Genomic DNA, 54,669 nt, shown 5'->3' on the forward strand with positions numbered 1-54,669 from the left:
GTGCAGGGCGAGGGCGGCGTCAACCCCGCAACCGCAAACTACCTCCGGGCGGCGCGCGACCTGACGGAGGACGCCGGGGCCGCGCTGGTGCTCGACGAGATTCAGACCGGACTCGGTCGGACGGGCGAACTCTGGGCGTGCGAGCACGCCGACGTCATGCCGGACGTGCTCACGACCGCGAAGGGGCTGGCGAGCGGCCTCCCCATCGGGACGACGCTCTGCGCCAACTGGATAGCCGAGGGCGCGGAGTCGCACGGTTCGACGTTCAGCGGAAGTCCGGTCGTCAGCGCCGCGGCGGAGGCGACCCTCTCGCTCGTCGTGGACGAGAATCTCCCGGCACACGCCGCCAAGGTGGGCGAGTACCTCCAGTCCGAACTCTCGTCCGCCGACCTCCCGGTGCGCGAGATTCGCGGCACGGGGCTGCTGGTCGGTGTCGAAGTGAAACGCGGGGCGAACCGCCTGCTGAAGGAACTCGCGCTCTCGCATCAGATACTCGCGCTCCCGGCGGGACGGAGCGTCCTGCGCCTGTTACCGCCGCTGACCGTCGAGACGGAGCACGTCGACACCGTCGTCGCCGCGCTCTCTGACGTGCTGGGGGGAGAGGAATGACCGCGACCGCGACCATCTCGCGGGCCGACGCCCGCGACTTACTGGTCGAGTTGGTCGAGACGCCCTCGGTGTCGGGCAACGAAGCCGACTGCGCCGAGCGCCTCGCCGCGTTCCTCGAAGCGCGGGACAGGGAGGTGCGGATAGACGAGGTCGGCAATGTCCGCGCCCCCGGAAGCAGCGTCCTGCTCACGTCCCATATCGACACCGTCTCCGGGGAGATTCCGGTCGAACTGGACGACGGCGTTCTCCGGGGTCGCGGGAGCGTGGACGCGAAAGGGCCGCTTTCGGCGATGGCGGTCGCGGCGGTCGAAACCGGCGCGAGTTTCGTCGGCGTTGTCGGCGAGGAGGAAGGTTCGCGCGGCGCGCGCCACCTCGTGACCGACCGCGAGGAACCGAACTACGTCGTGAACGGCGAGCCGAGCGGTTGGAACGGTCTGACGCTCGGCTATCGCGGCTTCCAGTCCGGCACCTACTCGGTCACGGTCGAGTCCCAGCACACGTCCCGCCCGGAATCGAACGCAATCCAGCACGCCGTCGGGTGGCTGTCGCGCGTCGAATCGGCGTTCGATTCCGACGGGTCGACGGTCGAGTCGGTGACGGCGAAACCGGTCGAATTCACTGGGGGCGTCACGGCGGACGGACTCGCCACCGAGGCGGCGGTCGATATCGAACTCCGGGTTCCGCCGGGGGCCTCGGCCGCCGAGGTGCGCGAGGCGGCCGAGGCCGAACTTGACGCGGGGTCGGTCTCGTGGAACGACCCCATCCCCCCGACGATGGCGAGTCCGCGAACCGAACTGGCACGGGCGTTCCGGGTCGCGGTTCGGAACGAGGGCGGCGACCCGCGCCTGCTCCGCAAGACGGGGACGAGCGACGCGAACCTCTACGCCGAGGCGTGGGACTGTCCGGTCGTGACCTACGGGCCGGGCGATTCGTCGTTCGACCACACCCCCGACGAACGCATCGAACTGGCCGAGTTCGACCGGTCGATATCGGTGCTCACCGACGTCTACGAGTCGCTGGAGGTGGACGCATGACGCGCCATTTCCTCGACGCGGACAACCTATCGCCGGGCGAGTTGGCCGAGGTGTTGGCGGTCGCGGAGGAGTTCAAATCGGACGGATCGCCCGCCGCGCTGGCCGGGCGGACGCTCGCCATGCTGTTCGAGAAGCCGAGCACGCGCACCCGCGTCTCGTTCGAGACAGGGATGACGCAGCTCGGAGGCCACGCCATCTTCCTAGGCCCGGACGACACGCAACTCGGACGGGGCGAACCGGTCTCCGACACGGGTCGCGTGCTCTCGCGCTACGTGGATTTCGTCATGGGACGCGTGTTCGACCACGACTGTCTGGTCGAGATGGCCGAGCACGCGACGATACCCATCGTCAACGGACTCTCCGACACGGCCCACCCATGCCAGTCGCTCGCCGACCTGCTCACCATCCACGAGCACTTCGGCGGATTCGAGGACGTGTCCGTCGGATGGGTCGGCGATGGGAACAACGTCCTGAACTCTTTCGCCGTTGCCGCCGCGATGGTCGGTCTCGATCTGACGATTGCAATCCCGGAGGGGTACGAACCGTCGGACGACGTGCTGACGCGAGCGAAATCGCAGGGTCCAATCCCGACCCTGACGCACGATCCGACCGAGGCGGTCGCCGACGCCGACGTGGTTTACACCGACGTCTGGGTCAGCATGGGCGAAGAGGAAGAGCGCGAGGCGAAACTGGCCGACTTCGAGGGGTTCCAACTAAATTCGGAGCTACTCCCCGATTCGATGCCGGTGATGCACTGTCTGCCCGCCCACCGCGGCGAGGAGATCACGAACGACGTGCTCGAAAGCGACCGGTCGCTCTCGTGGAGTCAGGCCGAGAACAGGCTTCACACGCAGAAAGCGTTGCTGACGTTTCTCGCCTGAACGCTCCGGCCGACGGTGGGCGAGAGGGCCGGAGACCGTGCTATCTCCGGCCGCGGAAAGGGCGAGTAGTCTTTTGTCTCTGTCACCCTAACTGTGGTGGGGTGAGGGGAAGATGACCAAACTCGGTTTTACGGGAGACGTGATGCTCGGTCGGCTGGTGGACGAGCGACAGCGACGGCGCAGCGCGGACGCGGTCTGGGGGAACGTCGACGACCGACTCCGGAACCTCGACGGGCTCTTCATCAATCTCGAATGTTGCCTCTCCGCTCGCGGGACGCCGTGGACGGACACCTACCGACCGTTCCACTTCCGCGCCGATCCCGACTGGGCGATTCCGGCGCTGGTATCGGTCGGCGTCGATTGGGCGAACCTCGCCAACAACCACATCCTGGACTACGGGCCGACCGCGCTCCGCGACACCATCGACCACCTCGACGACGCCGGAATCGCCCACTCCGGGGCGGGTGCCGACGCCGACGCGGCCCGCGCCCCGGCGTTCGTCTCGGTCGGCGACCTCGACGTGGCGCTCGTCTCGTTCACCGACAATACGCCCGAGTTCGCGGCCGGGCCGGACGAACCGGGAACCGCCTACGTCCAGTTCGACGTGACCGACGACGAGGCGACGCGAATCGTCGGCGATGCGCTCGCTCGCGCCCGCGAGGCGGATCCGGACCTGCTCGTTGCGTCGCTCCACTGGGGGCCGAACATGCGCACCGAACCCCCGGTCGAGTTTCGGGAGTTCGTCCGCTGGCTGGCCGAACGGGGCGTCAACGTCGTCCACGGCCACAGCGCGCACGTCTTTCAGGGCGTCGAGGTGGTCGACGAAACGCTCGTGCTGTACGACACGGGCGATTTCGTGGACGATTACGCGGTGGACGACTCGCTCCACAACGACCGAAGTTTCCTCTTCGAGGTTCGCGTCGAAGGAAACGACCCGACCGAACTACGGCTCGCGCCGACGGAGAGCTACGACCTCGCCGTCCACGAGGCGGAACACTACGCCAGTAACTGGAGCATGCAACGGATGGACGCGTTATCGTCGGCGTTCGGAACGCAGTTCAAACGCGAAGACGACGAACTCTGCCTGTCGCTGTAGGCGAACGCCGTGGTCGCTCTCGGAAGTACCATCTGAAACTCATTGGTAGTCAGCGAACGCGATATCATTATTTTGATGTAGACGTATAATTTAATTAATCTAGAGAATAATAAATTATATATCGAGGATGATAAGACTCACAATGCCAACAAGGCGCAATATACTGAAGCGAATCGGTGCGGCCGGTACAGCTGGATTAGGAGCGGCGGCTCTCTCGAGTAGCACGGCGGCGGCGAAACCCGCCGTCGATTGGGAGCTGGCTGACTCCAGTAACTACACCGCCGCGAACCGCGGCGCGGCGGAGATCGACGCCATCGTTATCCACGTCGCTCAAGGGTCGGCGGAGAGTACGGTCAACTGGTTCCAAGACCCGACGCCAAAGTCAGTGCCTACTACACCATCCGGGACGACGGCTACTAGTACCAGAGCTTAAGCGGCATCAACATCGGCTGGCACGCCGGCGGCGTCGGGTGGTACAACGACGTCACCATCGGCATCGAGCACGGAGGTTATATGAGCAGCGGCTTCCCGGACGCGCAGTACCGAAGCTCCGCCGAACTCGTCCGCTGGCTCTGCAACGAGTACAACGTCCCGAAAAGTCGCGTCTCCGGCGGCGCATCCTGCGGCGAGGAGAGCGGCATCATGGGTCACCATCAGTTATCCGAGACCGACTGCGGCTACAACGACCACACCGACCCCGGTCAGTACTGGGACTGGAACTACTACATGAACCTCATCTGAGAGCGGCCGGTACCGACCACTCAGTTTTTTGCGCGGTAGTTACTAGCCAGTGGAAGATGAAGGCTCTCTCGACGAGAAACCGCGGACGAAAATCCGAAATCTCACGGTCGGCTTCTGGTCAGCGTTGCCACCGCCCGCGCCTTTTTCTCTCCGGAACCCATTCCCCCGCGCAATGAACCTCACGCTCTCGAACCCGACCGCACCGGTTCCGGACGCCGCGGACGACGGCGTCTGGTTGGCCTGCATCGACTGCGGGTGGACCGGCCCGCCGTTCGACGAAATCCGTTATCGCTGTCCCGACTGCGACGGACTGCTCGAAGTGCGCTACGACGACCATCCGACGTTCGACTCATTCGGCCAGAGCGACCCGAATCGGGGCGTCTGGCGCTACGCCGACGCGCTTCCGGTCGAATCCGGCGTGAGCATTGAGGAAGGGGACACGCCGCTCTACGAGGTACCGACAATCGAAGACGAAGTCGGCGTCTCGGCCCTGCGGGTCAAACACGAGGGGATGAATCCAACCGGGAGTTTCAAAGACCGCGGGATGACGCTCGGCGTTCGGGTCGCGCAGAAACTCGGCGTCTCCCGACTCGCCTGCGCGAGCACGGGCAATACCAGCGCGGCGCTGGCGTGCTACGGCGCGCGCGCCGGAAGCGAGGTGCTCGTGCTCCTCCCCGCCGGAAAGGTCGCCGCCGGGAAGGTCGCGCAGGCCAGCCTCCACGGTGCGCGCATCCTCGAAGTGGACGGTAACTTCGACGACTGTCTCGACGTCGTCTCGGAACTCGCCGACCGCGGCGAGGCGTACCTGCTCAACTCGCTGAACCCCTTCCGACTGGAGGGCCAGAAGACCATCGGCCTCGAAATCATCGAAGGATTCCGCGACCAGACCGGCGATCTTCCCGACAGAATCGTCCTCCCGGTGGGTAACGCCGGGAACACCAGCGCGCTGTTCAAGGCGTTCCGCGAACTCGTCGCCGCCGGGGAACTCATCCCCGAGGAGGTGCCGACGCTGACCGGGGTGCAAGCCGAAGGTGCGGCCCCGATGGTCGAAGCCATCGAGGAGGATGCCGACGAAGTCCGGCGCTGGGACGAGGTCGAAACCGTCGCAACCGCCATTCGAATCGGCTATCCGGTCAACGCGCCGAAAGCGCTCCCTGCGATTCGGGAGACCGGTGGAACCGCCATCGCAGTCTCCGACGAGGAGATAACCGACGCGCAGCGCGCGCTGGCGCGGGACGGCGTCGGCGTGGAACCCGCCAGCGCGGCGAGCGTCGCGGGCCTGCGAAAACTCCGCGAATCGGGGGCGATTTCGGCGGACGAGCGCGTCGTCTGTCTGACGACGGGCCACCTCCTGAAAGACCCCGACGCGGCGGCGGCGGGGGGGGTCGAACCGGAACCCGTCTCCGCCGACACGGACGACGTGCTCTCTCTGCTCTCGCGGTGACCGTTTCGACCGGTCGAAACGCCCGACAGCGTAAAACGACGCCCGACCTGAAACGGAGATATGTTGAGGAAAACCGACGTTTTGATAATCGGCGGTGGCATCACCGGCACCGGCGTCGCGCGCGACCTCGGACTGCGCGGCCTCGAAACGGTCGTCGTCGAACGCGGACGCCTCGCGGACGGCGCGACGGGGAACATGCACGGGCTTCTGCACAGCGGCGCTCGTTACGCGGTCGCCGACCCGGAGAGCGCGACCGACTGCATCGAGGAGAACCGAATCATCCGCGACATGGCGAGCCACTGCGTCGACGAAACGGGCGGCTACCTCGTCCGACTGTCGGACGACGACGAATCGTACTTCGAACGGGCGCGACGGAGCTGTCTCGACTGCGGTATCGACGTCGAACCTGTCACCGTCGAATCGGTTCGGGACGACTGCCCGCAGCTAACTTCGGATGCGGAGCGAGCGTTTCGAGTGCCGGACGCGGTCGTCCATCCGTTCCCGCTCACCATCGCAAACGCCGTCGGTGCCCGCGAACGCGGGGGAACCATCGAGACGCACGCGGAGGTCGTGGACGTGCTCCTCGAAGATGATGCCGTGGTCGGAGCGGAGGTTCGACACCGAGGAGCGTCAGGAACCGAGGAGATTCGCGCCGACCACGTCGTCAACGCGACCGGCGCGTGGGCCGAAGCGGTCGGCGCGATGGCTGAGGTCGAGATTCCGATGCGACCGTCGAAGGGGGTCATGGTCGTCGTCGATTTCCCGTCGCTCGACGCGGTTCTCAATCGCTGTCGCCCGGCGTCGGATGGCGATATCGTCGTCCCGCACGAGAAGACGGTGGTTCTCGGGACGACGAGCGCGGAAATAGAGAACCCCGACGACTATCCGAAAACGGAGCGGGAGACCGACCTGATGGCCGAAGTAGCGAGCGAGATGGTTCCGGACATCGCCACGGCGAGGGTCGTCCGGTCGTACTGGGGCGTCAGACCGCTGTTCGGCGGGACGGACGCCGACCTCGAAGACGGACGCGCTTTGACCCGCGATTTCACGCTTCTCGACCACGAAGCGCGCGACGACCGTCCGGGAATGACGACCATCGTCGGCGGAAAGTTGACCACCTACCGGCAGATGGCCCAGGCGGTCGCGGATCACGTCTGCTCGGTGCTCGGCGTGACCGAACCGTGCCGAACCGCGAAGGAACCGCTGCCCGGCCGCGACGACCCCGACGCACTTCGGGATGCGCTCGACGAGTTCGGCCCGCTACCGCCGGCGGAGGAACTGGCGTCCGACGTGCTTCGAAAGTAACGAATCCGAACCAGCGCCAACGATGGTCGCGCCGACGAGCCACGCGTTATTCCACTCGCGCGGGCGTCGACACCGCCCGAGAACACCAGCGCCCGGACGAAGTAGTACCCAACGACCAGAAACGCGACCGAAGCGCCTGTGGAGAGTACGGCTACCGTAATCGACCTCGACGTACCCCTCGGTAGAGACCGAGATGGGCTGTATCTGTAGGGGAGTTCCGGCTCGGTCGACGGCGAAAACGACGCCAGCATCGATACGCAGTTCGAGTACCGGGCGTCGAAACCACCGTTCGATTACTCCGTTCGCGCGAGCCAGACGACGACGGCGGCGCTGACGACCAGACAGCCGAGCAAGCCCGCGAATGCCGTGACATAAGAGACGCGCCCGGCGACGAAGCCGACGTAGGTCGGCCCGAGGCTCCCGAGACCGATATAGACGGTTCGGGTCGCGCCGAGGTCGCCGCCCATACTCCCGTCCGGAAACGCGTCCATCAGAAACGCCTGCATGACCGGCGGGTAGGCCATCAATCCGGCGGCGAAGACGACCACGATTCCCGCGATGGCGAGCGTGCCGGAGGCGAGCAGGAGGGCGGCGAGCGTGGTGGCGGCGAGCGTGAGCGCCCCGGCGGCGACGACGGGCCGCGAGATGCGGTCGCCGAGCGACCCCGAGAGGGGTTTCACCAGCGCGCCGACGACAAACAGCGCGGCGAAGCCACCGCCCGCGAGTGCGGGCGAAAATCCCTTCACCGTCTGTAGGAACGTCGGCAGAAAGCCCGCGACGGACTGCCAGACGAAGGCGTACAGCGAGTACGCGACGATCAGGGCCACAGTCCGCCGGTTTCCGAATCGGCGGGCGGTTACCCCCAGATCGCGGAGCACGATTCGACCCGCATTCGCGTCGAATCCCGGTCGGGTGTACGTCTCGCGGCTCCAGCGATGGAGCAGGACGAGCACCGTCACGAGGACGAGGATAACCGGGAGGAACGCGACTCGCCACGTGGCGACCGCGAGGACGCCGACCGCGAGACCCGCCGCGACCGCGCCGCCCGAGTCGCCCGAGGCGGTGTGCAGGCCGAACGCTTGTCCCCGACGAGCGACGAACAGGTCGGAGAGGAGCGCGCGGGCCGGGGTCGGATAGAGACCGGCGCCCGTGCCGACGATCGCCGCGCCGAGCAGGAAGGCCGAGTAGGTGGGCGCGCTGGCGAGCGCCGCGAATCCGACGACGAGCAGCGCAAGTCCGGCGGCGAGCAGGCTCTTCCGCGAAAGGCGGTCGGAAAGCCTCCCGCTGGGATACTGGCCGAGCGCATACAATCCCCAAAGCAGGGTGAGCGCGAGTCCCGCTTGGAACTCCGTGATGTCGAGCGAGTCCATCACGGTCGGGAGCATGGGCGAGAGCACGAGTCGCCCCGTCTGGATCATCGCCCAGCCAAGCGAGACGGCGAGTAAGAGTCTGCCGGAGTAGCCCGTCACGAGTCGCTCGTCGTTCGGGAGTCGGTCGCTGTTCCGGAGTTCGTCGGCCACGATTTTGACCGAAGGTGGGCGTGTACTTGAGTCCGGCTTTCGCGGCAGGGTAGGGCCGGAGTCCGTCTGGTAGTGTCAGGTCATCCTACCGAGATTGCTCCCGTCTTCGTATAAAAAGGTTCGTCGGTCAGCCGTTCGTCTCTCAGCCCTGCGTTTATCCGTTCAGCGCGATGCTCCGCACCTCTATCATGCGCTTGTCGGCTTCGAGGGCGTTCTTGGCGTCCTCGGTGAGTTCGTCGTCCAGATTGTAGACAGAGAGCGCTTCGCCGCCGTCGGTTTCGCGGGCGTTGAACATCCCCGCAATGTTGAGGTCGTGTTCGCCGAGGACGGTGCCGACGAAACCGATGACGCCGGGCACGTCCTGATTGCGAGCGACGACCATGAACCCGTGCGGGATGGCGTCCACGCGGAAGCCGTCGATGCGGACGATTCTGGGGTCGTCGCCGGCGAACAGGGTTCCCTCGACCGTGATTTCCTCGTCCGCGCTCTCGACGGTGACCGCGATGAGGCTCTGGAAGTCCTCGGCCTGCCGAGTCTTGCTCTCGGTGACTTCGACGCCGCGCTCCTTTGCGATCTGAGGCGCGTTGACCGCGTTAACCTGCCATTCGAGCGGTTGAAAGACGCCTTTTTGGGCGCTCGCGGTGACGAGTTCTACGTTCTCCTCGGCGATGTCGCCCTCATAGTTCACTTCGATGCGCTCGATGCGCTCGTCCAGGAGTTGGGTTGCTATCTTGCCCGCCGTCTCCGCGAGTTCGATGTAGGGCTGGACGCGGGGGAACGCGCTCTCCTCGACCGAAGGTGCGTTGAGCGCGTTGATGACGGGTCCCTCGCGCAGCGCGGCGACGACCTGGTCGGCGGTGCTGGTGGCGACGTTCTCTTGTGCGGCCTCCGTGCTCGCGCCTAGGTGGGGCGTGACGATGACGTCGTCCACGTCGAGCAGGGGATTATCCTCCGGCACGGGTTCCTCGGCGAATACGTCCACCGCGGCACCCGCGAGGATGCCGTCTTTGACCGCCTTGGCGAGGGCGACCTCGTCCACGACACCGCCGCGGGCGCAGTTGACGACGTAGCCACCTTCGACCTGCGCGAGTTCCTCGTCGCTGATGAGGTTCTCCGTCTCGGGCGTGAGCGGGGTGTGAACCGTGAGAAAGTGGGCGCGGTCGAGACAGTCGTCCAGTTCGACCAGTTCCGCGCCCAACTGCCGGGCGAGGTCTTCGCTGATGTAGGGGTCGTATGCGACCAGATTCATCCCGAGGCTGTCGAGTTTCTTGGCGACCTCTTGTCCGACCCTACCGAGGCCGACGATGCCGAGCGTCTTCCCGTTGAGTTCCGTGCCGAGGTAGTCGCCTTTCGCCCACTCACCGCCCTTGAGTCGGACGTGCGCCTGCGGAATGGAGCGCGCCGCGGCGAACGCCATGGCGACTGTGTGTTCGGCGGCGGCCCGGACGTTCCCCTCCGGCGCGTTGGCGACGATGACGCCGTGTTCGGTCGCGGCCTCAATGTCGATGTTGTCCACGCCGATGCCCGCGCGTCCGACGATGACGAGTTCGGACGCGGCCTCGAACACGTCGCGATTCACGTCCGTCCCAGAGCGGACGATGAGTCCGTTCGCGTCCGAGATCGCGTTCAAGAGCGCGTCGCCCTCCACGTCGTAGGCCGTCTCCACCTCGTACCCCGCGTCGCGGAGTCGGTCGAGTCCCGCGTCGGCGATAGGGTCGGTGACCAGAACCTTCATTGCTGATAGAAGTGCGCTCCATGCCCGTTAACCCTTTCTCTCACCGCGAAGATTGCCATGATAATTTCTATTCGAAATCGACGGAATGTAATCGCCGGTTCGCTCACCTTCACGCTCGTTCCGCTCGCTGGGGAGTGCGACCAATATCCCCTCGCTAGGAATCACGCGATCGCTCGGTCGAGACGACGGATCCATCGCGGTTCAGCGTTAGCGACAGCGTCTCTCCATCCCGTTTCACATCGACACGCAGACGGAGCGGATTCGTAGAGAGTTCCGTCTCGCACCTGGGAGTACAGAAGTCGAGCGTCCAGAACGGTACCGAGCGAACGTCGGTACCGCGCTCCGCGAAGAAAGAAATCACGCCCGGATGGGAGAGGACGGCCACTCCGACGGGAAATTCGGTTTGGAATCCGCACCGACCACAGTCGCCGTGGAAGTGGTAGTACTCGGGTTGAACGTCCCCGATGTGAATCTTCCCGTCGACGTATCCCTGACACTCCGAACAGACGCCACGGAGGCCAGTGTAAACTCGTGATACGATAAGACGGAAAGTCGCTCTATGAGCGTTTCTGCCGACCCCGTCTCGAGTAGACTTGGCGACCTCGGGAGTACCAGAGAGTGTTCTTCCGTTCCACACGTCAGAGAGATTGCCGTCTTCGTAGCGGAGACGCAACGAATCGGTACAGAAGGGACATCCCCCGGGAACGTCTGTCGATTCCCGTCCACTCCAGTTCGAGGGTGCCGGAAGCGACCGCAGAGGCGATTTTTATCTCGAAACGCGAGATTCTGTATCCCTCCGGTCGTTTCACGACGAGGTCGCCGAGTCAATCGAGGTGGTAGTTGAAGTTCCCCTTGTCCCGGGTTCCCGCCGCGTCACGAACTTCGGAGTAATCGAGCCACGGGTCGGTCGGTGAATCGCGGTACGCACTCGCCAGTGCCCAAAGGATTTCGAGTCGGGTCGAGTTGCTGACCAAACTCAGGAGTTCGGTCGGACTCGATTCCTCGTCGTCCATCGTTCTGAAACGAGTTCCTCGGCAAGTAAACGGTGTCGAAGTGAAAGTTACCTTAGAGCAAATCCGTGTCACTAACGGTTATATCGCTGTCAGTTGAAGTTGATACCGTAAATCGATTCCGCGATGAATCGCTGACGGACGACCCGCGACCGACACCGAACACCAACATGAACGAGCAAGAACGACAGCGACTCCTCGACCGAATCCGACGTCCCTCCGGAACCATCGGGAAGAAGATGCCCGACGAACTCACCATCCTGGGGACGACTGTCGACTTGAACGCGTTCGTCTTCGAATGCAAACGTCTCGACACCATCCCCGAGGACGAGCGCGAACGTGTCGAGGAGATGAAGATGGAACTGAAACGCGAGCGACTCGAACGAAAACACCGGGTAGCCCGAGACGATATTTCGTTCGAAGAGGGAGAACGGCTTGTCGAGAGCATTATCGGCATCGACCGGGCGCACAACGCGTTAGCGGGACTCGATACCCCTAGTATCGAGGAAGAAATGCGGCAGAAAAAGCTCGATGACGCGCGAGAACTGCTAACCCTGATACGACAGGGACTGTGACTACGGTACCGCTCCGAACGCGATTTCACCAGGTGCCGGCGTTCAGTTGGTGCTTCGGCAATTTCCACGCTGACCACGCCGTTTTAACAATCCGAAGCGCGAACCCCAGGTCGAATGAAGTTAGTCGCGTTCGACTTCGACGGTACGCTCTCGGACTCGGAGATGACGGTTCTCCTCGGCGAGCGGATGGGCGTGGCCGACGAGATGGCCGACATCACCGCCCGGGCGATGAACGACGAGATCAGCTACGCGAAGAGCCTCCGCGCCCGCGCGGCGCTACTCGAAGGTCTACCGGTCGAACGGGCGGAGGAGGCGTACTCGCAGGTCGTCCTCCGTCCCGGCGCGGCGGACGTGCTCTCCGCGCTGGCCGAGAAGGGAACCCACGTCGCCATCCTGACCGGGGGCTTCGAGCGCGGCGTGCGGGCCGCCCTCGACCGCGAAGGCGTCTCGGTGGACACCATCGTCGCCAACCAACTGCCGGACGACGGAGAGGCGCTGACGGGCGAAGTCGAAGGGACGCTCATCGAAGGGACGAAAGACAACGCGCTGGAGCGGTTGGCGGCGGAGCAGGGAGCCGATCTGGTCAACACCGTGGCGGTGGGCGACGGGGCGAACGACCTGCCGATGCTCGAAGTCGCGGGGCTAGCGGTCGGCTTCGACCCGAAACCCGCCGTCGCACCGGCCTGCGATACCATCGTCTCGCACATGGACGAACTGCACGAGGTGCTGGCGGCGAAAAACGCGATTTAAAGTGGAAGCCCCGAGAAGGGATATCTGGGCGAGAAAACCCGAGACGGTGATATTCCGTCGCTCGACAACTTTATCTTTTCACAAAGCCTCTACTATCATCAGTGATTGTCATGGAACGATACACCCCCTTCGAGGAGATGGATCGCATGTTCGAACAGATGCGCGCTCGAATGTGGGGGCTCGGCGAGTCGCAGACCGAACCCCGCCGAGAAACCCACATCGACCTGAGCGAACGCGACGGAGCGTTCGTCCTGGTCGCCGACCTGCCCGGGTTCGAGAAGGAAGAGATCGACCTCTCGTTCCGCGACTACGCGCTCACGGTCTCCGCGAACCACGAGGTGACCGGCGACGAGTTCACCCGCGCCCGTCAGGTTTCCGAGCGCGTGACCCTGCCGAAGACGGTGAACGAGGACGGCATCTCGGCGACCTACCGCAACGGTGTGCTCGAAGTTCGCCTCCCCATCGCCGAGGCGGAAGAAGAGACCGGAAGCAAGATCGAGATCAGTGACTGATTTTTTCGCGCGACGGTCGCGGGCGCGTCCCGAGCGTTACGTTCACGGTTCGACGCTGCCCGTCCCGGAGAACCGTCAGTCGAACCGTCTCGCCTGGACGCGTTTCGGTCGAAAGATAGCTAGAGAGATCTTCTCCCGACTGAATACGCCGCCCGTCGACGCCGACGATAATGTCGCCGCCGACCGGGACGGTGACCCCGCGCACGGTTTCCGTGCGCCCGCTCCCTTGGAGGACGCCGCTCGCGGGACTACCGGGGACGACGTTGGCGACCAGTACACCCTGCGCTCGATTCAGCCCGTTAGCGCGAGCGACGACGGGTGAGACGTCCACCGAGGCGACGCCGAGGTAGCTGTGGCGGTAGCTTCCGTTCTCGACCAGCGACGGAGCGACCCGCCGAACAACGCCCGCGGGGATGGCGAATCCGAGGTTTTCGCCGCCGCTGATTCCGGCGGTGTTGACGCCCACCACCTCTCCGTTGCAGTCGATGAGCGGCCCGCCGCTGTTCCCGGGATTGATGGCCGCGTCGGTTTGTATCGTGTTCGGAATCGAGAACCCCTGTTCGGACGGAAGCGAGCGGTTGACGCCGCTGACGATGCCCTCGGTAATCGACCCCTGCAGTCCGAGCGGACTCCCCAGCGCCGCGACTCTTTCGCCCGGTTCGGCCGTCCCATTGGCGAGCGAGAGCGCGTCGACGTACGACGGAACGCGCCGAACGCGCAGCACCGCGAGGTCGCTGTACGGGTCGGTGCCGACGATACGCGCGGTGCGCCACTCGCCGCGGTCGAACTGAGCCGCGACGGTCGAGGCGTTTGCGACGACGTGATTGTTCGTGACAACGAGACCGCTTCCGTTCGGTCTAAGTCGGTAGACGAACCCCGACCCCTGACCGAACTCCCCGCCTCGGGTGCCGACGCGAACCGAGACGACGGAGTCCATCGTCCGGTCGTACAGCTGCGTGAAGTCGCAAGCATCTTGTGCGGTCGCCGAACGCGCGGTCACCGCGGTTCCGGACGACGCCGGAACGCTCCCCACCACCAACACGAAGACGAGCGCTGAAACGAGCAGTCGATTGTACATCCCGGACTCTGGACGATTCGCACGGTAATTAGTGGCATGGCCGGACGGGACGACTCACCGGCGGCGCGCAACTCGTCCGACTGCTCTCAGTGCGCGAACAGGCTGGCGTGAACCGGTGCGAAACGTTTCGCAGGCGCGAGAAATCGGCGAATCGGCGGGCCGACCAGTTCCGGTTCGGTGAGGAAGGCGTCGTGTCCGTGGTCGCTGTCGAGGACGCGATGCGTCACCTCGACGCTTGCCTCGCGGAACGCGGTTGCGAGGCGGTCGGCTTGCTCGACGGTGAAGTGCCAATCGCCCGAAATCGATAGAACGAGTGCTTCTCCGTCGAATTCAGCCAGCGCGTCGGCGTCCGATTCGTACCCGGCGGAGAGGTCGTAGTTCTCCATGGCGTGCGTGAGATGGAGGTAGCTGTTCGCGTCGAATCGCTCGACGAACTTCTGCGCCTGGTAGTCGAGATAGCTCTCCACGTCGCGGTACGTCTCGGTGTCGGGGGTGAACCCGCCCGGGCCGCCGTCGGACGCGAACGACCGGGGCGGGCAGTCGGCGGGTCGTCTGCCGAACTTGCGCTCCATCGAATCCTTCGAGAGGTAGGAGACGTGGCCGAGTTGCCGGGCGAGCGCGAGACCGGCGTCCGGGTGGTCGGGGTAGTAGTCGCCGCCCTGCCACACCGAGTCGGACGTGATGGCTCGCCGGGCGACCGCACAGAGACCGAGCAGTTGCGGGTCGAGGCGGGCGGCGGTGGCGACGGGAATCACGCGCTCGACGCGCTCGGGATACCGCTTGGCCCATTCGAGGACGTTCATGCCGCCAACGCTTCCGCCGACGACGGCACGGAGCGTATCGATTCCGAGGTGGTCGAGCAGACGGCGCTGGGCGCGCACCCAGTCGCCGACGGTCACGCTCGGGAAGTTGGAGCCGTAGGGGTCGCCCGTCTCCGGGTTCGTGCTCGCCGGGCCGGTGGTTCCGTAGCACGAACCGGGGACGTTCGCGGAGACGACGAACTGCTCGCGCGTGTCGATGAACTTGCCGGGGCCGACGATAGCGTCCCACCAGCCGGTTCCTTGTCCGTCAACCCCTCGCGGACCGCATCCGGTCACGTGGTGGCTCCCGGTCAGCGCGTGGCAGACAAGCACCGCGTTGTCGCCGGTGTACTCGCCGTAGGTTTCGTAGGCGACTTCCAAGTCCGAAACGCTTCCCCCGCATTCGAACTCGAACGAGCCGAGCGAGACGGTCATCGCGTCGCCTCCTCGATGGCCGCATCGATGTCGGCGAGGATGTCGGCGGGATCTTCGATGCCGACCGAGAGGCGGACGAGGTCGCGCGTCACGCCCGCTTCCCTCTGCTCCTCGGGCGAGAGCTGTGCGTGCGTCGTGCTCGCTGGGTGGATGACCAGCGTCTTCGCGTCCCCGATGTTGGCGAGGAAGGAGGCGAGTTCCACCGTCTCGCAGAACGTCTTGCTGGCCTCGAACTCGCCGAGTCCGAACGCGATCATGCCGCCGTAGCCACCGTCCAAGTACCGACCGGCGTTCTCGTGCGTCTCGTGCGATTCGAGGCCGGGGTAGGCCACCCACGCCACCTCGTCGTGATCCGCGAGGTACTCCGCGACGATGGCCGCGTTCTCGCAGTGACGTTCCATCCGAAGCGAGAGCGTTTCGATGCCCTGCAGGGTCTGCCACGCGTCGAACGGGGACTGTTGATTTCCGAGGCTTCTGACAGACCGGAACCGAACGGCGGCGGCGAGCGGCGCGTCCGAGAAGTCCCGCGAGAAGTCCACGCCGTGGTACGCCGGGTTCTCGCCCGCGAGTTCGGGGTAGCCCTCCCAGTCAAACGCGCCGCCGTCGACGAGCACGCCGCCGACCGTTGTGCCGCTACCGTGGAGCCACTTCGTCGTCGACTCCCAGACCGCGTCCGCGCCCAGTTCGAGCGGGTGACAGAGCGCGGGCGTGGCGAAGGTGTTGTCCACGACGAGGGGGACGCCGTGGTCGTGGGCGACCTCCGCGACGCGCTCGAAATCCGGCGTGACGAGGGACGGGTTGCCGACCGTCTCGACGTGAACGAAGGCCGTGTCCTCGTCGATGGCCTCGGCATAGGCGTCATAATCGAGCGTGTTCACGAATCGCGCGTCGATTCCCCGGCGGGAAGCGGTGTGCGAGAAGTAGGCCGTGGTTCCGCCGTAGGTGTCGGTGGAGACGACGACGTTGTCACCGGATTCGGCGAGAACGAGCGTGAGAGCGTCCAGCGCGGCCATCCCGCTGGCGGTGGCGACAGCGCCGGCGCCGCCTTCGAGCGACGCGACTCGGTCTTCCAGCATCTCGACGGTCGGGTTGCTCAGTCGAGAGTAGATGTGACCGTCGGCGTCCAGCGCGTACAGGTCGGCGGCGTGCTCGGCGTCATCGAAGGCGTACGAGGTGGTCTGGTAGAGAGGCGGCGCAACCGCCCCTGTCGCGGGGTCTGGCTCCTGCCCCGCGTGAACGCTCCGAGTGCCGAATCGGGGCTGGTCGTCGTCCATGTGTAGTAAGCATATTCTCGAAGAATTTTATAACCCTCAGTTACGGCAACGTTTGCACGCCACTGAGTGCCACACCGCTTTTGGAGCGCGGTTGCGTACTCTTCGTGTGAACCGACGTTCGTTCCTCGCCTCGGCAGTTTCGGGACTCGTCGGCGCGAACGCCGGATGCGCGTGGGCGACCGAAACGTATCGAAATCCGGTGTTCGAGCGCGTCTTCGCCGACCCCACCGTCATCGAACGAGACGGATCGTACTACGCCTATGGGACGTACCAAGACTGGGGCAATCCCGGCCGACGGCGACTGATTCCCATAATACACTCCGAGAATCTCGTCGACTGGGAGTACGTCGGCGAGGCGTTCCGAACGAAACCCGACTGGCGCGAACGGGGCGGTCTGTGGGCGCCCGACATCGGACGACTGGCGGGACGATACGTGCTGTACTACTCCTACGCCTCCTTTCAGGCGGGGAATCCCGGAATCGGCGTCGCCACGTCGGACGATCCCGCCGGGCCGTTCGACGACCGCGGCCCGCTGTTCCGGAGCGAGGAGATCGGTGTCCCCCACTCCATTGACCCCTGCCTCCTCGTCCACCGCGGAACGCCCGTCCTGTTCTGGGGGAGTCACGCCGGAATCTACGGGATTCGCCTTTCCGCCGACGGACTGCGGACGGTCGGGGAGAAGTTTCGGGTCGTCGGTGAGGGCGTCGAGGCGGCCTACGTGATTCGGCGCGGCGATTTCTTCTATCTCTTCGGCTCCCGCGGCACTTGCTGTGAGGGTGCCAAGAGCACGTACCGCGTCGTCGTCGGGCGGTCGAATTCGCTGCGCGGCCCGTACCGGAACCGGGACGGCGAGAACCTGCTTTCGGCCGCGGGGACGACGATACTCCACGGCGACGACCGATTCGCCGGGCCGGGACACTGCGCCGTCGCGCGAGGGCTGGACGGCGACCACTGGCTCCTCTACCATGCCTATGAGCGGTCGAATCCGTGGGTCGGCGAGATGCCGCGCCGGGTGCTCATGCTCGACCGATTGGTCTGGCGGGATGGGTGGCCGGTCGTGCCGGGGAAGACGCCGAGTGCGGAGCACCGAGTTCCGACCGCTGGGAAGTGACCCTCCTACGAAGTGAGGTACGCGAGAAACCACGCGAAGGCGGTTAGAAAAACGCCGAGACCGATGACGGGGAGTACGTTTCACAGGCGAAATAAACTCCCGAGAGCTCGGGCGAGTTCGACGAACACCAGGAACAGCACCAGCGTCGTCAGGAGATTCACCTTTCGCTGCAATCGCGCGAGGTCGGGGTCGGGAACGGAGTCGGAAACGGAGTCGGCCATCTGTCACAGATGTCGGACGGAGAACCGCAACGCTAGCTAACCGCTCGGAACGCTCGACCGGAGTTACGCGTCCGAACCCGCGAGCGACACGGCTATGACGGTTCGGCGACTCGCCGCAAACGATGCGAAAGCGCACGTTCGTGTGGCTCGGACTCGGCGCGTTCGGCCTCGTCGTCGTTAGCTTTCTCCTCTTGGGGTTCGGACGGCTCGTACTTTCCTATCGCGCGGCACGGTATCTCTCCGCGCCGACCATGTTCGCCGCCTTCGCGCTCGTCGCGGTGCTGTTCGGCTACTCCGTGCTGGCGTTTCTCGGGGTTGTGGAACTGGAGTGACGCCGGTATTCCGCGTCGATCTCGGAGTTACGAACGTTCGGGAACAACGAAACGAAGCGAACCGGCATCGAACAATCGAGGGTGAAACAGCGAGCGCAATGCCAACTGTCGCGCGGGAATTCGTCGTTCCGAAGTTCCGAGAGCGATACGGTTTTTTGCAGTCGGACTGAAAAGCGACGTAGGAATGCTCGACAGGAAGTTTATCAGGGAACGCCCCGATGAAGTTCGGGCGGCCCTCGAAAACCGAGGTGCCGACGACGTGGACTTGGACGAGTTTCTCGATTTGGACGAGGAGTGGCGCGAACTGAAGGCGCGCGGCGACGACCTGCGCCACGAGCGAAACGAGGTCAGCCGGAGCATCGGCGACCTGAAACAGGAGGGAAAAGACGAGGAGGCCGAGGAAGCCATCGAACGCTCGGGCGAGCTCAAGGCGGAACTGGAGGAGGTCGAGGAGCGCGCTAGCGAACTGGACGACGAACTCCAAGAGCGGTCGCTCGAAATCCCGAACGTCCCGCACGAGAGCGTCCCGGTCGGTCAGGACGAGGAGGACAACGTGGAGGTTCGGAGGGAAGGGTTCGACGACCTGCGCGACCTGCCCGCGGAGGTCGTCCCGCACTACGACCTCGGCGAGGAGTTGGACATCATCGACGAGGCGCGCGGCGCAAAAGTCTCGGGGAGCGGTTTCTACTTCCTCAAGGGCGACGGCGCGCGACTCGAACACGCGCTCGTCCAGTTCATGCTGGACGTGCACCGCGAGCAGGAGTACGTGGACGTTTTCCCGCCGATTCCGGTCAACAGCGACGCCATGACCGGAACGACGCAGTTGCCGAAGTTCGCCGACGACGCCTACAAGATCGAGGGCGACGACCTCTGGCTCTGCCCGACCGCGGAGGTGCCGGTAACGAACATGTACGCCGGGGATATCCTCCTGCGCGACGACCTCCCCCTGAAACATCAGGCCTACACCCCGAACTTCCGCCGCGAGGCGGGCGAACACGGCGTGGCGACGCGAGGAATCGTTCGCGTCCACCAGTTCAACAAGGTCGAACTGGTCAACTTCGTGGAACCAGAGGGGAGCTACGACCGACTGGAAGGGCTGCTCGCGGAGGCCGAATCGGTGCTTCGGAAGCTCGAACTCCCGTATCGCATCCTGAACCTCTGCACGGGCGACCTCACGTTCGGTTCGGCCAAGACCTACGACATCGAGGTGTGGGCACCCGGCGACGATATGGACGACGGGCCGGAACGGGGCGGTCGCTGGCTGGAAGTCTCGTCGGCGTCGAACTTCGAGAACTTTCAGGCCCGCCGCGCCGGATTACGCTACCGCCCCGAGCGCCACGAATCGACCGAGTACCTCCACACGCTGAACGCCTCGGGCACCGCCATCGGGCGCGTGATGGTCGCCGTCCTCGAATACTATCAGAACGACGACGGTACCGTGACGGTACCCGAAGTCCTGCGCCCGTACATGGGCGGACAGGAGGTCATCGAGGGTCACGAACCGGTCGGCGAGAGCGCCCTCGGCTCGGGGGAGAAGGAGTAGCGCCGGAACCGCTTCCGTTTCGCTCGACCGTTTCTCGGAACCCGACGAACGAGAGGTACGGGGCTTGCCACGACGAGACAGCCGCGGACGAGATTTACCGATGCCAATGCTTATTGTTCGTAATTAACGATAGAGAACCATGATTTCGGTAACGATGGATATGGTACAGTACGACTGTCCGTATATCGACGTGACGGACGACGTCGACGTGTCGTTTCACACCATGCACTGGGACTTCAACACTGCCCAGCAGGAGTTGGAGACCAGAATCCTCGTGACTGGAAACGACCGCGGTGCGCTGACGAACGGTCTCAACGCGCTCCAGAACCACGAGGGAACGTTAGGGTTCGAACTGCTGTCCCGGCGGGAGGACACGGCGGTCATCAAATCGTTCATCGGGCAGACGAACGCGATGCGGACGATACGGAAACACGACGGTTACATAACCGGCCCGTTTCGAATCAGCGACGGAAGCGAACTCTGGAGCGTCGGCTTCGACACCGCCGACAACACCGACAACGCGCTCGCGGATCTGGAGATCGGGAACGACTTTCGGGTCGAATCCCGGAATGCCACGTCGTTCGAGGACTATCTCGACGTTATCCAGCACCTCGGTGCGACGAAGAGCGTGCTCGACGGCTGTCGGGAACTGTCCGAGATAGAGCGCCGAACACTTCAGAAGGCCGTCGACGGCGGGTACTTTCGAACCCCGCGCGACGCGACGCTCGGCACGCTGGCGGAGGCGTTCGACGTTTCGAAGACGGCGGCCTCGAAGAACCTGCGCCGCGCCGAAGGGAAGATACTCCGGCGCGTTGTCGCAGCGCTTTCCGATATCGACGAGGAGAACGACCTGAACCGCGAGTAGCGAGACTTCGAGCGGAGTCGCGTACCGAAATCAGGGCAGTCCGCGCGCCGTCTCAACCTCGATGTCGACGTGCGAAAGCGAGGACTCTTCCCGAAGTGCCTCGACGACGTCGACCTGTGAGTCGCTCGAACGCGCGGCGTACAGTTTTCTCGCGGTAATGTCGCCGTCTTCCTGCCACGTCAGCGTCAGTACCGCGCGCCGAAGTCTGGTTCCGTCACGAAGTTCGATCGACCGGAGCGAATCGAGGGGGACGGCGAAGTTCCGCTCGTCGAGCGTCATCGCTCGCTCGGGCGTCGACCGTTCGATTTCGCGGCGACCGCGCTCGCCGGTGTCCGCCCGCAGGAGCAACGACTTGAACGACTCGCCGACGAGACACCAGACGACGCGCCTGTCGGTCACGAGCAGTTCCCAGAATTCGAGCGACGTCGGTCGCTGTCGGAGCCACCGAGTGAATCGCGCGTGACAGTTCTCGTTCGATTCGGTCATGCTATCGCTCGATGAGGATGCCGATGTCCTCCGGAACCGACTGGCCTCGCTGCGTCGCTATCGAGACGACGACGAAGAGGATGATGGTGACCAGAAGCGCGACCGTTCCGACCGGGAACGATTCGGGGAACGGGTACAGCCCCATGACGGCCTCGCCGAGTCCCGCAAGACCGACGGTGGCCGCGATTCGCGGGACGGCGCTGTAGAGGAGGTTGAGCGCCAGCCCGCCGACGAGCGCGACGACTGCTCCCTCCTTCGTCGCACCCTTCCAGTTCAGACCCAACGCCGCGATTGCGAAGAACGCCGCCGCGAAGAACCCCCATCCAATGGTGCCGAGGATGCCGACGAGCGTCTCCGAGAAGTAGACGATAAGCGTGGACGCGACGGTGATACCCCCCAATGCAGCTTGCGTCACTCGAAGCTCCGTGGCGTCGTCCTCGATGGGGCGTCCCAGCGCGCGGGGAATATCCCGGGAGATGGCCGCCGCCCCGATGTTGAGGAACGAATCACTGGTGCTCATTATCGCCGCCAACAGCGCCGCCAAGATGAGCCCGGCCACGACGCCCGGCGTGTGTTCGAGCACGAACACCGGCCCGACGACGGACGCGCTCTTTGGCGCGGCCGTCCGCCCCGCCTCGACCATCGCGCGCATCGACAGGCCGGTCGAAAACGCGAGGAGGCTCGAAATCGCGTACGTCACCGCGGCGATGGGCGCACCCCAGCGAAGGATGCGCAGGTTGCGGCTCATGTAGAACTTGGTTATCAGGTGCGGCTGTCCGGCCGCACCGACCGAAAAGAGGAGCCACCAACCGAGCGCCGTGAAGATGGTCGCGGTCGGCGCTCCCATCGCGCCGAACGGGGAGACGAACGCCGGGTCGGCGCTGGCGAGATTCCGCGAAATCGTCTCCATCCCGCCCCCGAACGAGAGGGCGAAGGCGAACACGAAGACGGAACCCACGATCATCGTGATGGCCTGCACGAAGTCGGTCCAGACCCCCGCGATCATCCCGCCGAGCATGCTGTACAGCAGGAGGATGAGCGCGCCGATGAACAGCCCCCACATCACTGGAAGCCCGAAAATCGCGCGCATGACGTACTGCAACGCGGCGAGGTTCGTTGCGAGGTACGCCATCACGCCGACGATGACCGCGACGGCGGTCAGTCCGCGAATCCACGCGCTCTCGTACCTGACGTACATGCCGTCGGCGAGCGTCAGCACGTCGCGGATATCCGCCAACAGGCGCATCCGCTTCGCCAGCAACGCCCACGTGACGATGAATCCGAGCGGGGCAGTGAAGAAGATCCAGAGCGCGGTCGTCCCGAACGAGTAGACGAGTTCCGGGCCGCCGACGAAGCCGAACCCGGACTGGATGACCGAGAACGCGGTGAGCGCGAGCACCCATGTTCCGACGTTCTTGCCGGTGATGAGGAAGTCCTCCGTGCTCTCGGTCTGGAGGTACCCCCAGACGCCGATGGCGAGCACCATCAGGAGGTAGATGCCGCCGAAGAGCAATACGTAGGGGCTGTCGGTTATCGGAATCTCCTGCAGCGGAACGACGTTCATCGTCGCTCACCCTCGTCGGAGGAACCGTCCGACGATGCTTGCCGCCCATCGGTCAGTCCACCCCCGTCGGCTTCGGGCCGGGAGGCGGAGAGGGGTAATTCGTCGGTTCGCTGCACTCGGCGCACGTCGGCCATGATGTCGTCGACGAGTTCCTCGTCTCCGATTTGCGGGAACACGAAGGCGTAGTAGAATGCGCCGAGAATTGGGAGCAACCAGATGAAGACGACGTACGCCAGCGTCGGAATGGGGAGTCCGAACAGGTACGTGTACTCCGACACGCCCGGATGCCAACTGAGCCAGATGATGGTCAGTCCCGTCATGAAAATCGCGCCCAATCCGACCGACAGCCGACCGTACGGCGCAAGGTCGAATTCGCCGTCGTTCCGCTCGATCGACGCGGCGCAGAAGATGACCGCGATGAGTAGCGCCGCGAGGTACGAGAAGACGCGATACACGTCGGTCGCCGCCGCTATCAGTAGACCGGCCGAGAGGAGGGCGACGATGCCCATCAAACCGTTCCTCGCTCCCAATGTCGGACGTGATCGTGCTGACGTCATCTTTCCGTGTACCAAGGTAGCAAATAACGAAAAACGGCGGGTTGATATGTAAACTGGCGAATCGAGTGGCGCTCTCGTGTGAGCCGAAGACCGGCTCGATCGATCTGTCAGCGCGTGTACGTCCGTATCTCCGTGATTCGCCCGTCGGAGAGCGAAAAGGCGTCGACAAACTCGAACAGTTCCTCCCCGCCGGAATCGAGTAGTCGACCTTCCGCGACCGCCTCCGACCCGTCCTCGTACACGCGGTGAACCTCGTGGGACGTCCGCTTGTCGGGGCGGTCGTCGCGCATGAATCCGACGAGCGTCTCGCGGCCCTCGATTGTTCGGTCGGGACGCGAGTGAACCACGTCCGGCGCGAGCAGGCCGGCGAACGTCTCGTAGTCGTGCGCGTCGATGGCGTCGTAGTAGCCGCGGACGACCGATTCGGGACTCATACGCGAGACAACGAAGACGACCCTCTTCAGCGTCCCGGCGCGGACGGTCTATCGAGACGAATGGAGCCGTCGGGAGCGAGCTATAGCTCTCATATATAAATTCAAACCATAGCCGTCGGAAGAGCTATCTGCCGGGTTTCCCGGCACGATCAGTACTCCGGGCGATTTTGTTTCCACGTCGCCCCGCGCCTCCGGCGGGGCGGCCTTCCGCCGCGTCCGCCTCTCGGTCGTTTTCGTCTCTCCGGCCCGTACCACCTCATACCGCGCACCGCCTCGGTCGGCTTCGTCCCGCTCCGCACCGCTTTTGAGTGCGCCACGCCAACCTTCGGTCGGTGAAGCTTCACGTCCGCTACGAGGGAGACGACGACCCGGACAAGTGTACGGCCCGAAAGCTCGCGCGATTCGACCTCGCCGAACTTCATCGCACGACTCGGGCGACGCCCTACGGGATCGTGCTCAATCCGCACGCAGAGCAGGCGCTTTCGCCGGCCGACCGAGCCGAAACCGACACGCTCGTCGCCCTCGACTGCTCGTGGAAGAGTGCCGAGCGGGCGCTGTTCGGTATGCCCGGCGTCCACCGGGCGCTCCCCTTCCTCGTCGCCGCGAACCCCGTCAACTACGGCAAGCCGTTCCAGTTGAACACCGTGGAAGCGTTCGCGGCGGGACTGTGTATCCTCGGTGAGCGCGACCAAGCCGAGCAGATCCTCTCGAAGTTCCGATGGGGCAAGACGTTCCTCGAACTGAACGCGGAACCGCTCCGTCGGTACGCCGACTGTTCGGATTCGAGCGCGGTGGTCGCGGTTCAGGGTGAGTATCTCGACGCGGGCGAGTGACCGCGGCATAAGCGAGTAACGGGAGCGACTCGGCCGAGGAGAGCGCGCCGACTCGAAAACGTTTAACCTCGCGGGAAGAAAGCGATCGGTATGGCCAGTTTCGACGCAGCGGAGAAACGAACGCTCGAAAAGATGATCTGCATGCGGTGTAACGCCCGCAATCCACAGCGTGCCGACCACTGCCGCAAGTGCGGGTACAGCAAGCTCCGCCCGAAGAGCAAGGAGTCCCGAAGCGCGTAATCCGCGTCTCCATTCTGCCGACGAGAACCGACCGCGAGCCGCGCATCTCGGTCGAATCTGTGGGTTCCAGTCGATCTTCGCGTCCTAATTGAGTCTACTCGCTCGGGTCGAACCACTCGTCTTCCGTGAGTCCGTAGAACTCGACGTCGACGTACTCGCCGTCCACGAACTCGGCTTCGACGTGGGTTCCCTCGTGGCGAAAGCCAAGTTTCTCCCAGATGCGCGCCGAGCCGACGTTTCCCTCGAAGACCCGAGCCACGACGCGATGGTGACGGCGTTCGCGGAAGGCGTAGTCGGTGACGAGCCGACTGGCCTCGGTGCCGTACCCCTCGCCCCAGAACTCCTCGGCGAGGAAGATGCCGATCTCCGCGTTGACACCGATCGAGTCCTTCGGATAGAGACCGACGGTACCCATCAGTTCCCCGTCCCGACAGACGAGGAGGTGGGTGTGGTCGTCGTCCGATGCGCGTTCTTCGTACCACTCGCGCTCCTGCTGGCCGTTGATGGGTGAGCGACTACCGATGGTCGACCGGACGGCCGGGTCGTTGACGGTCGCTTGCAGGAAATCGAGGTCTTCTTCCTCAACCGTTCTGAGTTCGATTCGCTCGCCGGAGAGGAAGGTGGGGCCGGGCATACCTCGAAATCAGGGTGACTGACAAGAAAAACGTTCGTGAGGCGTGATACCGATGCGCGAGTTAGTTACAGGAATCGAGTCCGAGCCCGACGAAGTCGGTCGAATCGCCGCTAGTCTGCGCCCAGTTCGGCGAGCAGGTGCGAGATGTGGAGCCTGTCATTCGTCCCTTGCGTCAAGTCCATATCGACCTCCGCCGCGAGCAGGACGGCTTCGGCGAGTTCGTCGCCCTGATACCGGTTCTGTCCGAAGTTCTCCAGTATCGCTTCGAGCACCTCGTTACCGCTGTACCCTTCGTCGACGAGGAGGTCGTCCAGTTTCTTGCGGGCGTCTTTGAACTCGCCCCCCTCGGCCGCGTCGAGCATCTCCGTGACGCGCCCCTGGATGCCGAACTCGCGGAGAACCCGGTACCCCTCGCTGCTCACCTCGCCTTCCTGCTCGTAGAGCAGTTGAGCGTACGAGATTGCCTTGCGAAGGTTCCCTTTCGAGTAGCCCGCTATCAGTTCGACGCCGCCCTCGTCGTACTCGATGCCCTCCGCGTCTAGAATCGACTCCAACACGGAGACGACCTCGCTCTCCGTCGGCTTTCGCATCGAAACGGGGAAACACCGCGATTTGATGGGCGGGATGAGCTTCGTCGGCTGGCGCGTCGTGATGACGAACTGTGTGGTCTCGTGGTACTGCTCCATCACCCGGCGGAGCGCCTGCTGGAAGTCCTCGCGGATGGCCTCGGCGTTGTCGAGCACGATGGTCTTGTACTCGCCCGAGGAGGGCGCATAGCCCGCGTACTCCTTGAGAACGTGATTTATCATCTCGCGCTTCGACCAGTTTCGCTTGTACTTCTTCAACTGCCCGGACCCGCGACGGTACTGCTTCGAGAACTCCGTCTGCCCCTGGAGGAAGTTCGAAAAGCGCGGGTCTTCTCGGATCTCTTTTTTCGTCCGGTCGAAGAAGTCCGCGACGTTTATCTCCACGAGGTCATTGTCCGGGTCGTCGTGCGCCGCGCGCGCCAGCGCGCGCACGGCGGCGGTTTTCCCGCTCCCCTCCGGCCCATAGAGCACGAGGTTTATCGGCTCGTCCACTGCCCGCTCCAGATAGTCGCGTACCTCCGGCTGGGGCAGGTCGGAGAGGTCGGGCGCGTACGTCTCAGTCCACAGCGGCGACTCCATCGAGCTATCCTAAACGGTCACCAGACAAGAATCGGTCGGTTGCCCCGCACGAAAAATGCAGTCTGTCGCGGAGTCGAACGGACGGAACTACTTGGTCGTCGTCCCGTCAGCAGTGGTCGTCGCGTTCGCTTCGGTCGTCGCCTTTGCAGCCGTGGTCGCCTCTGCGGCCGTGGTCGTCTCTCCGTCAGCGGTCGTCTCGGCAACGGTCGTCTCGTTCGCGGCCGTGGTCGCTTCAGCCGTCGTAGTCGTCTCCTCGGCCGTGGTCGTCTCTTCGGCCGTCGTGGTCGTCGTCTCTGCCGTCGTCGTCTCATTCGGGCCGTTGACCGCTTCGAGCGTAATCGCGCCGATTTCGCCGAAGTTGCGCGTGTAGACGCCGTGTGTGTACGTTCCGGGTTCGACGTCGCTGGTGTCGATCTCGAACGTCACGTTCGTGCTCTCACCGGGGCCGAGCGTGACGTTTTGGCGCTGGAGCACCGTCCCGTCCAGTCGGAAATCCACGGGTTGCGTGAGTTCCGACTCGGTGGGGTTGGTGACCGTCGCGTTCACGACAAGCGTCTCGCCGATCGTCGCGTTCAGCGGCGCTTCGAGACCCTCCACGTCAAGCGATGGGCCGAGGTCGGAGACGTTCTCGACCTGTCCGCCCTCTCGGGCGGTGGTCGTCGTCTCTGCGGTCGTCGTTTCTTCTGCGATCGTGGTCTCCTCGGCGGTCGTGGTCTCTTCTTCAGCCGTCGTAGTCGTCTCCTCCGCGGGCGTCGTCGTTTCTTCCGCGGTCGTGGTCTCCTCGGCCGTGGTCGTCGTCTCTGCCGTCGTCGTCTCTTCGGCGGTTTCGACGTTCACCACCGCCGGATCGACGACGATCTGGTTATCGACGACGTACGGCAGGTCTTCGGCTCCGTCGGACGTAACGAAGTCGTACTGCTGATTGCCGTTCGTGTCGAGGTGCGGCATGGCGATGAGCGGCTGGCTCTCGGTGAGCGGTTCGTCGAGCGTCACGGTGACGTTCTGGTGCGTCCCCGGTTCGAGGTACTCCGACGAACCGACGACGCTTCCGACGACGTTGCCGTCGAGGAGGCTTCGGTCGTGGATCGCGACGAAGCCGCCCTCCGACATGGTGACCGAGTCGATGGTGACCGTCTCACCGTCGCTGGTCTGATTCTCGAAGGTGACGTTCGCGTCGAGTTGCTTCGGTTGCTCCGGTATTCCGGGTTGGCCCGGCTTCGCCGAAACGTTCAGATTCTGCGGTAACTCCACGACGAACGTCACGTTCTGGACTGTGATGTCGCGGAGCACGACGCGGACTGTGTCGAGGTCGCTCGGCACCGTCACGTCGCTCTTATCGGCCGATTTCTGCGACTCTTCGGCCGTGCGTTCGGCGTCTTCCTGCGAGACTTCCTGGCCGCGCTGGACGACGTCCTGCATCGATTCGTTTTGGAGCAGGGCCGTCGCGTTAAGGCGAACCGTCTCGTCTTCCAGGTCGACGCCGCTGATGGTCTCGGTGCGGTCGGGTTCGGTGCTGTCACCGATGACGAACGACCACTCCGCGATGCTCAGCGATTCGACGTGGAACACGAGCTGTTCGGGGAGCTGTCCCTCTTCCGTCGGTTGTTCGACTTCCCCGACCAAGACTCGGGCGTCGTCGACGACGGCTTGCCCGTTCGCGGTGTACGGGCCGTCGACGGTTCCGTTCCCGATGACGAAGTCGTACACTCGGTTCTCGTTGGTGTCCCGGTGCGGCATCGCGATGAGCGTCGCGTTCTCCTCGATGGGACGTGCGAGCGTAACGGTGACGTTCTCGTGCGTTCCCGGTTCGAGGTACACGGAGTTGCCCAGCACGCTACCGACGACATCCCCTTCGAGTAGGCTCTCGTCGTGGATGGCGACGAAGCCGCCTTCGGGGACAGTCACCGACGAGATGACGACGGTTGCACCGTCGCTCTGCTGGTCGTCGATGGTTACGTTCGCTTGAGATTCGTTCGATTGAGAGTTCCCCTGCAGGCTCGTAACCTGCGTTTCTGATGCTGTATTCGTCTGCCCTGTGGCTCCTAGTGATACTGCAACACCGCTAGCGAGTATCACGAGAACAGCCACGAGTGCGGCACTAACTGTTTTCGGAATTCGTGTCATATCTCCCTCCTTATCTCCGAACGAGTAGACGGGGAGACGCCCGATAAACGGCTTCGACCGTTCACGGGATAGGCCGGCGATTCGAGCGGTTAAGGCCATCCTGTCCACCGCTGGCCGGAGAGCGACGGGACGGAGAAACGCTCGCTTATACCGTCGGACACGACGTTCGTGCACCTCGGGCGGTTCGACGAGCATGCCATCGACTCGCGTCCGACGGTCTCTCTCACGGCCGACGCTTTCGAAGGCTGTTTAGTCGTCGGGGTTTGAACTGCGAAGGAATGTCGATGCGCGTGACCTTCCTCGGAACCAGCGGGGCAGTGCCGACGACGGAGCGAAACCCGAGTGCCATCCTCGTCAACCGGGAAGGCGACCGCCTATTGTTCGACGCCGCCGAGGGGACACAGCGCCAGATGATGCGCTTCGGAACTGGCTTCACCGTCTCCGACCTCTTCGTCACTCACCTCCACGGCGACCACGTCCTCGGGATACCCGGACTCGTGCAGACGTGGGATTTCAACGACCGCGACGACCCGCTCACCGTCTACACGCCGCGGGGAACCGGCGACGATATCGACGCGCTCGTCCACGCCGCGGGCAACCAACCCTCCTTCCCAGTTCACATCACCGAGGTCGCCCCCGGCGAGGTGGCCGTCCGGCGGGAGGAGTACGAAGTGCGCGCGTTCAGAACCGACCACGAGACGAACTCGCTCGGCTACGCGCTGGTCGAGGACGACCGGAAAGGCCGGTTCGACCGCGAACGCGCCGAAGAACTCGGCGTTCCCGTCGGGCCGAAGTTCCAGCAACTCCACGCGGGCACGCCGGTCGAACTCGAAGACGGAACGGTCGTCCGACCGGAGCAGGTCGTCGGCGACCCCCGTCCCGGACGGCGATTCGTCTACACCGGGGACACCCGCCCCTCCGAGCAGGTCGTCTCCGTCGCGGAGGACGCCGACCTGCTCGTCCACGACGCGACCTTCGCAAACGACAGGGTCGACCGCGCGAGGAAGACCGCTCACTCGACCGCGGAACAGGCCGCGGAGATCGCTCGCCGGGCCGAAGCGGTTCGACTCGCCCTTACCCACATCTCCTCTCGCTACGCGGGCGACGTTTCGACCCACCTCCGGGAGGCCCGCGACGCCTTCGACGGCGAGGTGTTCGTCCCCGACGACGGCGAGTTAGTCGAGGTGCCGTATCCGGACGAGTAGCGGGTCGTCCTCGAATGCAGATGGCGTAGAGACGGCGAAAAGTGGAAATCGGTCTCCGACCGGCGCTAAACAATCGCACCGTTTGTTATTATCATCCTGTATATGAATATAACCGGCAAAAATACTATGGTTGTTGAGCCATTAAATTAACTGCGATGACTTCAAATAGGAGAAGCGTACTGAAGCACCTCGGAGCGATTAGCACGGTAGGACTCGGAAGTGTCGGGCTGTCCGGGACGGTGAGTGCGCACGTTCAGGATCCCTACGCCGACAGATGGGTCGCAGCGGACTCCAGCAACTACACCAACGACAACAAGAGCGCGAGCGAAATCAACTGGGTCATCATCCACGTCACGGAGGGAAGCTACGGCGGAACTGTCAGTTGGTTCCAGAATCCCGACTCGGATGTGAGCACCCAGTACGTGATTCGTAACTCCGACGGCCACACGACCCAGATGGTTCACAACGAGGACAGCGCGTGGCACGGGGGCGGCCAGAACTACAGTTTCCACTCCATCGGAATCGAACACGAAGGCTACGTCGGCCAGACGAACTTCACGGACGCGCTATACCAGAAGTCCGCCAACATCGTTAGCTGGGCCTGTGACACGTACGGCATCCCGAAACAGCGTCCGTCCGGCGTCGCGCCGTGTGACGCCCGAGACGGCGGCGGCATCATCGGCCACCACCAAGTACCCGAGTCCGACTGCGGCTACAACGACCACACCGACCCCGGTTCGACGTGGGACTGGGACTATTTCATGAGTCTCGTCGGCGGCAGTAACGGCGGCGGTGGCGGATTCAGCGACGGCGACCGAGTCACGCCGACCGCCAATCTGAACACGCGGGAACAGCCCGGGACGGAGTCGCCCGTCGTCGCGACCATCTCGCCGGGTGAGGTCGGCGAGATTATGAACGGGCCGACGACCGAGGACGGCTACACGTGGTGGGGCGTCCACTGGCTCGACCGCAACGTCTGGGGCTGGTCGGTCGAACGCTATCTCACCTACGCGTGAACTCTCGGACGGAACGAACCGTTCGTGCTATTTTCGCAGCGTTCGGGCTTTTGCTGTCCGCGAATTTTATACTCTGGAGATCAGTTCGGTTCCGACATCGGACTTTTTCCGGTCGTTCACCACCGCTTTCACCGGTTGGTATCGACCGTTTTCGCTATCCTCGTCTGGTATTTCTCGCGCCGGATTTATATTTCGAGGGCGCCTAGCGCGAACCGTGAGTGAGCGAACGAGTGCCCTCGACGCCCTCGTATTCGGAGTAGATATCCAGAGCGGGGACGTGCGAGGTGATTCTCCCTCCTATGCGCTCGTCGTCTACGACGGCGAGCAGATAGACCGCGACGTTGTTTCTCACCGGAAACTCCGGCGACTCGTCGAACGCGACGAGCCCGCGCTCGTGGCGACGGACAACATGTACGAACTCGCCGCCGACAAAGACGCCCTCGTCCGCTTCCTGCAGAGCCTTCCGGACGGAACTCGGCTGGTGCAGGTGACCGGCGCGGAGCGACCGGAACCCCTCTCGCGGGTCGCGTCCCGTCACGGCGTCCCCTACGGAAAGGAACCGATGCGCGAAGCGGAGGCGGCCGCCCGCCTCGCCGCGATGAACGTCGGCTACGAGGTGTCGGCGTTCACCGACACCACCCACGTCAAGGTGTCTCGTGGGCGCTCGACCGGAAAGGGCGGGTGGAGCGAAGACCGCTACACCCGACGAATCCACGGGTCGGTGAAGGAGTGCGCCCGCGACGTGGAGTCCGAAATTCGAAGCGCGGGACTCGACTACGAGCGCGAGGTGACCGAGAAGTACGGCGGCTACGCCAACGCCGTCTTCGAGGTCGAAGCTCGCCCTGGTGACATCCCCGTCTCGTCGCTGCGGTCGGGGGACGTACGCATCGAAATCGAGCGTCTCCGCAGGGACGGCATTGAGTTCGACCCCCTCGCCAAGCGCCGCGATCATGTCATCGTTGGTATCGACCCGGGCACGACGACGGCGGTCGCGCTGACCGACTTGGACGGCACCCTCCTCGACGTGTGGAGCACGCGCACCGCCGACACCGCCGACGTGATCGAATGGATAATCGAACGGGGACGGCCGGTCGTCGTCGCGGCGGACGTGACGCCGATGCCAGAAACCGTCGAGAAGATTCGCCGGAGCTTCGACGCCGCCGCGTGGACGCCGGAGAAAGACCTCCCCGTGGACGAGAAACAGCACCGGACGCGAAACGACGACTACGACGACGACCACCAGCGAGACGCGATGGCCGCCGCGCTGTTCGCGTTCGACGGCCACGAAGACCAGTTCCGGCGCATCGCCCAGAAGGTGCCCGCACAGATGAGTCGCGGCGAGGTGACCGCCCGCGTGGTCGCGGGCGACGAGAGCGTCGAAGCGGTGCTCGCCGACCTTTCGGACGACCCCGAACCCGAGGAAGACGAGCAGGAACACACGGTTCGTGAACCCTCCGACGAGGAGAAACGTATCAAACGACTCGAATCGCAGGTCGAACGCCTGCAATCGCACGTCGATGACCTGCGGGGGACGGTCGAGACGAAAGATGAGCGAATCGAGGAGTTGGAAGACGAACTCGTGGACGCCCGGCGAGAGGAGCGGCGGAAAGCCCGCGAACGCCGAGAGATATCGCGGCTCGAACGCGAGAACGACCGACTGGAGCGCGAACTCGACGAGCGTGACGACGAAATCGAGGAGCTGACGGGGAAGCTCACCCGCCTCAAGAAACTCTGGAAGCTCGACCACTCGAACTTCAGCGACGTGGCCGAGAAAAAGGCCGGACTGGTCGCCGTCAAACCCGTCGATAAGTTCACGAACGACGCCATCGACGCCGCCCACGAGAGCTACGGTCTCGCCGAGGACGACGTGATATACCTCCGGGACGCGAGCGGGGCGGGACGTTCGACCGCCGAGCGACTGGCCGACATCACCCCCCGAGTCGTGCTCAAGGCGGGCGGCATCTCCGACGTGGCCGACGAGGTGCTGTTCGAACACGAGATTCCGGTCGGTTCGGCGAGCGAGGTGGCGATTCAGGAGGTGGACGAACTCGCCGTGGCGCGCGAGTCGGAAGTCAAGGGGGTCATCGACGACTGGCGCAAGAGGGCCGAAGAGCGCCGGAGAGAGGAGAAGACCGAGCAACTCGACCAACTCATCAGTGAACACCGCGCCGAGCGCCGGGTGGACGGACGCGGTTCGTCGTCTCCGTTCGGTAACTGATATCGAACGTAGTTAGACCGGCAGGGAGACATAATCCGTTGAGGACAGATTTCAAACAGTACGACGATAGAGAGGGGCGTTCGTCGGTATCGCATCTTACGAAATGTCGAGATTGTATTCGATTTCAACCTGAACGGAGACTTCGATCGGGCCACTCTCGACGCTTCCCGACTCGGACGTATCCATCACCACTCCGTGCCCCGCCCGTAAATGTCGAGGTCGCGAGACGTGATCGGTTACTATCGATCGCACGCTACCGACAGCCATCTCTTCGGCGGTTGCTGCGGCGGCGGCCTTTTTTCATGCTGCGACAACTGCGTCGGCGACGGCTTTTCGCTGAAGTTCTCGTTGCGTCGCTGTTTGGAACGTGAACGCGACCTCGTTAATTTCGACGCTTGCCTCGTCAACGGCAGCCGAAAGAACGTCGCCCAGCCTATCGAGTTCGAAGAGAATGACGGTGATGGTTTCGGTTGCTTGGTACGGTTGTGTCGTAGAATCGGAGTCCGATTGCCTCGCGCGATCCGGTGGATGTCGCCGGATTCGGAACCGACTTGTTCGGATTCGTTCATCGGGATACCGACAACGTCGAGTTCTTGCCGGAGCGCCACCGCTTGGTCTGCCACTGTGCGGCGAGCGGTCGTAACGTCCGGGTCGATAGCACGAGCCGTAAACTGAAGGTCGACTTCGTCAGGTGGGGCACTCGTTCGACCGGTAGCAGTGGTCGTAATCGTCGGGTCGGCCATGAGCGAAAATCTACGCCGGTTGAAATATTTGTTTCCGTGGTTCGGGAAGACCGACACGTGTTGCTCGTTTCATGGTGTGGCAACAAATTCTTCCGTCCGTCGAGTCAGTTCGTCCACTCAGTCGTGAGCGTTCGCATGACGCTCAGTCCCCAGAGGACGACGCCGAAGCCGACCGCCAGTATCGCCGCGTACAACAGGACGTACTCGTTCATCGTGGTGCCGATGTCTTGCCCGAGACGGATCGCGGGATAGAGCGCGAGTCCACCGACGACGACCAACCAGAGTCCGACCCTCGTTCCGTTCATACCTCTCGTTTCGTCCCCGTCGACTTGTTCCTTGTCCAATGACGTAACCCTAAAGCCGGTGAACCATCTTTTTCCGCGCATGGACACCTACGAGCTAATCTCCCGGAACGCCGAGGAGTTGGTGACCGAGGAGGAGGTACGCGAACTCGCCGACGACCCCGACGGAAAGCGTGCCTACGTCGGTTACGAACCCTCCGGCGTGCTCCACATTGGGCACATGCTCGGTGCGAACAAACTCATAGATCTACAGGAAGCGGGCTTCGAAATCGTCATCTTGCTCGCAGACGTTCACGCCTACCTGAACGACAAGGGGACGTTCGAGGAGATTCGAGAGACGGCCGAGCGAATGAAAGCGCAGTTCATCGCCTACGGACTGGACGAGGAGAACACGGAGTTCCGCCTCGGCTCCGAGTTCCAGATGGACGACGACTACGTGCTCGATTTGCACTCGCTGGAACTGGAGGCGACGCTCAACCGCGCCAAGCGCGCGATGGCCGAGATTCAAAGCGGCGAATCAACGAAGGTATCGCAGGCCGTCTACCCCTTGATGCAGGCGCTCGACATCGTCTACCTCGACCTCGATCTCGCTATTGGCGGGATGGAACAGCGGAAAGTCCACATGCTGGCCCGCGACACGCTCCCGAGTATCGGCTACGACGCGCCGACCTGCATCCACACGCCACTCATCGCGGAACTGTCGTCGGGCGAAGGCAAGATGTCCTCCAGCGAAGGCGTCACCATCTCGATGGAGGATTCGACCGAGGACATCGAGGAGAAGGTCAACTCGGCGTTCTGCCCGCCGACCCGCGACCCCGAGGGCGACCTCGAAAATCCCGTCCTGCAGATATTCGAGTACCACGTCTTCCCGCGCTTCGAACGCGTCGTGGTCGAGCGTCCAGAGAAGTACGGCGGGGATCTGGAGTACGACGACTACGAATCGCTCGCCGACGACCTGGAAAACGGCGAACTGCATCCGGCGGACGCCAAGGGCGCGCTGGCGACGTACTTGGACGAACTCATCGCGCCGGGGCGTGAGAAGATTCGGCAGATGGAGTAGGGAGTCGGCGAAAAGAGCGCCCTGACGATTTTTCTCGTTACTCGTACCCGCCGCCCATCATCCCGGCCATCCCGAAACTCTCCAACAGCCCCGACACTAGCCCCCACGCGGTCAGGACGAAACCGACGACGACGAGACCCATCCCCGCCGCGATGATGACGTTCTGTATGGCGATAACGCCGATTCCGGCGAGGAGTGCGAGCAGGCCGACGATACCTTTCACGCCGAGCTTTCCGAGCATGGCGCGAACTGCGTCCGGAGTCGCCTTAAAACCGGCAGATACCGGGCGCGATCATAGCTCCGTCTCCATCACGTAGCCCCATCGCTTCACGCCGTTTTCCTAGTAGAACTGCCGGGCGGATTCGTTCTCGAGCCGGGCCGCCAGCGCGACGTACTCGCACTCCCGTTCGTGCGCCCACCCCGCGATTTCCGAGAGGAGGGTCGTGCCGTACCCTTCGCCTCTGTGCGCCTCGGCGACGACGAAATCGTGAATCCACGCGTGCCGGGCGTGGTGGAGCCCTCGTTGGATGGAGACGCCGGCGACGCCGACCAACTCGTCGTCCGCGTACAGTCCGAAGAGTCGATATCCGTCTTCGTCGTGCCACGACCGAACGGCCGATTCGTCCACGTTCGTCCACAGTTGCCGAAGGATGGGAACGGCGTTCGTCCAGTCGTCGGTCGTCGTCAACTCTTCCACGCCGGTGGTCGTCATGTGCGATGCGACGTTGCCTTCCCCCGTGATGCTTCGGATATCCGTCTGTGAAAGTGTCACGCGGGACGGCGGATTTAAAACCATCCCGCTCAAACAGTGAGCTATGAGTGACAACAGCGGACGGAAGAACCTCCGTATGCCGGACGACGACGAGGTTTTCGCTACCGTCACGAACATGCTCGGGGCGAACCGAGTGAAGGTGCGCTGTGCCGACGGGAAGGAGCGAACCGCCCGAATTCCGGGGAAGATGCAAAAGCGCATCTGGATTCGAGAGGACGATATCGTGCTCGTGGAGCCGTGGGACTGGCAAGACGAGAAGGCCGACATCAAGTGGCGCTACGACAAGCAACAGGCCGACCAGCTTCGACGGGAAGGACATATCAGCTAACGGCTTTTACGACGGTGGGTGTGGCAACGTGCACGCCGAGTCGGCGCGAGCATCGCCACCGCACCGCGAAATTTCTACCGATAGGCAGTCGCTCACTGCCAATCTCGATAGCGTGAAATCAGTGGCGAGCGGAAGACGAATCGCTATCGAGTCGATTCGAGAGCCGACGACGAACCGGCTGAGGAGAAAATTGATAACGAATTGAAACCGAATCCGAGTGTGACATCGTCGAACCCCGATTCGTGGTCGAAGTACGATAAACTCGCGGGGCTGCTCGCGGTTGGGCTGTTCGCAGGCTACTTCGTCCAGCCGATAGAGTCTATCGTCGTCGCGGTCGTCTCTCCGCCTTCTCTCGCCGCTCGCGGTCTGACTCCCCTTCTCGCTGTTCATCTTCTTCCTCGCGGGGTCGACGGGACTTTTCAGCGCAGTTCTACGGACGAAGTTCCGAGATACGGAACAACTGGAGCGACTGCAACGGAAGACGAAGGCGCTTCAGGAGCGACTCCAGACCGCCCGTAACGAGAGCAACGACGAGGAGATGGAGCGACTCCGATCCGAACAGCGAGGGCTGATGAAACACCAAGCCGAGATGGTGAAAGGGAGCTTCCGGCCGATGGTCTGGAGCCTCTTGGTGACGGCTCCGGTGTTCATCTGGCTCAGATGGGTATTCACGTCGCCCGCCACCGCAATCGTTCCGGTGGCGTTCTTCCTCCCGGTCGTGGGTCACGTCGCGTGGACTGCGACCGTCGTCGGCCCACTGAAAGTATGATTGGTCTGGTACATCGGCGCGTCCGCCTCGTCGGGATACGTGGGTCGAAAAATCGTCCGGCGAGTAGCGTAGAACCGTTCGCGCTCGACTACGTCTCGGGGTCGGCGTTCTCTCGAATCCAGTCTTCGAGTTCGTCGCCCCGGATTTCGATCCCCTGTCGCTGGAAGAACGAAGCGACGTTCGCGCAGTCGCGGGTCAGAAACTCGCCGCTGTTGGGGTGGTGAATCGTCACCGCCTGACCGACGTCGATGATGCAGAGTTCGCCGTCGCTGACGAGGATGTTGTACTCGGAGAGATCGCCGTGGACGAGGCCCGCGTCGAACAGTCGGCGCATGTACTCCCGGACGACCCCGTAGGCCGTCTCCGGATTTTCGAGTCGCGCGTCCGCGAGCGTGGGCGCGCGACGACCGTCGTTGCCCATGAACTCCATTACCAGCACGTTTCGTTGAACCGCGATGGGGTCGGGCACTCGAACCCCGGCTTTCCGGGCGCGGTTCAGGTTGGCGAACTCCTTTCGCACCCACGCAAGGACGATTCGCTTTTTGTCCCCGCCGAGTTCCTCGAACCGCGGGTCGCCGATGAGATACTCCCGCATATCGCGGAAGTTGCTAGCGTTGATTCGGTATATCTTCACCGCGACCTCCTCGTACTCGTCGTCGCCCAGCGCGTTGTAGACGGTCGCCTCCTTGCCGGACGATATCGGCCCGCCGAACGCGCGGACGTGCCCGTCCTGAACGAGTTTGTAGAGCGCGGCGAGGGTCGCGTCGTCGAAGACGGACTGCTCGACTTTGAACTGGTCGGAGTCTTTGACCCGCTCGCGGAACTGGCTGAATTCGCGGTCGCGGCGACGCGCGATGCGGTCGGCTTCGGTGTCGGAAACGTCGATCTCCTCCCACTCGTCGCCGGGGGCAGCCGCGTTCTCGGGGTCAAGCAGTCCGTACTCCTCGTTCATCTAGTTCCGTCTATGTGGAGGAAGGGTAAAAGCGTGGCCCGTCAGTACGTCTCTCGATGCAGGATTTCCTCGACGGGACGCCGGGGGAGCCGCTCCGACTCTTCGCCGCCGCTCGGTCCGACGGCGATGAGCATCACCGGAATCTCGTCGTCCGGCAAATCGAGGAACTCGGCGATGCGCTCCTGGTCGAACCCGATCATCGGCGTGGCGGCCAACCCCCGCGCGTGCGCGGAGAGCAAAAGGTTCTCCGCCGCAAGCGAGGCGTTCCGGATCGCGTAGTCACGACCGGTTCGGTCGTCCTCGTACATCTCGACCGATTGCGCTTTCGTCTGCTGGGCGGCCTCCTCGTCCATCCGACCCGCTTCGGCCCACTCGTCGAAGACCCGATCCGCCGTCTTCGCGTCGGTGTGCCCTACGACGAGTATCGCGGTTCCCGCCTCGCGGATGTGCTCCTGTCCGTAGGCGATGTCGACGACTTCGCCCAGTCGGTCGTCGTCCTGCACGGCCACGAACTCCCACGGCTGGAGGTTGTACGAGGACGGCGCGAGCGCCGCGTCACGAATCAGCTCCTCTAGCGTCTCGTCGGAAAGCTCCGCGTCGGAGTCGAAGTTGTGCCCCGACCGCCGGGTGCGAAGTGCCTCGATGGTTTCGGGAAACTCGGCGTCGTGTGTTACGTCGTGCTCTTCGAAGGCGAGTTCGTTGGACATATCCAACGGTAAGGACTCCGCAGTTAACCGAAGCCGGGAAACGGCGGCACTTTCCGATTGAAGTGTGCTAGCGCCCCGAACGCGATAGCGAACCGATTCGAGCTGCTCGAAAGTGACCGCGAGCAGTGAGCGAGAATCGAGGAGGCAGAAGGCGAGTAGTCCAACCTCGGGAATCAGTAAGCAGCCAACCGCCGGAGCATTAGCAGTTCGCCGGAAAACCGGAGGTTTTCGTCACCGAGTAAATCATCGATTTACGGAGTCTGCGAACGCTTTGCACTCGCCCGATCACGGAAGAACGACGCTCCTTCGAACGACAGCAAAAGGTTGTGGGGAAGGGCTTAAACCGCCGCAGGTGGTACGCTTCTTTATGAAACACGTGACGATTCCGCAGGACAGGATTGGCGTTCTCATCGGCGAAGGCGGTGATACGATGCGAGAAATCGAGAGTCGTGCGGAGGTGCGCCTCGACATCGACTCCGACAACGGGTCGGTTCGAGTCGAGCAGACGGGAGACCCGGTTCGAGGGCTGAAAGCGCCGGAGATCGTCAAAGCGATCGGCCGCGGATTCGCCCCGGAAGACGCGCTCGCCCTGCTCGCCGACGACCTGATGCTGTTCGACATCGTGGATATCGACGCCGCCGCCCGCAACAAGAACGACCTCCAGCGCCAGAAAGGCCGACTCATCGGCGAGAACGGTCGAACGCGCCAACTAATGGAGGAACTCACGGGCGCGGACGTGGTCATCTACGGAACGACGCTCGGCATCATCGGCCAACCGCAGCAGGTGGAGGCCGTCCGAAGCGCTGCCGAGATGCTACTCGACGGAGCACCCCATGGCGCGGTGTACTCGTTCCTCGAACGCAAGCGCAACGAGATGAAACAACAGGGGATGGAGTATCACCAGTTCACCGGCTGATTTTCGCCAACGGTTCGGTTCCACTTATAAATATTCTTCGTCATCGCGTACTGCTCGGTTACGTCCGGCGTTTGCGGTGGGTTCTCACACGTCTAAGAAAAGGTTTATATAGAATCGCATTCAACCCATCTATTGACTATGTCACAGCCAATGGGTAATCAACCCCTCATCGTTCTCTCGGAGGATAGCCAGCGAACCTCGGGGCGCGACGCCCAGTCCATGAACATCACCGCCGGTAAGGCGGTTGCAGAGGCCGTACGCACCACGCTCGGCCCGAAGGGGATGGACAAGATGCTCGTCGATTCGATGGGCGACGTGGTCGTAACGAACGACGGCGTCACCATCCTGAAAGAGATGGACATCGAGCACCCGGCGGCCAACATGGTCGTCGAAGTTGCCGAGACGCAGGAAGACGAAGTCGGCGACGGGACGACCACCGCGGTCGTCGTCGCGGGGGAACTTCTCCAGAAGGCCGAAGACCTCCTCGAACAGGATATCCACGCGACCACGCTCGCGCAGGGATACCGACAGGCCGCCGAGAAGGCCAAGGATGTCCTCGAAGACATCGCCATCGACGTCGACGCCGACGACGCCGAATACCTCCGGAAGATCGCCGCCACGGCGATGACCGGCAAGGGCGCGGAGAGCGCCAAGGAACACCTCGCCGAACTCGTCGTCGACGGTGTCCAGAGCGTCGCGGACGAGGAAGGCATCGACACGGACAACATCAAAGTCGAGAAGGTCGTCGGCGGTACCATCGACAACTCCGAACTCGTCGAAGGCGTCATCATCGACAAGGAGCGCGTCCACGACAACATGCCGTACTTCGTCGAAGACGCCAACGTCGCCCTCATCGACGGCGCGCTGGAGATCAAGGAGACGGAGATCGACGCAGAGGTCAACGTCACCGACCCCGACCAACTCCAGCAGTTCCTCGACCAGGAAGAGAAACAGCTCCGTGATATGGTGGACACGCTGGCCGACGTTGGTACGGACGTCGTCTTCGTAGACGGCGGTATCGACGACATGGCACAGCACTTCCTCGCGCAGGAAGGCATCCTCGCCGTCCGCCGCGCGAAGTCCAGCGACATGGAGAAACTAGCCCGCGCGACCGGCGCTCGCCTCGTGAGCAACGTGGACGACGTCACCGAAGACGACCTCGGCTTCGCCGGCAGCGTCGCCCAGAAGGACGTCGGCGGCGACCAGCGCATCTTCGTCGAGGAAGTCGACGAGGCGAAATCCGTCAGCCTCATCCTCCGCGGCGGCACGGAACACGTCGTGGATGAGGTCGAGCGCGCCGTCGAGGACAGCCTCGGCGTCGTTCGCGTCACGCTCGAAGACGGCAAAGTGCTCCCCGGCGGCGGCGCTCCGGAGACGGAACTCGCCCTCGCCCTGCGCGACTATGCGGACAGCGTCGGCGGCCGCGAGCAGTTGGCCGTCGAAGCGTTCGCTGACACACTCGAGATCATCCCGCGCACCCTCGCCGAGAACGCGGGTCTCGACCCCATCGACTCGCTCGTCGACCTGCGCAGCAAGCACGACGGTGGTAACACCAGTGCGGGTCTCGACGCCTACTCCGGCGACATCGTCGACATGGAAGAGGACGGCGTCGTCGAACCGCTCCGCGTGAAGACGCAAGCGGTCGAGAGCGCCACCGAGGCGGCCGTCATGCTCCTGCGCATCGACGACGTCATCGCCGCAGGCGAGCTGAAGGGCGGCGGCAGCGACGACGAGGACGAAGGCGGCGCACCCGGCGGTGCCCCCGGTGGTATGGGCGGCATGGGCGGCATGGGCGGCATGGGCGGCGCGATGTAAGACCGGCCACGAATCCTCTCACGTCGCAGACGAATCGCTTTCGACGGTGTTCCCGTTTCGAACGCGACCTATCTTTTCACGGTCTCGTACTGCTCGGTCAGCGCGAGGTACGGTTCGAGGACGCTCCCGCGTTCGGTGAGCGTGACGGTGTCGCCCTCGACGGTGACGAAGCCCGCGTCTTCGAGCTTCGGGAGGTGACTGTGATAGAGTTGAGCGGACAATCGCCTCGCGTCGGCATCCGACTGCTCGTGAACGAGTTTCCTCGTGAGGCTCGTCACGGACATGGTTCGTTCGCGTTCGAAGAGTTCTCGGAGCAGGAGTCGTCGTCGTATGCTAGCGAGCGTAGAGAAGGATGACGGACGGAGGGGGCGTATCGGCGTATTCTGAAGGGTGCATGTTTTGGAGTGCTAGCTGCGTATCTTGTCGTGAATCGTGTCCGGTCGCCGACCCACCATCGAGCTACTCTACAGGTAAGCGCGGCGACAATCTGAACGTTAACCTTACAAACCAGGTATTTTATACCATTGCGCCGTTCTTTCGACTCCGTTTCATCGTTCTGCCGTCCTCATCCCTCTACATCGTCCCTGAGAACCGTGTCCCCGACGAGGCGCGATTGTGCGCGTCGCAAGCGTTCGGAGACGGACTGTTTGCTAACTCCCAGTTTCGAACTGAGGTCGTCGAGCGTCGCGTCGCGCGGCACCTCGAAGTACCCAGCTTCGTGAGCGGCGACAAGCGCTTCCCGCTGGGCCTCCGTCAGCTGGAAGACTCCCTCGTCGTCGCTCGGCATGTACAACCGTTTGAGCGAAAATTCGACGCCTTCGTGCTCGCAAAACTGTTGGAACTCGACCAGCGCAGTTCGGTCGGAAAGTCGGATTCGCCGCCGCCACACGCCCGCTGTCCCGTGACCCGCCATCGGGACGGCACCCAGCTTCTGGTAGGCGGGGTAGACGGGCAAGATGTTCTCGCGGTCGAGCTGCAATCGGTAGAGCTTCCGGGTGTCGAGATCCTCGATGACCGCGTGCGACGCTATCGTGGCATCGCGCCGCAAAGCGTCGGCGAACGCCTCGAAATCGCCGCCGGTCGCCCAGACGATGAACAGCGGGGAGTACCCCGTCGCTACCAGTTGCTGTTCGAGTTCGACGGTCATCTCCGGAACCGCTTCGAGCGTCGGTGTGAGAACGAGGCCTGGAGCACGAATCGTGAACTCCGCGATGACGCTCATGATCGAGATGACACGTCTTGCACCCTAAGAGCTACTGGTCATTCGTCCACTTCGAGCCGGAACTGCTCGTGCTCGCTCGGAGCGTTCAACACGACGCTCGTGTTGCTCTCTTTGATGTCGGGATCGATGAGCAGTTTCTTTATCTGCTCGTTCATCCCGTCCGTATCCCTGAACTTCCCGATGGCGATGATGTCGTAGTCCCCCGTCACTTCATAGACGCTTATCATCTGATCGTGGTCTTGCAGCCGTTCGGTCACCTCCGGCAGCGCGTTCCCTTCGACCTTCAGCTGGACGATGGCCGTCACGTCATACCCCAGCGCGTCGTAATCGACGCGAGGAGTGTACCCCTGAATGACACCTTTTTCTTCTAAATCCGTCAGATGATTCGAGATGGTTGTCACCGACACGTCTAGCTTCTCGGCGAGACTTCGCAAACTTGCTCGACCGTCACCGAGTAGCTCGTTTACCAGTTCAGCATCCAGATTTTCGTACGTCATTACACCAACCAACCCGCTCCTCACATTAGAATTTAACGAATACCCAATTCTGGGCAAAAATTGCACAATTGACCAACCGTTACTGTTTTAATGGTGGATGTATTTGCGTATGGTGTCGATAAAGATGACGGATGGAAATATTGCCACCAAGAAAGAGGTCGGTTTATCGAAAGAGGAGCAGGAGGTGCTCGACGAGATCGAGCGCGAGAACGTCGATTTCGTTCGGCTCCAGTTCACCGACATCACGGGAACGGTCAAGAACGTCAGCATACCGGCCCATCAAGTCGAGAAGGCGTTCGACGAGGGGATCTGGTTCGACGGCTCGTCCATCGAAGGGTTCGCCCGCATCCAGGAGAGCGACATGCGACTCGACCCCGACCCGTCGACGTTCACCGTTCTCCCGTGGCGTTCCGACGGAGACACCGCGAGCGCCCGCCTCATCTGCGACGTGGTGAACACCGATGGGACGCCGTTCGACGGTGGCCCACGTCAGGTGTTGAAGCGCGTCCTCTCGAAGGCGAGGGAGATGGGCTACACCGTCAGCATCGGTCCGGAACCCGAGTTCTTCCTGTTTGAGAAGGACGAAGAAGGAAAGGCGACGACCGTCCCGCACGACTCCGGCGGCTACTTCGACCTCGCACCGAAGGACATGGCGAGCGACGTGCGTCGGGAAGTTATCTTCACGCTGGAGCAGATGGGCTTCGAAATCGAAGCCAGCCACCACGAGGTCGCGGACGGCCAGCACGAGATCAACTTCAAGTACGACGACGCGCTCTCGGCCGCAGACAACATCGCCACCTTCCGGGCCGTGGTTCGCGCCGTCGCCGAGCAGAACGGCATCCATGCCACGTTCATGCCCAAGCCCATCGCCGAGATAAACGGATCGGGGATGCACGCCCACATCAGCCTCTTCGACGAAGACGGCAACACCTTCGCCGACGACGAGGACGAGTTCAACCTCTCGGAGACGGCGTACAAGTTCATGGGCGGCGTCCTCGAACACGCCCCGGCGTTCACCGCCATCACCAACCCGACCATCAACTCCTACAAGCGCCTCATCCCTGGGTACGAGGCACCGGTCTACATCGCGTGGAGCGATGTGAACCGATCGGCGCTCATTCGCGTCCCGGACGCCGCCGGAACGAGTTCGCGCTTCGAGATCCGCAGTCCCGACCCGTCGTGCAACCCCTATCTCGCACTGGCGGTCATAATCGAAGCCGGTCTGGACGGAATCGAGAACGATATCGACCCCGGTACCCCCGTCCGCGACGATATCTACGAGTTCGACGAGGAGAAGCGGGAAGAACACGGTATCACGCTCCTCCCCGGACGACTCATGGATGCGCTAGACGCGCTCGAGGCCGACGAGGTCGTGTGCGAAGCCCTCGGCGACCACGTCACCGAGAAGTTCATCGAAGCGAAGCAGTCCGAGTACGACGAGTACAAGACCTACGTCTCCGGCTGGGAGAAAGCGAAGTACCTGGAGAAGTTCTGAGCCAGTCGCCGCGAACCCTTCTTTCACGAATCGGCTCGTCACTTACCGGCCCAACCGACGACGTACGGAACCGACGACGCGCGGATAGGCGAGGATACCCCCTTGGGAGACGGCGTTGATGACGAACACCGCGGGGAGCGGGAGCGACAGACGGAGGCCCGCGTACGTCAACGCACCGAGCATCAGTAAACCGACGACCGCCGCGACGGAACCGACCCGGGCGTTCAGCGGGTGATCCATCGTGAACCACGCTAGCAGCGCGCCGGTCGTACCGCCGAACGCGGCGACGGAGTCGACCGTCCAGTTCCGCGGCGCGACGAGCACTGCGACGACCATCGCCGCGAACGCAATTCCGGTGGCGAGCGCGAACGTCGGCCGCGTTCGCCAGTTCAGGCCGCGAACCACGACGACGAGGTAGACGAGCCCGACGACGACGCCGACGACCACGTCGACGGCGAAGTGAACGCCGATGACGAGCCGCGATAGCGCGACCAGCGCGACGACGACGGCCGCGACCGCCACCCGGATGCGGTGGTGGGCGCGCTCGATAGACAGCGCCAGTAATCCCCAGACGACCGTCGAACCTATCGCGTGACCGCTCGGGAAACCGTAGCCCGACGCGTGGGCGAACTGGAACGCTTCGGGCGGACGCGGCAGGCCGAACAGCCCCTTCAACAGGAGCGTCAGCGCGAGCGCGCCGAGGGTCGCGGCGAGGACGAAACCCCACCGCTCGCGGTCGTCGCCGAACCAGTAGAGCAACGAGAGGAGGACGAAGAGGAACCACGCGTCCCCGAGTTGCGTCACGTACACAAACGCCTCGGGTGCCCACCCCGGCAGAATCTCGCGGAGAAGTTCGACGATGCCCCAACCTCTCGACATGGTTACGAACGCCAGTCTCGAATGCGCCCGCCGACGCGCGCCGGAACGCTCACTGCGTTGACACCGAAACCGACGAGCACCATGAGGGTGTAGAGGCCGAGCGTCGAGAGCCAGATGATCAGCATCGCGCCGATGGCCCAACCGCTTTCGAGCCAGCGGAACGCGGCGACCGTCATCGCCGTCCCGTACAAAAGAACGAGATACGGACCCCATCCGCGTGCGTGTCCGCGACGCATGCGACTGCGGACGTACCGTTTTAGCTCCGATTCCAGTTCGGGTTTCTGAACTGTGCGCTCGTCGACATCGTGCTCGAACTCCTCGAACTCCGACCGAAGACGTTCCACGTCGTCGTGCAGTTCAAGGATGTCCGGTGCGGACTGCTCTGTATCGTCGGTCATGTACTCTCCTCGGTCTTCCTGCTGTCTTTTCTTGGTTTCCCCCGCGTCTTTAGTTTTCCTGTACCCTCGTCCGGCGAGGACGGCGTTCACGACCACGCCGAGCAGGATGAGTATCGCTCCGAAGTAGAGCCACCATACGAGCAAGAGCGCACCGCCGAGCACGTCGAACGCGGTAAACTGACTCAGCGAGACGTACACCTGAAAGAACGCTTGCAGGGCCGTCAAGCCGACCGTCGCCACCGCCGTGCCGGGAAGCGCCTCCCGAATCGTGAGTTTGGTGTCCGGGAAGACGTAGTACAATGGGAGGAAGATCGGCACGAGCGCGAGCAGGAGGACGAGGGAGGTGAGGGTTTCCACGAACGGAAGCCACGGAAGCGACGAGAGGACGATGTTGACGAGAGCGATACCCACGACCGCGAGCGCGATGACCGCGAGTACGATGAGCGCGTCGGTCAACGTCTCGACGAACGATTCCTCGGCGTCCTCGTCGTAGATGCGCGAAAACGCTTCGTCGAGGCCGCGGAACACGCGAAGCGTCCCCCACGTGAGGACGAGGACGCCGACGGCCGTCGCACCGCCCCGACCGGAGACATCCGTGAGGGCGTTCTCGACGACCCGATTCGCCTTCGGCGAAAGATAGCTCTGGACGGTCGCGAGGATATCGTTGGCGAACGTCTTCCCGCCGACGAACGACGCGAGCGCGAGCGCCAACAACAGGGCGGGGAGTATCGAAACGAACGCGTAGTAGGCGATTCCGGCCGCGAGAAACGTTATCTCCTGTTCACGTGCCCGTTCGGCGATTTCGCGCGCGGTTGCTCGGAGAGTCACGTGCGCTATTTCCACGAAATCGCACTAAAAATTTCGCTACGGTCGCGTGGCGGTTCGGATCTCCGCGACGCTCGCGGGCGTCTTGAACGTCGTTCCGCCGTAGTGCGTGCGCGAAGCTTCGTAGCCTGCGTCCTGAAGTCGGGTCAGGAACTCGTCCATCCCGGAGGCGGAGCGCGACCACTCCTTGCAGAGGCGGTGTTGGTCGTAGTGGGTCGGTTCGTGGAGTTCGCCTTCGAGCGCGTCCAGAAGCTTTCTCGCGCGGTTCGCGGTTCCCATCTCCTCGGTCACCTCCTCGCGGACGCCGGCGACAAACTCGGCGTTGTGGGTCGCCCCGAGCCAGACCGGCCCCGCGGTGACGACGCGATTGCTCTCGCAGGCCGGACAGATTTCGGGGGGGGCGGCGACGAGTCCGTAGTCGTACTCGCGGTGGAGGCAGTCCTCGCAGTGGTAGAGGTGGCCCAGTTCGTCGACGGCGGCGTTCGCGTCGGTCGCGCTGTGGTCGAGTTCGAGGTACGTCCGGACGTAGTGGTTCGTCGCGTGAGTGAGGATGGGCGTGACGCCTGCGTCGTACCGGGCGGCGGTGCGTGCGAGCGCGGAGAGGAGGATGCGGACGCCCATTTCGGCGTGGTAATCGGTGTTCCGCGGAATCGCGCCGTACTTTCTGACTCCGCTGTGAAAGTGCGCGCCGCAGAGCGGTGCGGTGTCGGTCGCCGTGACGCAGACGAGGTCGCGAGTGTTTGCGAAGGCGGCGTCCACGAAGGGAATCGGCGTCCCGAAGGGGTCGATGTCCACCACGTCGAACACCGACTCGTGCATGAGCGCGTTGGCGTTCTGGTGAACCACCTCCCCGGCGAGGTCGTTGCGCTCGAAGTTCGCTCGGCAGAGTTTGACCGCCTCGGGGTCGATGTCCGCGCAGGTCGCGTCCCAGTCGTTCGCCGCGGCGCGAACCCCGCGAACCCCGGAGGCGGCCATCGCGTCGAGGTAGCTCTCCGCCCGCGGTTCGCAGTCGCGGTAGGTTCGCAGGACGGCCACCGTCAGGTCGCGGTTCAACTCCTGTACCGGGTTGAAAAATACGTCGTCGGTGATGCGCTTTCCCTCCTGTTCGGGGACGGCCACCTCGACGCCTCCTTCGCAGACGTTCATGGTTCGGAGTCGGGGTCGTGGCGCGAAAAACGGTGCGGAACACACCGCGACAACGCGCCGCAACCGAGGACGTTTTCCGGTGGTGGCCGGCGAGCGAAGCCCTCGGCGGGCGTGACCGCGCTTGAGTCGATCTCGTCGGACGTTCTGAAGGCGAGACGAACGACCGCTGTTAGCGACCGGAACGGGTTTATTTCATCCGTTCGAACCGATGGACCGTGTCCCCCGAGAGTCGTCTATTGCGTCGTCCGCGCTCGTCCGAGGAGGGGACGCCGTGACCCCCGTCGAGCGGTGGCAGGGCGAACTGGCCGACGTCGGAAAGCTCACCCCGGCGGTCGTCCAGCGCATCCTCGCGGTTCACGACGACCGAGGGCGGCAGGCCATCGAGGCGGTTTCCGAGCGACGGGTCAAGGAGTACCGCGATTTCGTTGTCGTCGTCGGCTTCGAAGATGAGTACATCGTCGAGGATGGCTGTACGTGCAGGGATAGCGAATACAATCTCGACCCGGACGACCCGACCGAGCTGTGCTGGCACGTTCTAGCCGCGGAAATCGCCCGTCGAGTCGATGCGGTCGACCACCACGACATGTGGTACTCGGACGTGCGCGAGTTTATGTAAGGAGACGCTTACTGCTGAACTCGGTTCCCGGCGCAGATTTCGACGAAGTTTCTGAGGATTCGAAGACCCGTCTCGCCGCTCTTTTCGGGGTGGAACTGGGTGCCGAAGACGGTACCCGATTCGTCGGCGATGATACTCGGGAATCGAGTTCCGTAATCGGTCGTCGCGATGGTGGCCTCCTCGTCGTCGGGCACGGCGTAGTACGAGTGGACGAAGTAGGCGTACTCGCCGTCGACGCCGTCCACGAGCGGGTGGTCACGCTCCACCGACAATTCGTTCCAACCCATGTGCGGAACTTTCTGTCTGTCGGCGAACCGAACGTTCGTCCCCGGAATCAGGTCGAGTCCGGTCACGTCGCCCTCTCCGGCGTGTTCGGCTTCCTCGCTCGTCGTCAACAGCATCTGCATCCCGAGGCAGATGCCGAACACCGGCGTTCTGCCTCGCGCGGCGTCGGCGAGCGCGTCTCGATATGGATCGGCGTTTTCAACCCCCTCGCGGAACGCTCCCACGCCCGGGAGGACGATACCGTCCGCCGTCTCGAACATGGCGGGGTCGTCGGACACCTCGACGCTCGCTCCCGCGCGTTCGAGTCCCTTGACGGCGCTCCTGAGATTGCCGAGTCCGTAATCGACCACGACGACCGACGCCGCCCGTTCGTTCTGGTCGGAGAGAGTCGCGTCCATGGTCGCGGATACGAACTAAGCGTGCAAGTTCCTTCCGCTTCGGGAACCCTCACCGCCGTACTATGTCGTTGGTCGTCCTCATCGTCGTGACCGTCGAACTGCACTCCTCGCGCATCCGCGCGCGCCTCCGTCCGGGCGAGCACGAGAGCGCGGGACTGCTCGAATCCGTCAGCAATCTCGGCGACGCGAACCGGTGGTTCGGCACGAGCGAGGGGAACTGACGCTTTCCGCCGTTCGTCACTACGTTTAAATAATTCCTGCTGGTGAGTACGTTCATGGATTCCTCGCCCTCCTCGCTCTCCAGACGCGGCTTTCTGACGACCTCGGGCACGCTCGGCGCGTCCGACCGCGACGGACGCGCCGAGACGACCACCGAGTCCCCCGCCGAAGACGCGCCGGAACCGGAGTGGACGGTTTCCGGGTCGCGGGTGCTGGCGCGGACGGGGGCGCTGGCGGCGGGGCCGACGAACGAACCGACGTGTACCGCCTCGGTGCGATTGCGTACTTCATCGTGACCGGCGAGGCTCCCGTCAACGTCTCGCCGGGCGAAATCCATCGAACGTTCCGGCGAACCGACCCGACGCTCCCGCGAGCGTTGGGCGAGGTGGTATCGACCGCGATGGCCGACGACCCGGCCGACCGGTACGAGTCGATCGTGAAATTCGACGATATGCTCCGGTGGGCGGCGTTCCGCGCTTGAGTCGCCCGGGAAAGAACGAAATAGCTCCGAACCGTTTTCCGGTCGGGGGATTTCAAATTTGGTCACCGTGCTGCTAGCGGTCGGATTGCTCGTCGCCGCGTTCGTGGGATACAACATCGGCGGTTCCTCTACGGGGGTCGCGTTCGGCCCAGCCGTGGGAAGTCGAATCATTGGAAAGGTCGGGGCGGCGGCGCTCTTCACCGGCTTCGCGCTTTGGGGCGGTTGGACGGTCGGGCGGAACGTCATCGAGACCATGAGCGAGGGAATCGTCCCGGCGAGTCAGTTCACCCTGGAGTCAAGCATCGTCGTGCTCTTTTTCGCCGGCTTCGCGCTCCTCATCTCGAACCTCTACGGCGTGCCCGCGTCCACATCGATGACCGCCGTGGGAGCTATCGCCGGACTCGGTCTCGCCACCGACTCGCTGAACGAGTCGCTCATGTTCACCATCGTCTCGGCGTGGATCGTCGCGCCCTTGCTGGCGTTCGCGGTCGGACTGTTCATCGGGCGATACCTGTACCCACACTTGGAAGTCCGAGTCACGTTCGCCCGAATCCAAGACCGGTTGATTCGAATCGATCGCTCCGGGGCGGTTCCGCGACCCGTACTCGGGATCGGGGTCAGCGCGCGCGACGTGGTCGGGTCGGTTTCGGTGCTTCTCATCGCCTGTTACATGGGTTTCAGCGCGGGCGCGTCGAACGCGGCGAACGCGGTCGCGCCGCTCGTCGGGAACGGGTCGATCACCATCGAACAGGGAATCCTGCTCGCCATCGGAGCCATCGGCCTCGGCGGGTTCACCATCGCTCGCCGAACCCTCGCCACCGTCGGCGAAGGAATCACCGACCTACCGATTTTAGCGGCGCTCATCGTCTCGCTCATCGGAGCGACCGTCATCACCGTTCTCTCGCGCCTCGGCATCCCGGCGAGCCTCGCGGTGAGTACCACCTCCTGTATCATCGGGCTGGGCTGGGGTCGCGCCAGTCGCGCGGTGACCGTCGCCGAGATGGCGGAGACCGCCGTGACGAGCGATCCGACGCCGGACGCCGACCTCTCGGCAGGCGCGCTCATCGCCGAGACGAGCGAAACCGATGCTCCGCCTGGCCCGACCATCGGCGAGGTCGCGGAGGGCGAGGTGCCAGCCACGCCCACGTCGCGCGACGGCGGCGAGACGCCCGTGGTTCCGCCCATCGGCGAAGAGGATATCGAAGAACTGACGGCGGAGAGCCTCTTCGACCCCGCGGCGACGAGTCGAATCGTCGTGCTGTGGATTCTCTCCCCGACCCTCTCGGCGGTCGGCTCCTACGTCCTCTTCGAGTTCGTCCTGGGGACGGGCTAAGTCCTTCGCCGCTCGTGGCAGAAAGAGAGAAAATCGCTTTACTAGCTCGCGGTCGTCCCCGCGAGTATGGGGGAGCACGTTCTCGTTCCGCTCGACGGGTCGTCGGCTTCGGAGGCGGCGCTGGACTACGCGCTGACAATTCCCGACGTCGAGATCACCGTCATCACCGTCGTCAATCCGTTCGACACCGACTCGCTGTCGCCGGGCTACCAGTCGCCGCTGGGGAAGGCGGGGATGCCCGCCTACTCGCAGGAGTGGTATCAGAAGGAGTGGGACAGCGCGAAGGAACTGCACGAAGAACTGCGAAAGAGGGCGGACGAACGCGACGTTCCGTTCGAGAGCGTCGTCAAACTGGGGTCGCCGTCGAGGCAGATAATCGTATACGCCAAGGAGAACGACGTGGATCACATCGTCGTCGGAACGCGCGGTTCGGGGGACATATCGAACGTCCTCCTCGGTTCCATCGCCGAAAAAGTCGCGCGCCGCGCGCCGATGACGGTGACCATCGTTCGGTGAGGGGCCGTCTAGACACGAAACCCTCAACCGACGGCGCTCGAATTTCCGTCGCGTTCCCTAGAACTCGCCGAGATTCGACTGGCCGCCACCCGACCCCGCCAGCGTCGCCGCCTTGTCGAGGGTGTTCCGGAACGTCGACTCCTGGCTCCGGTCGTAGAGGGTCGCCGCCGGATGGACGCAAACGAGCACGTCGCGCACCTCGCCGCCCAGTTCGGCGTTAGCTATCGTCCCGGCCTCGCGCGTCACCGCCACGTCGCGGTCGAGGAGGTGTTCGCTCGGCACTTTCCCGAGCGTGACGACCACGTCGGGGTCTACTTGCGCTATCTCGTGTTCCAAATACTCCCGGCAGTTGTCGAGTTCCTCTTTCGTCGGGTCGCGGTTCTCCGGCGGGCGACAGCGCACGCAGTTCGTAATTCGAACGTCGGCGCGCGCGAGACCGTGGTCGCGCAACCCGCCGTCGAGCACCGACCCGCTTCTGCCGACGAACGGTTCGCCCTGTTCGTCCTCGCGCGCGCCCGGCCCTTCCCCGACGAAGAGGATGTCGGCGTCGTCCGGCCCGGTGCCGTTGACGATTCGGCTCCGGCAGTCGACCAACGCCGGACAGCGCGTACACTCGGTGACTTCCAGTCCCTCCATCGTACCCATATCCGGCGCAACGGGGAGGACGTATTAAATCTCCCCGGCCTGCCACTCGTCGGCGGCGCGCGCGGCCATGCGCGCGACTCGGAGCGGTTCGGGTCGGCCGCCCTCCGGCGTGAACGCCCTGACCACGTCGTGGGCCTCTCGCTCGTCCGCGCCCACGCACCTGACGAAGACCGTCTGGTCGTTGACCGCGAGTTCGCGCCGCGCCGGCTGTCCGCGGTAGATGTCGCGCCGCCGGTCGAGTTCGTCGCCGGAGAACTCGGCTTCGAGCGAATTTCGGAGGCCGTCGCTCTCCTCGAACGTGACGGAGATGACGGGGCGGTCGATGGCGTCGCGGACGCGGTGCATATCGAGCACGTTGTACCACGCCAGCGCGATGCCGCTGACGAGGACGTAGCGCACGTCTTCGCGGTCGAGACGCTCCGCGAGGTCGATAATCGAATCGGTCACATCCGTCCCGCCGACCGTACAGGTTCCGAAAATGAAGCCGTCGACGACCCTGCTCGCGCGCGCGACGACGCCTGCGAGCGTGCTGGTCGTTCCGTCGTACGATTCCGCGACCCCGAGCGCACGGACGCCGGGTTTCACGCTACTCGTCGTCTTTGATGTCCGAGAGGCGGTCTAAGAGTTCGTCGTTCGACGCGCCGATCTCGAAGTCGACGCTCCCCTCGTGGTTGTGTTCCGACGTGTTTACGCCGCTGTCGTCGTCCAGGTCGGCGTCGTACTCTCGATTCTCTTGTTCGGATTCGTCGTAGCTCCCAAAACCCATGTGTATCACACGATACGGACTTCGGATACTAAAATTGCTCGCCGACCATCACATCTTTGGTACGGGGGGCGAAACGGGTCACTATGCGAGTCGTCAACGTCACTGCCGACGCGGAGACGTTCACGTGCAACGCCTACCTCGCGCTCGGCGACCGTCCCGTCCTCGTGGACGCCGGGGCGATGGACGGCGTCGTGGACGCGATACGCGACCACACCGACGCGCTCGACGCCGTGGTGCTTACCCACCAGCACGGCGACCACGTCCAGCAACTCGACGCCGTGCTGGACGCGTTCGACGCCGACCTCGCCGCCTACGACTCCCACCCCCGCCGCGACACCGCGCTCGAAGACGGCGACACCCTCGAAATCGGCGACGAGGAGTTCGAGGTCGTCCACACGCCGGGACACGCGGACGACCACGTCGCCTTCGTCAGCGACTCGACCATCTTCAGTGGCGACGTGGTCGTCCACGACGACGGCGCGTTCGACTACGGGAGTTTCGGACGCACCGACATGCCCGGCCAGTCCCGGGAGGAGCTGATAGCGAGCATCCGCGAGATACTCGGCAGACTGTCCAACCCGGTGGAGCACATGTACGCGGGCCACGGCGGCGAGTTCCACGGGGACGTTCGGGACGTCGTCGAAACCGCGCTCGAACGCGCCGAGAAGCGCGAACCGAAGTACCCCGAGTGACCGCCGACCGAACTGACTCCGCCGTCGACTTCCGTCTCGTCCGCCGATTTCCACCTCGCCGTCTCCGTAACCGCGACTCGGCGTACCCATCCGCGTTACCGCGAGGAGTGGCTTTAAGCCACCCTGCCACCACCGCACACGCATGCAGGTGGCCATACTCGCCCACGAGAAGTTCCCCGACCGCGCGAAGACGGCGGTCGGTATCCTGCGCTACGCCGACTACGACGTGGTCGCCGTGCTCGACCGCGACCGCCCCGGCGAGCGCGTCGGCGACTATCTTCCGGACGTACAGGACGCCCCCGTCGTCGCCAGGATGGACGAAGTGCCGGACGTGGACGCGCTCGTCGTCGGTATCGCCCCCATCGGTGGCGGCTTCGACGAATCGTGGCGCTCCGACGTTCGAACCGCGCTGGAACGCGGCTGCAACCTCGTCTCCGGACTGCACTACTTCCTCGAAGACGACGAGGAGTTTGCCCGACTCGCCGAGGCGAACGGCTGCGATATCTGGGACGTGCGGAAACCGCGCGACGACCTCACCGTCAGC

The 54,669-nt window shown here is 63.8% G+C and carries 66 protein-coding genes (2 of these 66 running past the window's edge); 34 read left to right on the top strand and 32 right to left on the bottom strand.

Annotation, left to right across the window (positions count from 1 at the left end; all coding sequences use genetic code 11):
- From LIW51_RS14710 to LIW51_RS14745, 8 genes are all read left to right on the top strand, one after another.
- A protein-coding gene (locus LIW51_RS14710) for an aspartate aminotransferase family protein (RefSeq protein WP_227374852.1) crosses the window boundary here: on the top strand, window positions 1-609 show its 3' portion. Its footprint begins 525 nt before the window's first position; the window shows 609 of its 1,134 coding nt (coding positions 526-1,134); its start codon lies beyond the left edge, outside the window; it ends in the stop codon at window positions 607-609.
- Window positions 606-1,643 (top strand): [LysW]-lysine hydrolase, encoded by a 1,038-nt coding sequence (locus LIW51_RS14715; protein WP_227374853.1) that lies wholly within the window; start codon window positions 606-608, stop codon window positions 1,641-1,643. The genes LIW51_RS14710 and LIW51_RS14715 overlap by 4 nt, the downstream gene beginning before the upstream one ends.
- A complete protein-coding gene (argF, locus tag LIW51_RS14720) occupies window positions 1,640-2,524 on the top strand; it encodes an ornithine carbamoyltransferase (RefSeq protein ID WP_227374854.1) in 885 nt (294 codons plus the stop codon). Before LIW51_RS14715 ends, argF begins: the two co-directional genes overlap by 4 nt.
- 112 nt (window positions 2,525-2,636) lie before the next feature.
- Entirely contained in the window at window positions 2,637-3,620 is a 984-nt protein-coding gene (locus tag LIW51_RS14725) for a CapA family protein (RefSeq protein WP_227374855.1), read from the top strand.
- 142 nt (window positions 3,621-3,762) lie between these two features.
- Window positions 3,763-4,053 carry a hypothetical protein gene (locus LIW51_RS14730; protein ID WP_227374856.1) on the top strand — a complete coding sequence of 97 codons (291 nt, stop codon included), beginning with the start codon at window positions 3,763-3,765 and terminating at the stop codon, window positions 4,051-4,053.
- Window positions 4,054-4,115: 62 nt separating this feature from the next.
- Complete coding sequence (locus LIW51_RS14735; protein ID WP_255767476.1) at window positions 4,116-4,361, top strand: peptidoglycan recognition protein family protein; 246 nt, start codon at window positions 4,116-4,118, stop codon at window positions 4,359-4,361.
- A 172-nt stretch (window positions 4,362-4,533) separates the two neighbouring features.
- Window positions 4,534-5,805 (top strand): threonine synthase, encoded by a 1,272-nt coding sequence (gene thrC / locus LIW51_RS14740; protein WP_227374857.1) that lies wholly within the window; start codon window positions 4,534-4,536, stop codon window positions 5,803-5,805.
- Between the two features lie 60 nt (window positions 5,806-5,865).
- A complete protein-coding gene (locus LIW51_RS14745; protein WP_227374858.1) occupies window positions 5,866-7,110 on the top strand; it encodes an FAD-dependent oxidoreductase in 1,245 nt (414 codons plus the stop codon).
- Window positions 7,111-7,403: 293 nt separating this feature from the next.
- Here LIW51_RS14745 and LIW51_RS14750 read toward each other — a convergent pair whose 3' ends face one another.
- The 4 genes from LIW51_RS14750 to LIW51_RS14765 all read right to left on the bottom strand — a co-directional run bounded on the left by LIW51_RS14750 (window position 7,404) and on the right by LIW51_RS14765 (window position 11,378).
- Window positions 7,404-8,630, bottom strand: coding sequence for an MFS transporter (locus tag LIW51_RS14750; RefSeq protein ID WP_227374859.1), 1,227 nt, complete (start codon window positions 8,628-8,630; stop codon window positions 7,404-7,406).
- Window positions 8,631-8,784: 154 nt separating this feature from the next.
- Window positions 8,785-10,365, bottom strand: a complete 1,581-nt coding sequence (gene serA / locus LIW51_RS14755) for a phosphoglycerate dehydrogenase (protein ID WP_227374860.1) — start codon at window positions 10,363-10,365, stop codon at window positions 8,785-8,787.
- Between the two features lie 154 nt (window positions 10,366-10,519).
- Entirely contained in the window at window positions 10,520-11,038 is a 519-nt protein-coding gene (locus LIW51_RS14760; RefSeq protein WP_227374861.1) for a DUF7351 domain-containing protein, read from the bottom strand.
- Between the two features lie 151 nt (window positions 11,039-11,189).
- Entirely contained in the window at window positions 11,190-11,378 is a 189-nt protein-coding gene (locus LIW51_RS14765; protein WP_227374862.1) for a DUF7347 domain-containing protein, read from the bottom strand.
- Window positions 11,379-11,443: 65 nt separating this feature from the next.
- Here LIW51_RS14765 and LIW51_RS14770 point away from each other — a divergent pair, with 65 nt between their 5' ends.
- The 3 genes from LIW51_RS14770 (at window position 11,444) to LIW51_RS14780 (ending at window position 13,212) form a co-directional block, all read left to right on the top strand.
- Window positions 11,444-11,950 (top strand): DUF5788 family protein, encoded by a 507-nt coding sequence (locus tag LIW51_RS14770; protein ID WP_227374863.1) that lies wholly within the window; start codon window positions 11,444-11,446, stop codon window positions 11,948-11,950.
- A gap of 114 nt (window positions 11,951-12,064) precedes the next feature.
- Window positions 12,065-12,700: a phosphoserine phosphatase SerB gene (gene serB / locus LIW51_RS14775; protein WP_227374864.1), complete on the top strand. Its 636-nt coding sequence runs from the start codon at window positions 12,065-12,067 to the stop codon at window positions 12,698-12,700.
- 110 nt (window positions 12,701-12,810) lie between these two features.
- A complete protein-coding gene (locus tag LIW51_RS14780) occupies window positions 12,811-13,212 on the top strand; it encodes an Hsp20/alpha crystallin family protein (protein ID WP_227374865.1) in 402 nt (133 codons plus the stop codon).
- Here LIW51_RS14780 and LIW51_RS14785 read toward each other — a convergent pair.
- From LIW51_RS14785 to LIW51_RS14795, 3 genes are all read right to left on the bottom strand, one after another.
- A complete protein-coding gene (locus LIW51_RS14785) occupies window positions 13,202-14,290 on the bottom strand; it encodes a S1C family serine protease (RefSeq protein ID WP_227374866.1) in 1,089 nt (362 codons plus the stop codon). The two genes, LIW51_RS14780 and LIW51_RS14785, sit on opposite strands and share 11 nt — an antisense overlap.
- Before the next feature lie 86 nt (window positions 14,291-14,376).
- The gene (gene metX / locus LIW51_RS14790) at window positions 14,377-15,525 is read right to left on the bottom strand and encodes a homoserine O-acetyltransferase MetX (protein ID WP_227374867.1); all 1,149 of its coding nucleotides are present in this window, start codon (window positions 15,523-15,525) and stop codon (window positions 14,377-14,379) included.
- Window positions 15,522-16,799 carry an O-acetylhomoserine aminocarboxypropyltransferase/cysteine synthase family protein gene (locus tag LIW51_RS14795; protein ID WP_227374868.1) on the bottom strand — a complete coding sequence of 426 codons (1,278 nt, stop codon included), beginning with the start codon at window positions 16,797-16,799 and terminating at the stop codon, window positions 15,522-15,524. The genes metX and LIW51_RS14795 overlap by 4 nt, the downstream gene beginning before the upstream one ends.
- 106 nt (window positions 16,800-16,905) lie before the next feature.
- On the opposite strand from LIW51_RS14795, the gene LIW51_RS14800 reads away from it, so the two are divergent.
- Window positions 16,906-17,910, top strand: a complete 1,005-nt coding sequence (locus LIW51_RS14800; RefSeq protein ID WP_227374869.1) for a family 43 glycosylhydrolase — start codon at window positions 16,906-16,908, stop codon at window positions 17,908-17,910.
- Between the two features lie 80 nt (window positions 17,911-17,990).
- Here LIW51_RS14800 and LIW51_RS14805 read toward each other — a convergent pair whose 3' ends face one another.
- On the bottom strand, window positions 17,991-18,131 hold the full coding sequence (locus LIW51_RS14805; RefSeq protein WP_227374870.1) for a hypothetical protein: 141 nt from the start codon (window positions 18,129-18,131) through the stop codon (window positions 17,991-17,993).
- Window positions 18,132-18,253: 122 nt separating this feature from the next.
- On the opposite strand from LIW51_RS14805, the gene LIW51_RS14810 reads away from it, so the two are divergent.
- From LIW51_RS14810 to LIW51_RS14820, 3 genes are all read left to right on the top strand, one after another.
- Window positions 18,254-18,463, top strand: a complete 210-nt coding sequence (locus LIW51_RS14810; protein ID WP_227374871.1) for a hypothetical protein — start codon at window positions 18,254-18,256, stop codon at window positions 18,461-18,463.
- Window positions 18,464-18,647: 184 nt separating this feature from the next.
- Window positions 18,648-20,006 carry a serine--tRNA ligase gene (serS, locus tag LIW51_RS14815; RefSeq protein ID WP_227374872.1) on the top strand — a complete coding sequence of 453 codons (1,359 nt, stop codon included), beginning with the start codon at window positions 18,648-18,650 and terminating at the stop codon, window positions 20,004-20,006.
- 139 nt (window positions 20,007-20,145) lie between these two features.
- A complete protein-coding gene (locus tag LIW51_RS14820; RefSeq protein ID WP_227374873.1) occupies window positions 20,146-20,871 on the top strand; it encodes a helix-turn-helix domain-containing protein in 726 nt (241 codons plus the stop codon).
- A gap of 30 nt (window positions 20,872-20,901) precedes the next feature.
- On the opposite strand, the gene LIW51_RS14825 is transcribed toward LIW51_RS14820, so the two are convergent.
- The 5 genes from LIW51_RS14825 to LIW51_RS14845 form a co-directional block, all read right to left on the bottom strand.
- Window positions 20,902-21,357 carry a hypothetical protein gene (locus LIW51_RS14825; RefSeq protein WP_227374874.1) on the bottom strand — a complete coding sequence of 152 codons (456 nt, stop codon included), beginning with the start codon at window positions 21,355-21,357 and terminating at the stop codon, window positions 20,902-20,904.
- Between the two features lies 1 nt (window position 21,358).
- On the bottom strand, window positions 21,359-22,921 hold the full coding sequence (locus tag LIW51_RS14830) for a sodium:solute symporter family transporter (RefSeq protein ID WP_227374875.1): 1,563 nt from the start codon (window positions 22,919-22,921) through the stop codon (window positions 21,359-21,361).
- Entirely contained in the window at window positions 22,918-23,430 is a 513-nt protein-coding gene (locus tag LIW51_RS14835; protein WP_227374876.1) for a hypothetical protein, read from the bottom strand. The genes LIW51_RS14830 and LIW51_RS14835 overlap by 4 nt, the downstream gene beginning before the upstream one ends.
- Before the next feature lie 155 nt (window positions 23,431-23,585).
- Window positions 23,586-23,912, bottom strand: a complete 327-nt coding sequence (locus LIW51_RS14840; RefSeq protein WP_227374877.1) for a nuclear transport factor 2 family protein — start codon at window positions 23,910-23,912, stop codon at window positions 23,586-23,588.
- Between the two features lie 149 nt (window positions 23,913-24,061).
- Window positions 24,062-24,229: a hypothetical protein gene (locus LIW51_RS14845; protein ID WP_227374878.1), complete on the bottom strand. Its 168-nt coding sequence runs from the start codon at window positions 24,227-24,229 to the stop codon at window positions 24,062-24,064.
- A gap of 15 nt (window positions 24,230-24,244) precedes the next feature.
- Between LIW51_RS14845 and LIW51_RS14850 the strand changes: the two genes are divergently transcribed.
- Window positions 24,245-24,745 carry a DUF367 family protein gene (locus LIW51_RS14850; protein ID WP_227374879.1) on the top strand — a complete coding sequence of 167 codons (501 nt, stop codon included), beginning with the start codon at window positions 24,245-24,247 and terminating at the stop codon, window positions 24,743-24,745.
- Between the two features lie 90 nt (window positions 24,746-24,835).
- Window positions 24,836-24,985, top strand: coding sequence for a 50S ribosomal protein L40e (locus LIW51_RS14855; RefSeq protein WP_227374880.1), 150 nt, complete (start codon window positions 24,836-24,838; stop codon window positions 24,983-24,985).
- A gap of 94 nt (window positions 24,986-25,079) precedes the next feature.
- Here LIW51_RS14855 and LIW51_RS14860 read toward each other — a convergent pair whose 3' ends face one another.
- The 3 genes from LIW51_RS14860 to LIW51_RS14870 all read right to left on the bottom strand — a co-directional run bounded on the left by LIW51_RS14860 (window position 25,080) and on the right by LIW51_RS14870 (window position 29,104).
- Window positions 25,080-25,619, bottom strand: a complete 540-nt coding sequence (locus LIW51_RS14860; RefSeq protein WP_227374881.1) for a GNAT family N-acetyltransferase — start codon at window positions 25,617-25,619, stop codon at window positions 25,080-25,082.
- 110 nt (window positions 25,620-25,729) lie between these two features.
- Window positions 25,730-26,785, bottom strand: a complete 1,056-nt coding sequence (locus LIW51_RS14865; RefSeq protein ID WP_227374882.1) for an AAA family ATPase — start codon at window positions 26,783-26,785, stop codon at window positions 25,730-25,732.
- An 87-nt stretch (window positions 26,786-26,872) separates the two neighbouring features.
- Window positions 26,873-29,104, bottom strand: a complete 2,232-nt coding sequence (locus tag LIW51_RS14870; RefSeq protein ID WP_227374883.1) for a DUF7282 domain-containing protein — start codon at window positions 29,102-29,104, stop codon at window positions 26,873-26,875.
- A gap of 83 nt (window positions 29,105-29,187) precedes the next feature.
- Here LIW51_RS14870 and rnz point away from each other — a divergent pair, with 83 nt between their 5' ends.
- The 3 genes from rnz (at window position 29,188) to LIW51_RS14885 (ending at window position 33,348) form a co-directional block, all read left to right on the top strand.
- Window positions 29,188-30,114, top strand: a complete 927-nt coding sequence (gene rnz / locus LIW51_RS14875) for a ribonuclease Z (RefSeq protein ID WP_227374884.1) — start codon at window positions 29,188-29,190, stop codon at window positions 30,112-30,114.
- 155 nt (window positions 30,115-30,269) lie between these two features.
- Window positions 30,270-31,130, top strand: coding sequence for an N-acetylmuramoyl-L-alanine amidase (locus LIW51_RS14880; protein ID WP_227374885.1), 861 nt, complete (start codon window positions 30,270-30,272; stop codon window positions 31,128-31,130).
- A gap of 214 nt (window positions 31,131-31,344) precedes the next feature.
- A complete protein-coding gene (locus LIW51_RS14885; RefSeq protein WP_227374886.1) occupies window positions 31,345-33,348 on the top strand; it encodes a DUF460 domain-containing protein in 2,004 nt (667 codons plus the stop codon).
- A 300-nt stretch (window positions 33,349-33,648) separates the two neighbouring features.
- Here LIW51_RS14885 and LIW51_RS39170 read toward each other — a convergent pair whose 3' ends face one another.
- Complete coding sequence (locus LIW51_RS39170) at window positions 33,649-33,909, bottom strand: SIMPL domain-containing protein (RefSeq protein ID WP_368411802.1); 261 nt, start codon at window positions 33,907-33,909, stop codon at window positions 33,649-33,651.
- A gap of 286 nt (window positions 33,910-34,195) precedes the next feature.
- Complete coding sequence (locus LIW51_RS14895; RefSeq protein WP_227374888.1) at window positions 34,196-34,396, bottom strand: hypothetical protein; 201 nt, start codon at window positions 34,394-34,396, stop codon at window positions 34,196-34,198.
- Window positions 34,397-34,475: 79 nt separating this feature from the next.
- Here LIW51_RS14895 and LIW51_RS14900 point away from each other — a divergent pair, with 79 nt between their 5' ends.
- Window positions 34,476-35,453, top strand: a complete 978-nt coding sequence (locus LIW51_RS14900) for a tyrosine--tRNA ligase (RefSeq protein ID WP_227374889.1) — start codon at window positions 34,476-34,478, stop codon at window positions 35,451-35,453.
- A gap of 37 nt (window positions 35,454-35,490) precedes the next feature.
- Here the strand turns inward: LIW51_RS14900 and LIW51_RS14905 are convergent, their stop codons facing one another.
- Together LIW51_RS14905 and LIW51_RS14910 are read right to left on the bottom strand one after the other, a co-directional pair.
- Window positions 35,491-35,694, bottom strand: a complete 204-nt coding sequence (locus LIW51_RS14905; RefSeq protein WP_227374890.1) for a DUF7470 family protein — start codon at window positions 35,692-35,694, stop codon at window positions 35,491-35,493.
- 99 nt (window positions 35,695-35,793) lie between these two features.
- Entirely contained in the window at window positions 35,794-36,225 is a 432-nt protein-coding gene (locus LIW51_RS14910) for a GNAT family N-acetyltransferase (RefSeq protein ID WP_227374891.1), read from the bottom strand.
- A gap of 43 nt (window positions 36,226-36,268) precedes the next feature.
- Between LIW51_RS14910 and eif1A the strand changes: the two genes are divergently transcribed.
- Together eif1A and LIW51_RS14920 are read left to right on the top strand one after the other, a co-directional pair.
- Window positions 36,269-36,553, top strand: coding sequence for a translation initiation factor eIF-1A (gene eif1A, locus LIW51_RS14915; protein WP_227353231.1), 285 nt, complete (start codon window positions 36,269-36,271; stop codon window positions 36,551-36,553).
- A gap of 388 nt (window positions 36,554-36,941) precedes the next feature.
- Window positions 36,942-37,322: a DUF106 domain-containing protein gene (locus tag LIW51_RS14920; protein ID WP_227376818.1), complete on the top strand. Its 381-nt coding sequence runs from the start codon at window positions 36,942-36,944 to the stop codon at window positions 37,320-37,322.
- Window positions 37,323-37,410: 88 nt separating this feature from the next.
- Here the strand turns inward: LIW51_RS14920 and rio1 are convergent, their stop codons facing one another.
- Together rio1 and LIW51_RS14930 are read right to left on the bottom strand one after the other, a co-directional pair.
- Window positions 37,411-38,274, bottom strand: a complete 864-nt coding sequence (rio1, locus tag LIW51_RS14925) for a serine/threonine-protein kinase Rio1 (RefSeq protein ID WP_227374892.1) — start codon at window positions 38,272-38,274, stop codon at window positions 37,411-37,413.
- A 41-nt stretch (window positions 38,275-38,315) separates the two neighbouring features.
- Window positions 38,316-38,981, bottom strand: a complete 666-nt coding sequence (locus tag LIW51_RS14930; protein ID WP_227374893.1) for a nitroreductase family protein — start codon at window positions 38,979-38,981, stop codon at window positions 38,316-38,318.
- Window positions 38,982-39,348: 367 nt separating this feature from the next.
- On the opposite strand from LIW51_RS14930, the gene LIW51_RS14935 reads away from it, so the two are divergent.
- Complete coding sequence (locus LIW51_RS14935; RefSeq protein ID WP_227374894.1) at window positions 39,349-39,897, top strand: KH domain-containing protein; 549 nt, start codon at window positions 39,349-39,351, stop codon at window positions 39,895-39,897.
- 150 nt (window positions 39,898-40,047) lie between these two features.
- Window positions 40,048-41,712 (top strand): thermosome subunit alpha, encoded by a 1,665-nt coding sequence (gene thsA, locus LIW51_RS14940; RefSeq protein ID WP_227374895.1) that lies wholly within the window; start codon window positions 40,048-40,050, stop codon window positions 41,710-41,712.
- Between the two features lie 68 nt (window positions 41,713-41,780).
- Here the strand turns inward: thsA and LIW51_RS14945 are convergent, their stop codons facing one another.
- From LIW51_RS14945 to lrp, 3 genes are all read right to left on the bottom strand, one after another.
- A complete protein-coding gene (locus LIW51_RS14945; protein WP_438267373.1) occupies window positions 41,781-42,086 on the bottom strand; it encodes a DUF7344 domain-containing protein in 306 nt (101 codons plus the stop codon).
- Between the two features lie 191 nt (window positions 42,087-42,277).
- On the bottom strand, window positions 42,278-42,934 hold the full coding sequence (locus tag LIW51_RS14950; protein ID WP_227374897.1) for a helix-turn-helix domain-containing protein: 657 nt from the start codon (window positions 42,932-42,934) through the stop codon (window positions 42,278-42,280).
- A gap of 38 nt (window positions 42,935-42,972) precedes the next feature.
- Entirely contained in the window at window positions 42,973-43,431 is a 459-nt protein-coding gene (lrp, locus tag LIW51_RS14955) for an HTH-type transcriptional regulator Lrp (protein WP_227374898.1), read from the bottom strand.
- Between the two features lie 124 nt (window positions 43,432-43,555).
- Between lrp and glnA the strand changes: the two genes are divergently transcribed.
- A complete protein-coding gene (gene glnA, locus LIW51_RS14960) occupies window positions 43,556-44,926 on the top strand; it encodes a type I glutamate--ammonia ligase (protein ID WP_227374899.1) in 1,371 nt (456 codons plus the stop codon).
- Window positions 44,927-44,968: 42 nt separating this feature from the next.
- Here glnA and LIW51_RS14965 read toward each other — a convergent pair whose 3' ends face one another.
- Genes LIW51_RS14965 through LIW51_RS14975 form a run of 3 tightly spaced genes read right to left on the bottom strand, consistent with a single transcriptional unit; the run spans window position 44,969 to window position 48,174 of the window.
- Window positions 44,969-45,805 (bottom strand): phosphatase PAP2 family protein, encoded by an 837-nt coding sequence (locus LIW51_RS14965; protein WP_227374900.1) that lies wholly within the window; start codon window positions 45,803-45,805, stop codon window positions 44,969-44,971.
- Between the two features lie 2 nt (window positions 45,806-45,807).
- Window positions 45,808-47,031, bottom strand: a complete 1,224-nt coding sequence (locus tag LIW51_RS14970; protein ID WP_227374901.1) for a YihY/virulence factor BrkB family protein — start codon at window positions 47,029-47,031, stop codon at window positions 45,808-45,810.
- 36 nt (window positions 47,032-47,067) lie between these two features.
- Window positions 47,068-48,174 (bottom strand): tRNA (guanine(26)-N(2))-dimethyltransferase, encoded by a 1,107-nt coding sequence (locus LIW51_RS14975; protein WP_227374902.1) that lies wholly within the window; start codon window positions 48,172-48,174, stop codon window positions 47,068-47,070.
- Between the two features lie 208 nt (window positions 48,175-48,382).
- Between LIW51_RS14975 and LIW51_RS14980 the strand changes: the two genes are divergently transcribed.
- On the top strand, window positions 48,383-48,790 hold the full coding sequence (locus tag LIW51_RS14980; protein ID WP_227374903.1) for a hypothetical protein: 408 nt from the start codon (window positions 48,383-48,385) through the stop codon (window positions 48,788-48,790).
- A gap of 8 nt (window positions 48,791-48,798) precedes the next feature.
- Here LIW51_RS14980 and hisH read toward each other — a convergent pair whose 3' ends face one another.
- Window positions 48,799-49,473, bottom strand: coding sequence for an imidazole glycerol phosphate synthase subunit HisH (gene hisH / locus LIW51_RS14985; RefSeq protein WP_227374904.1), 675 nt, complete (start codon window positions 49,471-49,473; stop codon window positions 48,799-48,801).
- Window positions 49,474-49,535: 62 nt separating this feature from the next.
- Here hisH and LIW51_RS14990 point away from each other — a divergent pair, with 62 nt between their 5' ends.
- From LIW51_RS14990 to LIW51_RS15010, 5 genes are all read left to right on the top strand, one after another.
- Window positions 49,536-49,694, top strand: coding sequence for a hypothetical protein (locus LIW51_RS14990; RefSeq protein ID WP_227374905.1), 159 nt, complete (start codon window positions 49,536-49,538; stop codon window positions 49,692-49,694).
- Window positions 49,695-49,748: 54 nt separating this feature from the next.
- Window positions 49,749-49,988 (top strand): hypothetical protein, encoded by a 240-nt coding sequence (locus LIW51_RS14995; RefSeq protein WP_227374906.1) that lies wholly within the window; start codon window positions 49,749-49,751, stop codon window positions 49,986-49,988.
- On the top strand, window positions 49,880-50,173 hold the full coding sequence (locus tag LIW51_RS15000; RefSeq protein ID WP_227374907.1) for a protein kinase family protein: 294 nt from the start codon (window positions 49,880-49,882) through the stop codon (window positions 50,171-50,173). Before LIW51_RS14995 ends, LIW51_RS15000 begins: the two co-directional genes overlap by 109 nt.
- A gap of 58 nt (window positions 50,174-50,231) precedes the next feature.
- On the top strand, window positions 50,232-51,506 hold the full coding sequence (locus LIW51_RS15005) for an inorganic phosphate transporter (RefSeq protein WP_227374908.1): 1,275 nt from the start codon (window positions 50,232-50,234) through the stop codon (window positions 51,504-51,506).
- Between the two features lie 66 nt (window positions 51,507-51,572).
- The gene (locus LIW51_RS15010; RefSeq protein ID WP_227374909.1) at window positions 51,573-52,022 is read left to right on the top strand and encodes a universal stress protein; all 450 of its coding nucleotides are present in this window, start codon (window positions 51,573-51,575) and stop codon (window positions 52,020-52,022) included.
- A gap of 57 nt (window positions 52,023-52,079) precedes the next feature.
- Here LIW51_RS15010 and LIW51_RS15015 read toward each other — a convergent pair whose 3' ends face one another.
- The 3 genes from LIW51_RS15015 to LIW51_RS15025 are packed head-to-tail and all read right to left on the bottom strand — an operon-like array spanning window position 52,080 to window position 53,433.
- The gene (locus LIW51_RS15015; protein WP_227374910.1) at window positions 52,080-52,667 is read right to left on the bottom strand and encodes a uracil-DNA glycosylase; all 588 of its coding nucleotides are present in this window, start codon (window positions 52,665-52,667) and stop codon (window positions 52,080-52,082) included.
- A 24-nt stretch (window positions 52,668-52,691) separates the two neighbouring features.
- Window positions 52,692-53,252 (bottom strand): endonuclease dU, encoded by a 561-nt coding sequence (locus LIW51_RS15020; protein WP_227374911.1) that lies wholly within the window; start codon window positions 53,250-53,252, stop codon window positions 52,692-52,694.
- A gap of 1 nt (window position 53,253) precedes the next feature.
- A complete protein-coding gene (locus LIW51_RS15025; protein ID WP_227374912.1) occupies window positions 53,254-53,433 on the bottom strand; it encodes a DUF5786 family protein in 180 nt (59 codons plus the stop codon).
- 83 nt (window positions 53,434-53,516) lie between these two features.
- Between LIW51_RS15025 and LIW51_RS15030 the strand changes: the two genes are divergently transcribed.
- The gene (locus LIW51_RS15030; RefSeq protein WP_227374913.1) at window positions 53,517-54,125 is read left to right on the top strand and encodes an MBL fold metallo-hydrolase; all 609 of its coding nucleotides are present in this window, start codon (window positions 53,517-53,519) and stop codon (window positions 54,123-54,125) included.
- Between the two features lie 142 nt (window positions 54,126-54,267).
- Window positions 54,268-54,669, top strand: the start of a protein-coding gene (locus LIW51_RS15035; protein ID WP_227374914.1) for an N-acetyltransferase DgcN family protein. 612 nt of this gene lie beyond the right edge of the window; the window shows 402 of its 1,014 coding nt (coding positions 1-402); the start codon lies at window positions 54,268-54,270; the stop codon falls past the right edge of the window.

The organism is Haladaptatus halobius (assembly GCF_020618475.1).
Classification (GTDB): domain Archaea; phylum Halobacteriota; class Halobacteria; order Halobacteriales; family Haladaptataceae; genus Haladaptatus; species Haladaptatus halobius.

Coding starts and splice junctions, on each gene's coding strand:
- LIW51_RS14830 (WP_227374875.1), bottom strand. CDS start 22,921: ATGAACGTCGTTCCGCTGCAGGAGATTCCGATAACCGACAGCCCCTAC.
- metX (WP_227374867.1), bottom strand. CDS start 15,525: ATGACCGTCTCGCTCGGCTCGTTCGAGTTCGAATGCGGGGGAAGCGTT.
- argF (WP_227374854.1), top strand. CDS start 1,640: ATGACGCGCCATTTCCTCGACGCGGACAACCTATCGCCGGGCGAGTTG.
- rnz (WP_227374884.1), top strand. CDS start 29,188: ATGTCGATGCGCGTGACCTTCCTCGGAACCAGCGGGGCAGTGCCGACG.
- LIW51_RS14995 (WP_227374906.1), top strand. CDS start 49,749: ATGGATTCCTCGCCCTCCTCGCTCTCCAGACGCGGCTTTCTGACGACC.
- glnA (WP_227374899.1), top strand. CDS start 43,556: ATGACGGATGGAAATATTGCCACCAAGAAAGAGGTCGGTTTATCGAAA.
- LIW51_RS14805 (WP_227374870.1), bottom strand. CDS start 18,131: ATGGCCGACTCCGTTTCCGACTCCGTTCCCGACCCCGACCTCGCGCGA.
- LIW51_RS15015 (WP_227374910.1), bottom strand. CDS start 52,667: ATGGGTACGATGGAGGGACTGGAAGTCACCGAGTGTACGCGCTGTCCG.
- LIW51_RS14765 (WP_227374862.1), bottom strand. CDS start 11,378: ATGGACGACGAGGAATCGAGTCCGACCGAACTCCTGAGTTTGGTCAGC.
- LIW51_RS14990 (WP_227374905.1), top strand. CDS start 49,536: ATGTCGTTGGTCGTCCTCATCGTCGTGACCGTCGAACTGCACTCCTCG.
- LIW51_RS14840 (WP_227374877.1), bottom strand. CDS start 23,912: ATGAGTCCCGAATCGGTCGTCCGCGGCTACTACGACGCCATCGACGCG.
- LIW51_RS15030 (WP_227374913.1), top strand. CDS start 53,517: ATGCGAGTCGTCAACGTCACTGCCGACGCGGAGACGTTCACGTGCAAC.
- hisH (WP_227374904.1), bottom strand. CDS start 49,473: ATGGACGCGACTCTCTCCGACCAGAACGAACGGGCGGCGTCGGTCGTC.
- LIW51_RS14820 (WP_227374873.1), top strand. CDS start 20,146: ATGATTTCGGTAACGATGGATATGGTACAGTACGACTGTCCGTATATC.
- LIW51_RS14810 (WP_227374871.1), top strand. CDS start 18,254: ATGCGAAAGCGCACGTTCGTGTGGCTCGGACTCGGCGCGTTCGGCCTC.
- LIW51_RS14730 (WP_227374856.1), top strand. CDS start 3,763: ATGCCAACAAGGCGCAATATACTGAAGCGAATCGGTGCGGCCGGTACA.
- serA (WP_227374860.1), bottom strand. CDS start 10,365: ATGAAGGTTCTGGTCACCGACCCTATCGCCGACGCGGGACTCGACCGA.
- LIW51_RS14745 (WP_227374858.1), top strand. CDS start 5,866: ATGTTGAGGAAAACCGACGTTTTGATAATCGGCGGTGGCATCACCGGC.
- serB (WP_227374864.1), top strand. CDS start 12,065: ATGAAGTTAGTCGCGTTCGACTTCGACGGTACGCTCTCGGACTCGGAG.
- LIW51_RS14965 (WP_227374900.1), bottom strand. CDS start 45,805: ATGTCGAGAGGTTGGGGCATCGTCGAACTTCTCCGCGAGATTCTGCCG.
- LIW51_RS14725 (WP_227374855.1), top strand. CDS start 2,637: ATGACCAAACTCGGTTTTACGGGAGACGTGATGCTCGGTCGGCTGGTG.
- LIW51_RS14870 (WP_227374883.1), bottom strand. CDS start 29,104: ATGCTCGTCGAACCGCCCGAGGTGCACGAACGTCGTGTCCGACGGTAT.
- LIW51_RS14835 (WP_227374876.1), bottom strand. CDS start 23,430: ATGGGCATCGTCGCCCTCCTCTCGGCCGGTCTACTGATAGCGGCGGCG.
- serS (WP_227374872.1), top strand. CDS start 18,648: ATGCTCGACAGGAAGTTTATCAGGGAACGCCCCGATGAAGTTCGGGCG.
- LIW51_RS14950 (WP_227374897.1), bottom strand. CDS start 42,934: ATGAGCGTCATCGCGGAGTTCACGATTCGTGCTCCAGGCCTCGTTCTC.
- LIW51_RS14975 (WP_227374902.1), bottom strand. CDS start 48,174: ATGAACGTCTGCGAAGGAGGCGTCGAGGTGGCCGTCCCCGAACAGGAG.
- rio1 (WP_227374892.1), bottom strand. CDS start 38,274: ATGAACGAGGAGTACGGACTGCTTGACCCCGAGAACGCGGCTGCCCCC.
- LIW51_RS14895 (WP_227374888.1), bottom strand. CDS start 34,396: ATGAACGGAACGAGGGTCGGACTCTGGTTGGTCGTCGTCGGTGGACTC.
- LIW51_RS14780 (WP_227374865.1), top strand. CDS start 12,811: ATGGAACGATACACCCCCTTCGAGGAGATGGATCGCATGTTCGAACAG.
- thsA (WP_227374895.1), top strand. CDS start 40,048: ATGGGTAATCAACCCCTCATCGTTCTCTCGGAGGATAGCCAGCGAACC.
- LIW51_RS14855 (WP_227374880.1), top strand. CDS start 24,836: ATGGCCAGTTTCGACGCAGCGGAGAAACGAACGCTCGAAAAGATGATC.
- LIW51_RS14785 (WP_227374866.1), bottom strand. CDS start 14,290: ATGTACAATCGACTGCTCGTTTCAGCGCTCGTCTTCGTGTTGGTGGTG.
- LIW51_RS14880 (WP_227374885.1), top strand. CDS start 30,270: ATGACTTCAAATAGGAGAAGCGTACTGAAGCACCTCGGAGCGATTAGC.
- LIW51_RS14795 (WP_227374868.1), bottom strand. CDS start 16,799: ATGGACGACGACCAGCCCCGATTCGGCACTCGGAGCGTTCACGCGGGG.
- LIW51_RS14900 (WP_227374889.1), top strand. CDS start 34,476: ATGGACACCTACGAGCTAATCTCCCGGAACGCCGAGGAGTTGGTGACC.
- thrC (WP_227374857.1), top strand. CDS start 4,534: ATGAACCTCACGCTCTCGAACCCGACCGCACCGGTTCCGGACGCCGCG.
- lrp (WP_227374898.1), bottom strand. CDS start 43,431: ATGACGTACGAAAATCTGGATGCTGAACTGGTAAACGAGCTACTCGGT.
- eif1A (WP_227353231.1), top strand. CDS start 36,269: ATGAGTGACAACAGCGGACGGAAGAACCTCCGTATGCCGGACGACGAC.
- LIW51_RS14935 (WP_227374894.1), top strand. CDS start 39,349: ATGAAACACGTGACGATTCCGCAGGACAGGATTGGCGTTCTCATCGGC.
- LIW51_RS14825 (WP_227374874.1), bottom strand. CDS start 21,357: ATGACCGAATCGAACGAGAACTGTCACGCGCGATTCACTCGGTGGCTC.
- LIW51_RS14905 (WP_227374890.1), bottom strand. CDS start 35,694: ATGCTCGGAAAGCTCGGCGTGAAAGGTATCGTCGGCCTGCTCGCACTC.
- LIW51_RS14930 (WP_227374893.1), bottom strand. CDS start 38,981: ATGTCCAACGAACTCGCCTTCGAAGAGCACGACGTAACACACGACGCC.
- LIW51_RS14865 (WP_227374882.1), bottom strand. CDS start 26,785: ATGGAGTCGCCGCTGTGGACTGAGACGTACGCGCCCGACCTCTCCGAC.
- LIW51_RS15025 (WP_227374912.1), bottom strand. CDS start 53,433: ATGGGTTTTGGGAGCTACGACGAATCCGAACAAGAGAATCGAGAGTAC.
- LIW51_RS14715 (WP_227374853.1), top strand. CDS start 606: ATGACCGCGACCGCGACCATCTCGCGGGCCGACGCCCGCGACTTACTG.
- LIW51_RS14860 (WP_227374881.1), bottom strand. CDS start 25,619: ATGCCCGGCCCCACCTTCCTCTCCGGCGAGCGAATCGAACTCAGAACG.
- LIW51_RS14980 (WP_227374903.1), top strand. CDS start 48,383: ATGGACCGTGTCCCCCGAGAGTCGTCTATTGCGTCGTCCGCGCTCGTC.
- LIW51_RS15010 (WP_227374909.1), top strand. CDS start 51,573: ATGGGGGAGCACGTTCTCGTTCCGCTCGACGGGTCGTCGGCTTCGGAG.